We start from the raw sequence: 53281 nt of genomic DNA on the forward strand, positions 1-53281 counted from the left end.
AGTTTTCAAAGATCGATTTTTCAATCGCCCGTAAGTGACTTAATAAATATATCATCTGTAATAATTTAAGTCAACGGTTTTTTAAAACTTTTTATATAAGAAAAGGGAACATACCCTGTATGCTCCCCCTTCGATTCTTATTCTTCATCACCCTCAGGGGCAATTTCTTCAGAAGAGATTGTCTCTTCCTGGCTGTTTTCTTCATTTACAGAAGGGGTTTCTTCCCCCTCACTGCCGCTTTCATTCTCAACAGCTTCCTCTTTCTCTACTTTAGCTACTGTGGCCACAAACTCATTTTCATTTTCTTTTATGCTAATGAGTTTGACACCTTGAGTATTCCGGCCTATTCTTGCAATCCCAGCTACATCAATGCGAATAAGGACGCCGCCAGTTGTAATCAACATAAGATCTTCTTCACCTGTTACGGCTCTCATGGAAACAAGATTTCCATTCTTCTCGGTTACGTGGCAAGTTTTGATACCTTTACCGCCTCTGCCTTGAATCCGGTATTCAGCAGCAGGTGTACGTTTTCCGTAACCATTTTGGGTCACGATTAGAACATCATTGTCCTCTTCTAGAACTTCCATTCCGACCACTTCATCGCCTTGATCCAAAGTAATCCCTTTTACTCCAGTAGCGGTCCGGCCCATTGACCTAACATCCGTTTCTGGGAAACGAATTAACATACCATTCTTTGTACCAATAATCATATCCTTTGATCCATCTGTCATGCGGACAGAGATCAGTTCATCGCCTTCACGGAGACTCAATGCAATGAGACCATTGTTACGGATATGTGCAAACGATGATAATGGTGAACGTTTTGAGATTCCTTCCTTGGTTGTAAAGAACAGGAACCAATCGTCCACGAATTCTTCCACCGGAATAATGGCGTTTACCCATTCTCCTTTTTCAATGCCAAGAAGGTTAATAATCGGAATTCCTTTTGCTGTTCGGCTATATTCTGGGATTTCATATCCCTTTGAACGATATACTTTACCCTTATTGGTAAAGAACAAAATCGTATCATGGGTGGAAGTGGTGATTAAATGTTCCACGAAATCATCTTCATTCGTCCCCATTCCTTGAATGCCGCGTCCGCCGCGTTTTTGTGCACGGTATGTAGACACCGGCAAACGTTTAACATAACCGTTATGGGTTAGGGTAATGACAATATTTTCACGTGGAATTAAATCCTCATCCTCAATATTTTCAATTCCGCCAGATTGGATTTCTGTTCGGCGCTTATCATTGAAGCGTTCTTTAATTTCCAGTAATTCTCCGCGGATGATTTCAAGAATCTTTTCTTCATCAGCTAAGATTGCTTTTAATTCCGCAATAAGCTTCATAAGGCTTTGATATTCATCTTCAATCTTTTCTCTTTCCAAACCTGTTAAACGCTGCAGGCGCATATCAAGGATTGCCTGGGCTTGTTTTTCAGAAAGATTAAATTCTGTCATTAAACCTTCGCGGGCAATATCAGTTGTTTGCGAGTTTCGAATAAGGGTAATCACGGCATCTAAATTGTCCAGTGCAATTCTTAAACCCTCTAAAATATGAGCACGTGCTTCCGCTTTACGCAGTTCAAATTCTGTTCTCCGGCGGATAACTACTCTTTGATGATCTAAGTAATAGACCAAGCATTGTTTTAGACTTAGTACCTTCGGCTGACCGTTCACAAGGGCCAGCGTATTAATACCGAAGCTGGTTTGCAGGGCAGTTTGCTTATATAAGTTATTTAAGAGGACATTAGCATTGGCATCTTTACGGACCTCAATGACAATTCTCATTCCTCTGCGGTCGGATTCATCTCTAAGGTCAGTTATGCCATCAATTTTTTTATCACGTGCTAATTCCGCAATTTTTTCAATTAATTTTGCTTTATTTACTTGATATGGCAATTCATTTACGATAATGACTTCCTTGCCATTCGATTTTTGTTCAATCTCTACTTTAGCTCGGATAGTTATCGATCCTCGGCCTGTTTCGTAGGCCTTACGAATACCACTCCGGCCAAGAATGATTCCTCCAGTCGGGAAATCCGGACCCGGAATTATCTCCATCAACTCTTGAGTACTAATTTCAGGGTCATGACTGACCGCCAATACGCCGTCAATGACCTCACCAAGCTGGTGGGGCGGAATATTGGTAGCCATACCGACCGCAATACCTGTAGTTCCATTAACTAACAGGTTTGGAAATCTTGCCGGCAGAACAACAGGCTCTTTTTCCTCACCATCATAGTTATCTTGGTAATCAATTGTATCCTTGTTGATATCTCTTAATAATTCCATCGAGATTTTGGACATTCTTGATTCGGTATACCGCATCGCTGCTGCGGCATCCCCGTCTACGGAACCAAAGTTCCCGTGTCCATCAACAAGCATATAACGATAGTTGAAGTCCTGCGCCATCCGAACCATCGTTTCATAAACGGCGGAATCACCATGCGGGTGATATTTACCGATAACGTCACCGACGATACGGGCAGATTTTTTATATGGTTTGTCCGCATGGATTCCAAGATCATGCATAGCATATAAAATACGGCGATGTACGGGCTTTAAACCATCCCGAACATCTGGAAGGGCACGTGAAACGATAACACTCATCGCATAGTCAAGAAAGGATGATTTCATTTCCTGACTGATATTAATCTCTTTTATTTGAGAATTTGGTGTTTCAGCCATATTTGGTACCTCCTATAATGATCACCTGGCCACCCAGGTAAAAGAAAAGGAGGATAGTGGTTAAACCTCTACCCTTTTTTATATATCTAAGTTCTTAACATATTGTGCGTTGGCTTCAATGAAGTTCCGGCGTGGTTCTACTTTTTCACCCATAAGCATTTCAAACGTTTCATCTGCTTCAATCGCATCCTCAAGACTAACCTGAAGCATGCTTCGTTTCACAGGATCCATTGTTGTTTCCCATAATTGTTCAGGATTCATTTCTCCCAAACCTTTATACCGCTGGATATTCGGCTTTGGCTGGCTTGGCAGCTCAGCGAAAATCCGCTCAAGTTCTTTATCGTTATACGCATACTCAATCCGTTTTCCTTGCTGCACTTTATAGAGCGGCGGCTGGGCGATATAAATATAGCCTGCTTCTAATATTTTTCTCATGTAGCGGTAGAAGAACGTTAAAATCAGTGTTCGAATGTGAGCACCATCCACATCGGCATCCGTCATAATGACAATTTTATGATAACGCGCCTTCGAAATTTCAAAATCCTCGCCAATTCCTGTTCCAATGGCGGTAATCATAGCTCGAACTTCGTTGTTAGAAAGAATTTTATCTAATCGTGCTTTCTCAACATTAAGGATTTTCCCTTTTAACGGTAGAATCGCTTGGAAATGGCGATCACGGCCTTGTTTTGCAGAGCCGCCCGCAGAATCACCCTCAACGATATACAATTCACTTTCATAGGGATCCTTAGAAGAACAATCCGCTAATTTACCCGGTAAACTGGAAACCTCTAACGCGCTTTTCCGGCGGGTTAATTCTCTGGCTTTCTTTGCTGCAAGCCTTGCTCTCGCAGCCATTAAACCTTTATCGATAATTTTCCTCGCAACTGTCGGATTTTCCAGCATGAATTTTTCAAAATGACTAGCAAAGACTGTATCGGTAATCGCTCTTACTTCTGAGTTTCCGAGCTTTGTTTTTGTTTGTCCTTCAAATTGTGGATCAGGGTGTTTGACCGAAACAATGGCGGTTAAGCCTTCACGAACATCCTCTCCAGAAAGGTTCGTATCATTTTCTTTAATCAAACCATTTTTTCGGGCGTAGTCATTAATAACCCTAGTTAAGGCTGTTTTAAAGCCTGATTCATGCGTTCCGCCTTCATAGGTATGGATATTATTAGCGAAGGAGTAAATGTTATCAGTATAGCCTTCGTTATATTGAAGAGCGACCTCTACACTAATTCCATCGCGCTCGCCCTCAATATAGATTGGTTCTTCATGAATAACTTCCTTTGTACGGTTTAAATGCTCTACATAGGATTTAATACCGCCTTCGTAGTAATATTCATTATGTTTATTTTCAACTCGCTTATCTTCGATCGTGATTTTGATTCCTCGGTTAAGGAAGGCAAGTTCACGAAGACGAGTAGCTAGAATGTCATATTCATATACCAGGGTTTCAGTGAAGATTTCACCATCTGGTTTAAAGTGTGTAATGGTACCTGTTTTATCGGTAGTTCCGATTACCTCAAGTTCTTGGACAACCGCTCCGCGTTCAAATTTAATTAAGTGAATTTTACCTTCGCGGTGGACATAAACCTCAAGTTCAGTAGAGAGGGCATTAACAACTGATGCACCAACCCCATGAAGACCTCCAGAAACCTTGTAGCCTCCACCGCCAAATTTACCTCCGGCATGAAGAACCGTCATAATGACCTCAACCGCAGGTCTGCCCATTTTCTCTTGAATATCAACCGGAATACCACGGCCGTTATCCTTTACTGTGATACTATTGTCTTCCTCAATGAAAACATTGATTTCATTACAGAAGCCCGCTAGTGCCTCGTCAATACTGTTATCAACGATTTCCCAAACGAGATGATGGAGGCCTTTACCGCTTGTTGAACCGATGTACATACCAGGCCTTTTTCTAACTGCTTCAAGTCCTTCTAGAACCTGAATTTGTTCCGCACCGTAGGATTGTTCTTCTAATGCTTTTTGTTCCATAGTCATACCTGTTCACCTGCACCTTCATACAAAAATATAGCTATATTTTCGTTTTAAAAACCAATAAAAATATGATGTATTAAAATTCCTGGATATTCAATTGGCTGGAACGTTTCTTTAACGTTCCAGAAGCAATTGGGGATAAATAAACTTTGTCAAAGGTAATAATAATCGACTTAAAGGGGTTTTTGGATAAATTCATAACTTTTTCTTTATGGTGGTTCAAGAACTCTTCCACGAGTTCCGATTGGTTGGCACTTTCTTTATCCAGGATGGTAATAATATCCTTGGCCCGGATATTGTGATCTTCCCCGATATGAATATACATGCTCCACCTCAGTTGACTTTCTTTATCGAGCCAGAATCCACAACATATGTGGAGGCTTCCTTCAATGTTTGATGGTCAATCCCTTCCACACTCGTGGTCGTCACAAAGGTTTGAACCTTGCCTTGGATAGTATTGAGCAGATGAGATTGTCTATAATCATCTAACTCTGATAACACATCGTCCAGAAGGAGAATCGGATATTCCCCTATTTCGGCATAGATTAGTTCAATTTCTGCAAGCTTTACAGACAATGCTGTTGTCCGCTGCTGGCCTTGTGACCCAAAGGTTTGAACATCCCTTCCATTTACAAAAAACATCAAATCATCGCGATGAGGGCCAAACATGGTTGTTCCGCGTTCAATTTCCCTTGCGCGTACCTTCCCGAACTTTTCTTCAAAGCATGCTACCATTTTCGACAAATCTTGTCCTTCTAATACCTCTACGGAAGGTTTATAGTTTATTTCAAGCGATTCAAGCCCCCGCGATATCCCTTGGTGAATTGGTTTTGCCCAATTTTCAAGCAGCTGTAGAAACTCAAATCTTTTGGTGACAATTTTCACGGCCATTTGAATAAACTGTTCGGTTAAAATTTCAAGCATTGTCTGGTCGGTTTGCTTTTTTATCTGCATCATTTTTAAATAATGATTACGCTGCTGGAGTATTTTTTGATATTGACTCATATCATGTAAATAAATTGGCGAAACCTGCCCAATTTCCATATCAATAAACCGTCTTCGCACCTGCGGACTGCCCTTTACTAAGTTAAGATCCTCTGGTGCAAACATGACTACATTCAAATTCCCCACATACTGACTTAATTTTTGCTGCTCAATATGGTTAAGCCTTGCCTTTTTGCCTTTTTTGGAAATAACCAATTGCAGCGGAAGCGAGCTGTGTTGTTTTTGAACCCTGCCTTCTATTTTAGCATACTCTTGATCCCAGCGAATAAGATCTTTATCGTTTGATGTTCGGTGAGATTTAGCCATTGCTAACACATAAATGGATTCCATTACATTGGTTTTACCTTGAGCATTTTCTCCCAAGATTACATTTACTTTATTTTCAAATTCAATAAATAACTCATCATAGTTGCGATAGTCTTTTAACACTAATTTTTCAATATACATGCGCAGGACATCCTTTAGTTACTCGGTAATGACAAATTCCCCAACACCGGCAATTTGAACCTTGTCACCTGCCCGAAGCTTTCTTCCTCTTCTTTGGTCTTGTTCACCATTGATAAATACCTCGTGTTCACTCAAAAACCATTTTGCCATTCCGCCAGATTGGATCACATCAGCTACTTTTAAAAATTGTCCTAATGTAATAAATTCTGTGCTCAGCTTAATTTCTCCAGGCACACAAGTCACCCTCATTCCTAAAATGGTCTCAATACTTTATTTTACTAAATTTTTGCCTTAGATACAAAGGATTCTCAAAAGTTATCTCACAATAGTAAATATAGCCGCCAATGGTGTGGCGGCTATATACACAAGGTTGTATAAATATTTAGTACGTTCTTACTGGTAAAATCAGCTGCAAAATGGTTTCGTCATGAAGGGGACGAATCAGGAACGGGCGCATGGCTCCAGTAAAGCTCACTCTGATATCGGTTCCTTCTAATGCTTTTAGGGCATCCATCATATATTTTGCACTAAAGGAAATTTTTAAATCTTCTCCTTCAATCGCGCCGCTTTGAATTTCTTCTACAACCTTACCGATCTCTGGTGTATTTGAAGAAATTTCGATAATTCCATCCTCAATTGTTGAAAATTTAACGACATTGTTTCTTCCTTCACGTGCAAGCAGAGAAGCACGATCAATCGCCTGCAAAAATTCCTTCGTATTGACTGTCACATCTGTTTTACTTTCACTTGGAATTAATCTTGATGTATCCGGATAGTTGCCTTCTAACAATCTTGAGAAAAATAATAAGTGCTTGGCTTTAAATAAAATTTGATTTTCGGTAATCACGATATCGATTAATTCATTTGTGTCATCAATAATTTTACTTAATTCATTTAAGCTTTTTCCTGGAATAACAACATTATAGGTTTCGTTATTTGCCGTTTCAATTTTCGCTTTCCTTAATGCAAGTCTGTGGCTATCTGTTGCAATACAGGTTAACTCGCCATTTTCAATCCTCCAGTTTACACCTGTCAAGATTGGGCGTGTTTCTGAGGTGGACACTGCAAAATGGGTTTGGCGAATCATCGCTTTTAACAAATCAGTCGCAATATGAAATTTATTATTTTCCTCTACTTGCGGCAGGTGAGGGTACTCTTCTGCATCAAGGCCGTTAAGGTTGAATTCTGATTTTCCAGAGCGGATAACTGTTTGCAGCGATCCAAGTACTTCAATTTCAACGGAATCAGTCGGTAATTTTTTTACGATTTCGCTAAAAAACTTAGCTTGTAAAACAATCGCTCCTGTTTGTTTGATCTCTACAATTTCATCCCCAGATTCTTCTTTAGGAATAAAGGATTCAATAGAAACATCAGAATCACTTCCTGTTAAAGTAACTCCATCTGTTGTAGCGGCAATTTTAATTCCCGTAAGAATAGGGATGGTGGTTCGTGTTGTAACAGCCTTCATAACATCTTGAACACTTTGAACAAGACGATCACGCTGGATGATAAATTTCATAATTAAATCCTCCCTGTAAGCATATTTTTAATGCGTAAGCATATAATATTATTTTTTAAAAAAATATAGTAGAAGTACTAGTAGGCCCTGTTAGTATGTGGATAACTAGGAATTTCAATAGAAACACAGCCTATCCACATGTGGACAGACTGTGTGCAAGTCTTAGGGAGTTATTCACAATTAAGTTATATTTTCAACAGCTCATTCAATTCCTTCATTTGCTTCTGCAGCGTTGAATCAGATTGGAGGAGCTTGGATATTTTTTCATGAGCATGGATCACAGTCGTATGATCTCGGCCGCCGAACTCTTCTCCTATTTTAGGCAAAGAGTAATCGGTTAATTCACGTGATAAATACATCGCAATTTGCCGTGGGAAAGCAACAGACTTTGTACGCTTTTTGGCTTTAAAGTCTTCAAGTTTGACACTATAGTGCTCTCCGACGACCCTTTGAATATCATGAATCGTGATGACCTTTGGCTTCGAGCTTGGAATGATATCCTTCAACGCTTCCGAAGCTAAATCCGCATTGATATCTTTATTAATTAAAGATGAATAGGCAACGACACGAATTAAGGCACCTTCTAGTTCCCTAATGTTTGTATCAATTTGATTTGCAATATAGAGCATGACTTCGTTTGGTATATCAAGTCCTTCGGCTTTGGCCTTTTTACGAAGGATGGCAATTCTTGTTTCTAAATCAGGCGGGGTAATATCGGTAATTAACCCCCACTCAAAGCGTGAACGCAGGCGATCCTCCAATGTCGGAATTTCCCTTGGCGGCCGGTCACTTGAGATAACGATTTGCTTGCTTTCCTCATGGAGAGCATTAAAGGTATGGAAAAATTCTTCCTGAGTTGATTCTTTTCCAGCCAAAAACTGAATATCATCAATCAGAAGGACATCCACATTTCGATATTTATTGCGGAAGCTTTCCGCTTTATTGTCACGAATCGAGTTAATAAATTCGTTGGTAAATTTTTCAGATGATAAATAAACCACTTTTGCCGAAGGTTTATGATCTAAAACATAATGGCCAATCGCATGCATTAAGTGAGTTTTCCCTAATCCCACACCTCCATAAATAAAGAGAGGATTGTAGGCTTTTGCCGGAGCTTCAGCTACAGCAAGTGAGGCAGCATGGGCAAATCTATTGCCGGAACCAATAACAAACGTATCAAATAAGTACTTTGGATTTAATATGTTTGGAGAAAATTCCGTGTGATCGTCATCCTTTTTCGCCTTTTTTGGAGGCGTTGGCAGATCGAGTTCTTCCTCTTTTTGATTTTGCGGAATAATAAACTTGGCCGATAATTCTTCTCCCGTTATTTCATAAAGAATTCCTGCAATTAACTGAGAATAGCGTTCTTCCAACCAATCGCGGGCAAATTCATTTGGAGCTGTCACGACAAGTAGATTGCCTTGAAGGGAATGAGCCTTTGTCGACTTTAGCCAAGTGTCAAAGCTTGGTTTGCTTATTTTCTTTTCTATATTGGCTAGAGCTGCATTCCAAAGATCCGCAATATTTTCCAACTAGTTTCCCTCCTTTTTTCTGATTTTTTATATTTAAATGCATTTCGCTGCTGTCTAACTCCGAAAAAAATTATTTGTATATGGAGTATTCTTTTCTCAACCAGGTATCCTATTCGACAAAGTTTTAGTGAAAATCGTTTGTCAATTTAGGAGTACAATCTATGAATTTAGCAATATACGAAACATTGGTTGTGGAAAACATATAATAAGGAAATAAAGTGGAGTTTCGACAATATCCACCCCTTGTGGACAAGTTTTTACAGAGACCTAGAATAACATGTCCACATGTTATCCACAATCTGTGGATAAGCATTTTTTGAGATGAAGTTATTCAGAGTGAAAACACAAATATAATATCAAATAATAGCAAGGTGTGCAATGGTTTTTCGAAGTTTATCCACAACTGTAACATTGTGTGTATAATAATTGTCCACAAGAATTGATTTTGTGAAAAAGCTGTCAATATCTTGTGTGGATAATGCGAAATGTGTCGATTTTTTATCCACAGGTACGAAAAAACGGATCTAAGATGAAAATTTTTTTCATGCCGTTCGTCTTAGCGAAGGTATGTAAAAAAATTTGGAAATAGGAAACAATAGATGGAGAGTGGTTGACAATTTGGGATGGACATCCTTATAATAATTAAGACTGTCATTTGTAATTGAGAGTTATTCCTCGGGGAGGTGTCATATATGAAAAGAACGTACCAACCAAATACACGTAAACACAGCAAAGTTCACGGATTCCGCAGTCGTATGAGCTCAGCAAACGGACGTAAGGTTCTTGCTCGTCGCCGTCGTAAAGGAAGAAAAGTATTATCAGCTTAGACCACTGAAACGTCTCAGTGGTCTTTTTTCTAATTAAAAGCGAAAGCGCCTTGGTCAGGGAAAAAGTAGCTTTTTTTTTCCTAGGCGCTGGAGCTGGGTAGCAATCAAAGTTCAAAGAACGTTATCAAATGAAGGAGTTTTTTTATGAAAAAAGAATTCCGAATTAAAAAGAATAAAGAATTTCAAACAGCCTTCCAGAAAGGCCGTTCATTTGCAAATCGCCAATTTGTTGTCTATGCCTTATCAAAAGAAGAACAGGCACATTTCCGAATTGGACTATCTGTCAGCAAAAAGATTGGAAATGCTGTTACAAGGAATCGGATTAAAAGATACCTCAGACAATCTGTTTTTGAGCTTAAAGATCAGCTGGCCGTGGGAAATGATTTCGTGATCATTGCAAGAAAGCCTGCAGCTGAAATGGATTTTTTCGAGGTTAAAAAGAGTCTGACCCATGTACTAAAGGTCGGCAAGGTTTTGAAGAAAAACTTTTAGGGCGATAATTGTAAAGTAATGAAGACAATTCATTTAAATAAATGATAAAATACCTATGATATGTCCTAATGGAAATATATACATAAAAAGTTTACCTACACACTTTTTCACTATATATGTTGCAAGGAGGAAAAATTGGTTGAAAAAAAGAATATTACTTTCATTCGGCCTTCTTTCTGTTTTTCTGTTCCTCACCGGGTGCAGTGAAATAAAGAAGCCGATTACTGCCGAAAGTACGGGCTTTTGGAATGAATACATTGTCTATCCATTGTCCTGGCTGATTAAAGAAGGTGCTCATTTACTAGGCGGCAGCTTTGGTTTATCGCTTATTGTCGTGACGATCTTAATCAGGCTGGCTATCTTGCCGTTAATGATCAAGCAGACAAGAAGCTCAAAAGCGATGCAGGCTTTGCAGCCGGAAATGAAGGCTCTTCGTGAAAAATATAGCTCGAAGGATCAAAAGACACAGCAAAAGCTTCAGCAGGAAACGATGGCGCTTTTTCAAAAGCATGGCGTAAATCCTATGGCTGGATGCTTTCCTTTAATTGTGCAAATGCCAATCCTGATTGGTTTTTACCATGCCATTTCAAGAACAAGGGAAATTGCCCAAGACAGCTTCCTGTGGTTTGACCTTGGTGAAAAGGATCCATACTACATTTTACCAATCGTTGCAGGTATCACAACATTTATTCAGCAAAAATTGATGATGGCCGGACAGGAGCAGAATCCGCAAATGGCGATGATGCTTTGGATGATGCCAATTATGATTGTCGTTTTTGCTTTTAATTTCCCAGCAGCTCTTTCCTTGTACTGGGTTGTCGGAAATATTTTCATGATTGTTCAAACCTATTTTATTAAAGGGCCGGATCTGAAGGCACAAGCTACCGGCAAAGCGGGAGGAGCAAAAAAGTGAAACAGGTAACTGCTACAGGACAAACAGTCGAAGAAGCAGTAGAATCAGCTTTAGCTCAATTAAAGACAACAAAAGACCGCACAGATGTAGACATTATTGACGAAGGAAAAAAAGGGATTTTTGGTATTTTTGGTTCACGTCCAGCTGTTGTAAAGGTAACTGTCATTATCGATCCGCTAGAGGAAGCGAAGAAATTTTTAACTCAAGTTAGTGAACAAATGGGTGCCCCTGCGGAAATTGAAATTAAGCGGGACGGCAAGCAGGTTCAGTTTATTATGACTGGGGAAAAGATTGCGCTTTTGATTGGAAAAAGGGGTCAAACGTTAAATTCACTTCAATATTTGACGCAATTAGTAATTAACCGCTTCTCCAATCAGTATTTAACCGTTATTTTGGACGCTGAAGATTACCGGAACAGACGAAATGAAACCCTTATTCAACTTGCACATCGACTTGCTGAGAAAGCAGTTAAGACTGGGAAAGATGTTGCATTAGAGCCGATGCCTTCCTATGAGCGTAAAGTTATTCATTCCGCTTTATCTGAAAATAAACGCGTGAAAACTTTTTCCGATGGATCGGAGCCTCATCGATTTATAGTCATATCACCAGTAAGAAGATAAAAATTTACAAAGCATCCTACCTGAAAAAAGGTAGGATGTTTTTTTTTTTGCATAAATCTGAAAGATGTTCCCTTATTTTTGTTTTATTGTTATTCACATGTGGATAAGTTAAAATAATAAATGGACAATACTGTACTGTGGATAATTTTTAACGAAGTGGTTTGCTTTTTTAACAGATATCGATGTGGTATTCTAGTGTTTTGGATAAAAAAATAATTTTCATATATAAATATGGTTTTTAAGTGAGGTGAAGTAGATGGAGTTTGATACAATTGCAGCGATCTCGACACCAATGGGTGAGGGAGCCATCGCCATTGTCAGGTTGAGCGGGGATGATGCCATAAAAATAGCTGATAAGCTTTTTAAAGGGATTGGCGGGAAGAAGCTGTCTGAGCAACCGACCCATACAATTCATTATGGCCATCTAATCGATGCAAAGAGCGGCGAAGTAGTTGAAGAGGTAATGGTTTCTGTGATGAAGGGGCCAAAAACCTTTACAAAAGAGGATGTAGTGGAAATTAACTGCCATGGTGGAATCGTGTCAGTCAATCGAGTCCTCCAGCATGTTTTAAAAAACGGAGCAAGATTAGCAGAGCCGGGTGAATTTACAAAACGGGCATTTTTAAATGGACGGATCGATTTATCGCAGGCAGAGGCAGTCATGGATTTAATCAGAGCGAAAACAGACCGGGCCATGAATGTCGCCCTTGGACAGATGGAAGGGCGCCTATCGAAGCTGATTAAACGACTACGGCAGGAAATTCTAGAAATCCTGGCCCATATTGAAGTAAATATTGATTATCCGGAATATGACGATGTTGAAGAGATGACCCATAATATGCTGCTGCCAAAAGCTCACATTGTTAGAGAGGAAATAACCAAGCTTTTGCAAACATCTCAGCAGGGAAAAATTTTAAGAGAAGGCCTCTCCACTGTTATTGTTGGCCGGCCGAATGTTGGGAAATCCTCTTTATTAAACAGTCTGGTACAAGAAAACAAGGCGATTGTCACTGATATACCAGGAACTACCCGCGATGTGATTGAAGAGTATGTCAATGTCCGGGGTGTACCGCTTCGACTATTGGATACGGCGGGAATCAGAGAAACAGAGGATATCGTTGAACGGATTGGTGTCGAGCGTTCGCGACAGGTATTAAAAGAGGCAGATTTAATTTTGCTCGTGTTGAATTACTCGGACAAGCTGACAAAAGAGGATGAAAATCTATTCGAAGCTGTTAAGGGAATGGATGTCATCGTCATCGTCAATAAAACAGATTTGCCGCAGCAAATTGATTTGGAACGGGTGAAGGAATTAGCGAAGGAATATAAGTTAGTCACAACTTCACTTTTAGAAGACCGCGGTGTAGATGAACTGGAAGAGGCAATTTCCTCTTTATTCTTTGCAGGTTCGCTTGAAGCGGGAGATATGACCTATGTTTCGAACAGCCGTCATATTGCTTTATTAAATCAAAGTTTAAACTCAATCGAAGAAGCTATTGAAGGCGTAGAATTGGGCACTCCGATTGATATTGTACAAATAGATTTAACAAGGACATGGGAATTGCTTGGGGAAATCATCGGCGACAGCGTCCATGAAAGCCTCATTGATCAGTTATTCTCACAGTTTTGTTTAGGAAAATAGAAAAGCTGAAGCGCCCTGCTCAGGGGAAAAAAGCAGTTCATTTTTTTCCTAGGGCCGACAAGCATAAGACTAGCCGGCGGGAAGGTTGCTTTTTAACCTTCTCGACGGATTGGCTTATGACCTGCGAGCCCCTAGGCGCTGGAGCTAGACAGTAGGAATGTTTCCGCTTTTACGAGTGGAAAAGGAGGATCAACATGCAATACGAAGCAGGGAGTTACGACGTTATTGTCATCGGTGCCGGTCATGCTGGCTGTGAGGCTGGCCTCGCGGCGGCAAGACTTGGTGCAAAAACATTAATGATTACGATCAATCTCGATATGGTTGCCTTTATGCCATGTAACCCATCGGTAGGTGGTCCTGCCAAGGGCATTGTCGTACGGGAAATCGATGCATTAGGCGGAGAAATGGGCAAAAACATCGATAAAACCCATATTCAAATGAGAATGCTGAACACAGGCAAAGGTCCAGCCGTACGGGCATTAAGAGCACAGGCGGATAAATTTGCCTATCAGCATGAAATGAAAAAAACAATTGAAGATGAGCCGAATATGACGTTAATCCAAGGCATGGTCGAGCGGTTAATTGTCGAAGATGGAAATTGCAAGGGTGTTATTACCAAAACAGGAGCCGTCTATCGTTCAAAAACGGTTGTCATTACGACGGGTACTTTCCTGCGCGGGGAAATCATCCTGGGTGAATTAAAATATTCGAGCGGTCCGAATAATCAGCAGCCCTCCATTAAGCTTTCAGAGCATTTAGAAGAGCTTGGCTTTGATTTAGTCCGTTTTAAAACAGGGACGCCGCCAAGGGTAAATAGCCATACGATTGATTACAGCAAGACGGAAATTCAGCCTGGTGATGAAACGCCAAGGGCTTTTTCCTATGAAACAACGAAATATATTACCGATCAGCTCCCATGCTGGTTAACCTATACCAATGAACATACACATCAGTTAATTGATAATAACCTGCACCGCTCCCCGATGTATTCCGGGATGATTAAAGGAACAGGACCGCGTTACTGCCCATCGATTGAAGATAAAGTCGTACGTTTTAATGATAAGCCGCGTCACCAAATTTTCCTTGAGCCAGAGGGCAGGAATACGCAGGAAGTATATGTTCAAGGTTTATCAACAAGTCTTCCTGAAGACGTCCAGCAGCAAATTCTTAAAACCATTCCAGGGCTTGAAAACGTACAAATGATGCGATCCGGTTATGCGATTGAGTATGATGCGATTGTCCCTACACAATTATGGCCAACCCTTGAAACAAAGGTCGTGCAAAACTTATATACGGCGGGGCAGATTAATGGTACATCTGGATATGAGGAAGCGGCAGGACAGGGCTTAATGGCCGGAATCAATGCAGGGCTTAATGCACTTGGCCGGGAACAGTTAGTGTTAAGTCGTTCCGATGCCTATATTGGAGTATTAATCGATGATTTGATTACAAAAGGAACAAATGAGCCTTACCGATTACTAACGTCAAGAGCGGAATACCGCTTGCTCCTTCGTCATGATAATGCCGATTTGCGTTTAACTGAAACCGGTCATGAAATTGGCCTAATTACCGATGAACGCTATCAGAAATTTTTAACAAAAAAAGACGCAATTGAGACAGAAAAGGAACGTTTACGCTCCATTATTTTAAAGCCTTCTGCTGAGGTACAAGAACTAATAAGAAGCATCGGCGGCAGTGAATTAAAGGATGGTATCCGTGCCTCTGATTTGTTAAAAAGACCAGAAATGACGTATGCATTGCTGGAGACTCTAACTAAATCTGATGCTCCGCTTGAAGACGAAACAAAGGAACAGGTGGAAATTCAAATTAAGTATGAGGGATATATTGAAAAATCTCTGCAGCAAGTCGATCGCTTAAAGAAAATGGAGAATAAGAAAATCCCTGATAACATCGATTATGATGCGATAACAGGACTGGCAACAGAAGCAAGACAAAAACTAAAGCAGATCAAGCCGTTATCTCTTGCCCAGGCCTCTAGAATTTCCGGGGTAAACCCTGCGGATATCTCGATTCTTCTTGTATACTTAGAGCAGGGCAGGGTTGCGAGAATCTCAAATGAATAACCAGACGAGCGGAAGCGCCTTGAGCAGCCCCGACAAGCATAAGACAAGCCGGTGAGAAGGCTGCCATTTAACCTTCTTGCCGGATTGGCTTAGACCAAAGAGGGGCTAGGCGCTGGAGCTGGACAGCGAGGATTTTTAAATGAATATTGAACAATTTAAAGAGAGTCTTCAGGAAAAGGGCATTACCCTTACCGACAGGCAGCTTAATCAATTTGAAAAATATTATGAGACATTAGTGGAATGGAATGAAAAAATGAATTTAACGGCCATCACCGATAAGGAAGATGTCTATTTAAAGCATTTTTATGATTCTATTACGGCATCATTTTATTTTGACTTTACTAAACCCTTTCATCTCTGTGATGTTGGGGCGGGAGCCGGATTCCCAAGCATCCCGCTAAAAATAGTTTTCCCGGAAATAGAAGTAACGATTGTCGATTCATTAAATAAGCGGATTTCCTTTTTAACCCATCTTGCTAATGTTTTGGAATTGGAGAATGTTCATTTTGTCCATGACCGCGCGGAAACTTTTGGGGTGAATCCGGAATACCGCGAAAACTTTGATGTTGTAACAGCAAGGGCCGTTGCAAGGATGTCGGTACTGAGTGAGTTCTGTCTTCCGCTGGTCAAAGTCGGCGGGGACTTTATTGCCATGAAGGCCGCATCAGCCAAAGAGGAATTGGCAGTGGGTCAAAAAGCAATTACCACACTCGGCGGCAAGCTGGATAAAATGTTTACCTTTACATTGCCATTTGAAGAAAGCGAAAGAAGTATTTTAATTATTAAAAAAGAAAAACAGACGCCGAAGAAATATCCGCGAAAACCAGGGACACCAGGTAAAGCACCAATCGAGTAATGGAAGGCTCGCAAATTTTGTGAAAATTACCTCGTTAGGCAGGAAGATATTATTCGCTTATAGAATTAGTAATAGGGAGTTTCGTAAAGGTGGTGTTGGGGATGAAAAATTCATTTACACGCTTTTTTGGCTTTGGTGAAAAAGGAGAACAAGAGGCTGCGGTTGGTCTTGAGGAAGAAATAGAAATAGAAGTGGAAAGAAATGAAGAAATTAAAAAAATTCCAATTGACCAGATTGTGCCTAACCGTTTTCAGCCGCGAACAGTATTTGATGAAGATAAGATTGAAGAACTATCACGAACGATACACATACATGGTATCATTCAACCAATTGTAGTTAGAGAATTTGCAATTGGCAAATATGAGATCATCGCCGGTGAGCGCCGCTGGCGGGCCATGAAAAAGCTAGGCTGGACAGAAGTGCCAGCCATTGTAAAAAATTTATCAGATACCGAAACGGCTTCTGTGGCATTGATTGAAAATTTGCAGCGGGAAGAGCTATCGCCGATTGAAGAAGCGATTGCGTACGGAAAACTGCTCGAACTGCACAACCTGACGCAAGAGGCACTAGCACAGCGGCTTGGTAAAGGCCAATCGACTGTCGCCAATAAATTGCGGCTTTTAAAATTACCGCAGCCGGTACAGGAAGCCTTATTAAATAAAATCATTACTGAGCGACATGCACGTGCCCTGATTCCACTTAAGGATCCAGAAAAACAGGTGGCCCTCATGGCTGAGGTTATTGAAAGGAATTTAAATGTTAAGCAGACTGAGGATCGCGTTGACAGGATGCTTGAACAAAAAAATGAGAAACCAAAGCCGAAACGCAAAGCATTTAGCAAGGATATGAGAATCGCCGTCAATACCATTCGACAATCACTGACAATGGTAACCGACAGCGGGATTAATCTTGACGCTGAGGAAGAAGAATTTGATGAATTTTACCAATTCACAATTCGGATTCCAAAGAAAAAATAATATGCATTTTAGAAGAACTAGACAATCATATTGTTTGGTTCTATTTTTTTGTGTAAAAAGTCGTGCTGATTTTGCCACCTGTTGATTGGAGCGCAAAGCGAAGCACCTGGAGCGCAAATCAACAGCCTGATATAACAATGCCTATTGGAAAAATTAACTCATTGGAATATTTTTAGAAAATAAACAACAACCTATCAATTTCATGTTAAAATATAGGAATGAAATTTTACTTTCTTTCTTTAATAGAGGATAATTTTTAATAGATTCTGAGAATAAAATTTTTCAAGATATAAAGGGTAGGTGACATCGTGGGCAAAGTTCTTGCGATCGCGAATCAAAAAGGTGGAGTCGGCAAAACGACTACCTCTGTCAACCTAGGCGCCTGCTTAGCACACATAGGGAAACGTGTCTTATTGGTAGACATTGACCCGCAGGGAAATGCAACAAGCGGGATTGGAATTGAAAAGGCAGAAGTTGAACAGTGTATCTATGATGTTTTAGTAGACGATGTCGAAGTAAAAGAAGTTATTAAACCATCATCTGTTGAAAATTTATACGCACTTCCAGCAACCATCCAGCTGGCTGGAGCAGAAATTGAACTCGTTCCGACGATTTCCAGAGAGGTCCGTTTAAAACGCGCCCTCGGAGAGGTGAAGGATCAATTTGACTATATTATTATAGATTGTCCGCCATCTTTAGGTTTATTAACCATCAATGCTTTAACAGCTTCCGATGCCGTTTTAATCCCAGTACAATGTGAATATTATGCGCTTGAAGGCTTAAGTCAGCTCTTGAATACCGTAAGATTGGTGCAAAAGCATTTAAATCAAGAATTAAAAATTGAAGGAGTATTACTAACAATGCTTGATGCAAGGACTAATCTTGGCATTCAAGTCATTGAAGAAGTAAAAAAATACTTCCAAGACAAGGTTTATAAAACGATTATTCCTAGAAATGTGCGTCTAAGTGAAGCTCCAAGTCATGGGGAACCGATCATTACCTATGATGCAAAATCCCGCGGAGCAGAAGTCTATTTAGATTTAGCGAAGGAAGTGGTCTCAAATGGCTAAAGGATTAGGAAAAGGCCTTAATGCATTTTTTGCGGATGTCAGCAAAGAAGAAACAGTCCAAGAAATTAAACTTAAGGAGCTGCGGCCGAATCCCTACCAGCCACGTAAAACCTTCCACCAAGATACGATCGATGAATTAAAAGAGTCGATTTTAGAGCATGGAATCCTTCAGCCGCTTGTTGTCAGAAAAACGATTAAAGGCTATGAAATTGTAGTCGGTGAACGCCGTTTCCGGGCTGCTAAAGAAGCGAAGCTTGAAACAGTTCCAGCGGTTGTTCGCGAGCTTTCTGAACAGCAAATGATGGAATTGGCCGTCCTTGAAAATCTCCAACGTGAAGACTTAAATCCGATCGAAGAGGGACTTGCCTACCAAACATTAATGGAAAAGCTGAAGATGACACAGGAGGAAGTAGCGAAACGTTTAGGCAAAAGCCGCCCGCATATCGCCAATCATATCAGGCTGCTTTCCCTTCCTCCCCATATTCAAGAGTTAATTTCAGCGGGGAAAATATCAATGGGTCACGGCCGTGCCTTATTAGGACTAAGACAAAAAGCTAAGCTTCCTGTTTTAATCGAAAAAATTATCAATGAGGGGTTAAACGTCCGCCAGTTGGAAAAATTAATTCAACAATTAAATGAAAATGTTTCACGTGAAACAAAAAAGCCTGAGAAGAAAAAGGATGTTTTCATTCAGGAACGCGAGCATTCGTTGCGTGAGCGTTTTGGCACGACAGTGAATATTAAGCAAAATAACAATAAGGGGAAAATAGAAATTGAATTTTTCTCGCAGGAAGATCTGGAACGGATTCTTGAAATGCTTGGCCAGGAAGAATCATTTTAAAACCATCCAAAAGGATGGTTTATTTTTTTATCTTAATATGATAGTTTAGTAATATTAATTATTTCGAAAGGCTAAATAAGGTGAAACATCATGTTTTTACTAGGAACAATAGTTAACGGACTATTAATAGTGATTGGTACTCTCCTCGGTAAGCTGTTAAACCGAATTCCAGAGGGAATGAAAGTCACGGTCATGTATGCCATTGGCTTGTCCGTTATGGTTTTAGGATTGCAAATGGGCTTAAAAAGCGAAAATTTCCTAATTGTCATTATAAGTCTAGTACTTGGTGCAGTAGTCGGTGAGCTGTTAAGACTCGAAGATAAATTAAATGATTTGGGCGGCTGGCTGGAAAAAAAGGTAGGTTCCAATGGAAAGGGCAATATTTCAGAGGGTTTTGTCACGGCGACCCTAATCTTTGTGATTGGTGCCATGGCAATTATCGGAGCCCTTGACAGCGGTATTCGGGGCGATCATGATGTATTGTATACGAAATCTTTGATTGACGGATTTACTGCGTTAATTTTAACGACGACACTTGGAATTGGCGTCATTTTCTCAGCGATTCCTGTTGTGCTTTATGAAGGTTTGATTGCCTTATTTGCCACACAAATTGACCGTTTTGTCCCCCAAGCCTTAATGGATCAATTTATCGTGGAAATGACAGCAACAGGAGGTATTATGATTTTTGCCATTGGTCTTAATCTTACTGGAATGGTGAAGATAAGAGTCGCAAACCTCCTCCCTGGCATTGTAATCACGGGAATCATTGTCACCGGTATGTATTTTTATCATGGTTTTTTACAGTAAATAGAATTTTAAAAAGAGCACAAGGTGCTCTTTTTAATTTGTTTTTTCTTCATCTAACCATTTTAAATCGTTCCAGAGCTGCTTTGGATATAAGAGGCTGGCTTCGTAAATTCCACTGGCAATCGTTTTCGCCATTTTCATCACCAGATTTAACCGTGTATTTTGTAATACAAAGAATTCCATAAACCCGCTGACATTGACAATACCAGTGATATGGATATCGCCAACAGCAGGAAGCTCTTTGTTTACCCCGGCGCCTGGCTTGACTGGACCATGCCCAAGCTGAATCACGCCGACATTTTTCATCCTTCCCAGACAGGCATCGATTCCGATAATAAACGGATCTACATGCTTAATATGAATTTCCTTTAGCCTTTCTACTAAATTCACTGCATGGATCGGCTCATCTAATGTCCCATATACATAAAAGGATTTCAGTTTTTTTTCTTCAAGCAATGTTCCGACAAGTGGTCCTAATGAATCTCCGGTGGAGCGGTCTGTACCAATACAAACAAATACGATCGGGCGGCTAGTCACTTTTGGAATGGTGGCCAGCAATTCCTCCGCTAAATTTTCGGATGCCTGATCATCATCATGAATGATGCGGGTCTTGCTCCTCCTGTCAAAAAAATTCGTTTTTAGATTCATTAATCCCACTCCCTACTCTAAGTCGGCCCTGTCTAGCTCCAGCGCCTAGGGGCTCTTTGGTCTAAGCCAATCCGTCGAGAAGGTTAAAAAGCAACCTTCCCGCCGGCTCGTCTTATGCTTGTCGCCCCTGATCAAGGCGCTTCCGCTTTTCTAATTAGTATACGGAAAATTCAGTAAATCTATACATGAAGTGGATAGAAAATGAAAAAATCATAATGCTACAATGTAAGGAAGAAAATTGTTAAAATAGATGTGGTTTAGATAAAGGAAGGTGGATGTATGAGTCTAACTGAAAAAGGCATGGAAAAATTGATTAATAAATTTCAAAATGAAGATACGTGGTTAAACCTTGGCGAAGGACTGTTAAAGATTATCGCCATTATTGTCATTGCCAATATATTAATCCGCATTGGAAAATTGGCCATTCATAACATATTTAAAATTAGAAACCTCTCTCCGCTCAGTACTTCCGAACGACGCGAAGAGACCCTCTCAAAACTTTTAGATAATATCCTTTCTTACGTGGTTTATTTTATTGCCTTTATGATGATTCTTTCCGTATTAGGAATCGATGTGAAGGCCCTTCTTGCCGGTGCAGGGATTGTCGGCTTGGCTGTAGGGTTTGGCGCCCAAAGTTTGGTCAAAGATGTGATTACCGGATTCTTTATCATTTTTGAAGATCAATTTTCAGTCGGCGACCATGTCCGTATCGGACAGTTTGAGGGAACGGTTCAGACAATTGGCTTGAGGACGACCAAATTAAAAAGCTGGACTGGGGAAGTCCATATTTTGCCAAATGGCAACATAATGGAAGTAACCAATTTTTCCCTTAATAATAGCATTGCAATAATCGATGTCGGAATTGCTTATGAAGAAGATATTGATAAGGCTGAGACAGTCATTAAAGATTTACTTATAAAAATGCCGGAACAATATGAGGAATTAGTAAAAGCTCCGGAATATTTAGGGATACAAAATTTTGGACCATCAGAAGTAATGATTAGGATTATAGCGGAAACACTGCCAATGAAGCATGCGGCAGTTACGAGGAAAATAAGAAAAGATATCAAACTTGAACTAGATGCCAATGGAATTGAAATTCCATACCCACGCATGGTGATGTTCTCAAAGGATTCAGGTAATGTAAAAGAACCAAGTGTTTAAAGGATGGTGAGTCGGGTGGAGGAAAAAGAATTTGCTTTAAACGATGTGGTTGAAATGAAGAAGCAGCATCCCTGCGGAACGAACCGCTGGAAGATTATTCGCATGGGGATGGATGTCCGTATTAAATGTGAAGGTTGCGGCCATAGTGTTCTTATTCCAAGGAGAGAGTTTTCAAGAAAAATGAAGAAAATTTTGGTTAAGCATGAAGAATAATTTTCATGCTTCTTTTTTTTGGATGATGTATTATTTTCATTAGATAAAAAGATTTGGGGGGAGAGCGTGTGGCAAAGATTATACAGTCGGCTTGTCCGTTAAATTGCTGGGATAGCTGCGGTTTAAATGTAACAGTAGAAAATAATAAAGTAATAAAAGTCGACGGCGATCCATCCCATCCGATTACTAAGGGAAAAATTTGTGGTCGCGGCCGTCAATTGGAAACAAGAACAAACTCGTCAAAACGGTTATTGCACCCCTTAAAAAAGATAAATGGTCAATTCGAACCAATAACTTGGGAGCAGGCCCTTGGTGAAATCGCTGCAAAATTAGTAGAAATCAAAGAACAATACGGTACTACAGCGGTTCTTCACAGCCACGATTATGCCAATAACGGGATATTAAAAAATTTGGATCAGCGCTTCTTTAATGCCTATGGCGGAGTAACAGAACTATATGGCTCTCTATGCTGGGGAGCGGGGATTGAAGCACAGAAATGGGATTTTGGCAGTGCGTACAGCCATGGACCGGATGATATTTTTAACAGCAAAAACATCATTGTTTGGGGAAGAAATATGGCGCGGACGAATATGCATTTCTACGAAAAGCTGTTAGAGACGAAAAAGCGGGGTGCAAACCTTTATGTAATTGACCCTATGTTTAATGCGACAGCCAAAATTGCCGACCAGCATATTACGATTAAACCTGGAATGGACGGATTGCTGGCTGCTGGCATTATGAAAGAAATACTCCGCTTAGGTTTAGAGGATCAATCCTTTATTAAACAGCATACACACGGCTATAACGATTTAGAAGGGCTGCTGGACAGCATTTCCCTTGAAAAAATAAGTGAAATGACAGAGGTGGCGGAAGAAACCATTACGCATCTGGCCAGGATTTATGCGGATAAACCCACTTCCACTTATATGGGCTTAGGCTTGCAGCGATATCGAAACGGTGGGAACACCATCCGTTTAATTGATGCACTTGTTGCCGTCAGCGGGAATATCGGAATTGCCGGAGGTGGCGCCAATTATGCCAATCTTCAAGTGGGGCAAAGCTTTGCCTTCGAGGAATTAACCCTTGCCGGCCGCAAACAAAATCATCGGCAATTTTCAATTATGAAGCAAGCGGAAGAAGTGCTCAAGGCGGCAGACCCGGAAATCCAAATGATTATCGTGACATGCGGGAACCCGTTAACTCAGGTGCCTGACACCCATGTGGTTAAAGAAGCTTTTTCTTCAGTTAAGACGCTGGTTGTCATTGACCAATATATGACCGATTCGGCACGAATGGCTGATTATGTATTGCCAACAGCGACCGCATTTGAAGAGGAGGATTTTTACTATTCCTCGATGTACCATCATTATGTTAATTATGGTCCAGAGCTTATCGATCCGCCGGGCGAAGTAAAATCCGATTTATGGATTTGGACACAATTAGCGGAAAGACTTGGATTTGGTGAGGAATTTGCCTTTTCCAGAGACCAATTCCTTGAGATGACGTTAAAACCATTGGCGCCTTACGGAATTACACTTCAAAAATTAAAAGAAGAACAAACGTTGGAACTTCCAGTTGAGTACATTCCCTGGCAGAAAATGAATTTTCAGACACCGAGCGGCAAATTTGAATTTACCTCTGTGCTTAAAGGTGAGGACGGTCTCTTGAAATTAGCCATACCGGATGAATCGAAATGGGCAAATCCTACTCTGGCAGAAAAATATCCCTATAGTCTGCTGACGATTCACCCAATGCGTTCTAATCATTCGCAAAACTATCATCTTTTCTCCTCAAAGCCGCAATTGAAGGTAGAAATTGCTAATAATATTGCAGCTGATTTGACATTAAACAATGGTGATTATGTGCGGGTATGGAACGACCGCGGTGAAGTAAAAGGTTATATTTCTATTTTAGCCAATGCCCACCCGGACACGATTAATATTGATGAAGGGATTTGGCAGGAATTTGGCGGGTCTGTTAATCAGTTGACATCTAGCAGGGAATCTGATAATGGGCTGGGCAGTACTTTATACGATTGTTTAGTAAATCTTGAAAAAATAAACTAACTGCCGCCTCTAAAGCGGCAGTTGTCTTTTTTCGGACATATGCCTATAATTGTGAAAGGCTTGTCTTTTTAATTTAGGAATTAATTTTTTTAAAATAGATTTATTTTTCTAGAGGAGTGAACGTGAATGGCTTTAACAGCTGGTATTGTAGGTTTGCCGAACGTGGGTAAATCTACATTGTTTAATGCAATTACTCAAGCAGGGGCGGAATCGGCAAACTACCCTTTCTGTACGATCGATCCGAATGTTGGAATTGTAGAAGTTCCAGATTACCGTTTACAAAAATTAACTGAGCTTGTCCAGCCGAAAAAGACCGTACCAACGGCTTTTGAATTTACCGACATTGCCGGGATTGTGAAAGGGGCAAGTAAAGGTGAAGGTTTAGGAAACAAATTCCTTTCCCACATTCGCCAAGTCGATGCCATTTGCCAAGTAGTTCGCTGCTTCGCAGATGAAAACATTACACACGTTTCAGGGAAAGTGGATCCAATCGATGATATTGAAACGATTAATCTAGAATTAATCCTAGCTGATATGGAATCCGTTGAAAAGCGCATCGGCCGTGTAGAGAAATTGGCCAAACAAAAGGATAAAGAAGCAGCGGCTGAATTTGAGGTCCTTGCGATGCTTCGTGATGCGTTTGAGGCAGAAAAACCTGCTCGTACCGTGGACTTTACGGAAGAACAGATGAAATTGGTCAAAGGGTTGCATCTATTAACGATCAAGCCTGTCCTTTATGTAGCCAATGTGAGTGAAGATGATATTGCTGATCCTTCAGAAAATGAGTATGTTCAAAAGGTTCGGGAATTTGCCAAGGCTGATAATGCTGAGGTTATTGTAATTTGTGCCAAAATTGAAGAGGAAATTGCTGAGCTTGAAGGCGAAGAAAAAGCGATGTTCCTTTCTGAGCTTGGCATTGAAGAATCCGGTCTTGACCAGTTAATCCGTGCTGCCTATAGCCTGCTTGGCCTAGCTACTTATTTCACGGCGGGTGTTCAGGAGGTTCGTGCGTGGACGTTTAGAAACGGCATGAAAGCACCACAATGTGCAGGGATTATTCACACTGATTTCGAGCGTGGCTTTATCCGTGCTGAGACAGTTTCCTTTGATGATTTATTAGCTGCTGGCAGCCATAATGCAGCGAAGGAAGCTGGGAAAGTACGTCTAGAAGGTAAAGATTATATTGTGAAAGATGGAGATGTTATCCACTTCCGCTTTAATGTCTAGGCTAAGTAAAAGCACAATGTTAATTTTGCACTTCTGTTGATTGGAGCGGAAGGTGCGAGACTCCTCGAAAATGCTATCGCATTTCCTTCGTGCGTGGGCGAATTCAAGGAAGTAAAATCAATGTCCTGCGGGAGTACGGTACAGGGGAGACCCCGGAGGCGCTTTGCGCCGAGGAGGCTCTCCGAACCGCCCGCGGAAAGCACCTGGAGCGGAAATCAACAGACAAGGTTAACACAGCACAAAAAGTAGCTCTGCAGCTTATGCAGAGCTATTATTTTGGCGAAAATGTGAAGGTCATTGCTTTTCTTTTTTTCTTGTGCTATAATTTCAACTTGTGAGTAATGAATAATTGCTCCTTGCCCATTCGGGCCGTTTAGACCAAAAGGAGGTGACTGTGATGAATAAGTACGAAATCATGTACATCATCCGCCCAAATATTGAAGATGAATCAAAGAAGGCTCTAGTTGAGCGTTTCAACACAATTCTTCTTGATAACGGTGCGGAAACTGCTGAAACAAAGGATTGGGGTAAGCGCCGTCTAGCTTATGAAATCAACGATTTCCGTGACGGATACTACCAAATCGCTAAAACTACATCTTCAGCTGCTGCAGTACAAGAATTTTCTCGTCTTGCAAAGATCAGCGAAGATATCATTCGCCATATCGTAATTAAAGAAGAAGAATAAGATTTATATATATTTCTTGGTCAAAATGTTCCATGTGGAACATTTTTCCAAAAGAAAAGGAGTTGATTCTGATGATGAATCGTGTCGTGCTTGTTGGCCGTTTAACAAAAGATCCTGATTTGCGTTATACGCCAAATGGGGTTCCTGTTGCTACTTTTACTTTAGCCGTTAATCGACCATTTTCTAGTCAGTCTGGTGATCGTGAAGCAGACTTTATTAACTGTGTTGTTTGGCGTAAACCGGCTGAAAATGTGGCGAACTTCTTGAAAAAAGGAAGCCTGGCAGGTGTCGATGGCCGCATTCAAACCCGCAACTATGAAGGACAAGATGGTAAACGTGTATACGTTACTGAGGTTCAAGCAGAAAGTGTTCAATTTCTAGAGCCTAAATCTTCTTCTGGCGGCGGTGCGGGAAGAGGCAACGATTATTACGGTGCTCCTCCAATGGAACCACAAGGTAATCCATATGGCAGCAGCAATCAGAATCAGCGTCCTAACCAGAACCAAAACCAAAACAAAGGTTATACTCGCATGGATGAAGATCCATTTGCAGGAAATGGTCAAATTGACATCTCTGATGACGATCTTCCATTCTAAGATAACCTTGCTGAACGATATTATAATAACTAATGAAGGAGGGAATTTTCATGGCAGGAGGACGTAAAGGCGGTCGCGCAAAGCGTCGTAAAGTGTGTTACTTCACTTCTAACGCAATCACAAAGATTGACTATAAAGATGTGGATTTACTAAAAAAATTCATCTCTGAGCGTGGAAAGATTTTACCACGTCGTGTAACTGGTACAAGCGCTAAATACCAACGTAAACTAACAGTTGCAATCAAACGTGCACGTCAAATGGCATTATTACCATTCGTTGCAGGTGAATAATAAAGCATAAGGCAGCAGGGGTTCTCCCCTTGCTGCCTTTTTTATAAGGTTGAATACCACCAAATATCTAGCTAAAATAGAGAGATGGATTTCCAGAAAATTTTAGGGGTGAAGTAGTGAAAAATGTACGTAAACTAACAGAAGGTGCCATCCTTTTAGCTGCATTTACGGTGCTTTTATTAATAACCATTTATATACCGCTTGTTGGTTCCATTATAAATATTGTACTTCCAGCACCTTTTATCATATTTACAGCTAAAAATAATATTAAAAATATCGCAGCCTTTTTTGTAGCCAGCATCGTTATTTCGTTTATCGCTGCGTCTTTTATGGGATTAGCCATGATGCTGATTTATGGAACAACTGGTGTTATCATTGGATATATGCTGCAAAAAAATAAAAGCAGGTCTGCAATTTTAATTGCTAGTACCCTGACCATAATGGCGGGCATGATTATTTTTTTTGTGGTAACTTCCGCTTTTATGAAAATGGACATCACCCATGAACTCCAGGCAGCTTTAAATCAATCCTTGAAACAGTCAGAGGAAATTGCTAAATCAGTGGGAAAAGAAGGCCAAATTGAACAGCTGAAAAAACAGGTTGATATGGTCATAACACTTTTACCAAGCGTTCTGATTTTGGGGTCCATAGTTGCTTCCTTTATCATTCAGTGGGTTTGTTTTCCTATCGCTAAGAGATTTGGTGTAAATGTTGAGCCATGGGGAAGCTTGAGAAATCTATCTTTACCAAGAAGCATGCTGTGGTATCTTTTAATAGCTTTGGGAGCAAATTTACTCGTAAGACCGGAAGAGGGTACCTATTTATTTTCAGTTCTAACGAATGCGATTTACATATTGGGGACGTTTATGGTTGTCCAGGGACTCGGATTTTTATTTAATATTTTCCATCAAAGGTCCATTCCTAAGGGAATTCGTGTCCTTGTTGTAATTCTTGCTTTCATGATACCAATTATTCATTATATAATAATGATATTAGGAATAACCGATATAGGATTTGATTTACGAAAACGTTTTGCTAAAAAAGAGTAAGACTTGCGTTTAGGAGCTGAAATAATGCCTGCATTTTTAGAAAAGCGATCGATCCGTTACCCATTTTATGGGTTAATAGGCGTTACAGTGGTATTGCTTATAATCCTGTCCTTATATAATTGGATATTAAGCCTGGCAGGTCTTTTATTTATGTTCATCCCGCTCTACTATATGTTTGTCATCGAACGGGCACAAAGAAAGGAAATGTCCGAGTATATCTCGACCCTTTCCTACCGGGTAAAAAAGGTCGGCGAAGAAGCATTAATGGAAATGCCGATTGGGATTATGCTCATTAATGATGAATATTATATTGAATGGACTAATCCATTTCTTACTTCCTGCTTTGATCAAGACACACTAGTGGGAAGATCCCTTTATGATGTGGCTGACACCCTGATTCCACTAATAAAACAGGAAGTAGAGACAGAAATCATTACGCTCCATGAAAGGAAATTTCGGGTCATACATAAACGTGAAGAACGTCTTCTCTACTTTTTTGATGTAACCGAGCAAACGGAAATTGAGAAAAAGTATCAGGATGACCGGACCGTTATTGCCACCATCTTTTTAGATAATTATGATGATTTGACTCAAGGCATGGACGACCAAATGCGCGGGAGCATCAATAACTTGGTTACATCTATATTAAATAAGTGGGCCCAAGACAATGGAATGTTCCTGAAGCGGGTATCCTCTGAACGATTTATCGCCGTTTTTAGTGAAAGAATCCTTCATATTCTGGAAAAAGGGAAATTTTCCATTTTGGATGAAGTTAGGGAAATGACCTCAAAGCAAAATGTTTCCTTTACTTTAAGTATTGGTGTCGGTACCGGTGTTTCCTCACTGCCGGAGCTGGGGACGCTTGCCCAGTCCAGTCTGGATTTAGCCCTTGGCAGGGGCGGGGATCAGGTAGCCATTAAACTTCCGAATGGAAAGGTGAAATTCTTTGGGGGGAAAACTAATCCAATTGAGAAGCGGACAAGAGTAAGGGCCAGGGTCATTTCTCACGCCTTAAAGGATTTAATTACAGCTAGTGACAAAGTCATTATTATGGGTCATAAAAATCCAGATATGGACTCTATTGGGGCCAGCATCGGAATTTATAAAGTAGCGCAGATGAATCAAAAGGATGCCTATATCGTTTTAGATTCAATGGATATGGACAATGGTGTCGGACGTCTTATGAATGAAATCCGCAGCCAGGAGCACTTATTTTCTCATTTTATTGGGTCAGAACAAGCGCTTGAAATTGCCACTGATAAAACTTTGCTAGTTGTGGTTGATACTCATAAACCATCGATGGTTATGGAAGAACGGTTGTTGAACAAAATTGATAATGTTGTTGTCATTGACCATCATCGCCGCGGTGAGGATTTTATTTCGAATCCGCTGCTTGTTTATATGGAGCCATATGCCTCCTCGACTTCTGAGCTGGTGACGGAATTCCTGGAATACCAGCCAAAGCGCGGGAAAATTGAGATGATTGAAGCGACGGCCCTTTTAGCAGGTATTATTGTCGATACAAAGAGCTTTACACTAAGAACAGGTTCACGGACATTTGATGCAGCCTCCTACCTGCGCGCACATGGTGCTGACACCATCCTGGTCCAGAAGTTTTTGAAAGAAAATGTTGATACATATATCAAAAGGTCTAAGCTGATTGAATCGGTTACCTTCTATCATGAAGGAATTGCGATTGCAAAAGGAAATGAACATGACCTATATGATCAAGTCATTATAGCTCAGGCTGCCGATACGTTATTGACGATGGACGGAGTAATTGCGTCGTTTGTCATTTCGAAACGTAACGAAGGTTTGATTGGCATCAGTGCCAGGTCATTAGGAAACATCAATGTCCAAGTCATCATGGAAAGCTTAAAGGGCGGCGGACACCTCACCAATGCTGCTACCCAGCTGTCAGGCATTACCATTGCTGAGACAGAAAGCAAGTTGAAGCTGGCAATTGATGACTACTTTGAAGGAGGAAAAAAAGAATGAAGGTAATTTTTCTAAAGGATGTAAAAGGTAAAGGAAAAAAAGGCGAAGTGAAAAATGTAGCCGATGGTTATGCCCATAACTTTTTAATTAAGCAAGGCCTGGCAGTGGAGGCCAATAATGCAAATATCAGTTCATTAGATGCCCAGAAGAAAAAGCAGGAAAAAGAAGCGGCAGAAGAGCTTGCTGAAGCCAAAAAGCTTAAAGAAACAATTGACCAAATTACAGTTGAATTAACCGCTAAAGCTGGCGAAGGCGGCCGCTTGTTTGGTTCAATTACCACAAAACAAGTTGCTGAAGAGCTGCAAAAGAAGCACGGAATCAAAATTGATAAACGTAAAATGGAATTAAATGATGCCATCCGTACGCTTGGTCACACGAAGGTGCCTGTAAAACTTCATCATGAAGTAACGGCGACGTTAACGGTTTCGGTAAAAGAAGTAAAATAGTAGACTGTAAAAAATTTGCCAGTTCAATTTTAAAATAATCATGATAGAATATAAAAAGTAAGCAATGGGACGTGATCGGTTATAACTGGTCACTTTTTTTCTTGATTGGAACCGAATATGATATGATTGATTTGAAATATTTCCTATTCATTAGGAGGTTTTGAATATATATGAGTAATGAATTATTAGCAGACCGCATGCCCCCGCAAAATATTGAAGCTGAACAAGCTGTATTAGGGGCTATTTTTTTAGAGCCGTCTTCTTTAACTATGGCATCTGAGATCCTGATTCCAGAGGATTTTTACCGTGCCGCCCACCAAAAAATCTTTAATGTGATGCTGAATTTAAATGATCAAGGTAAAGCCGTTGATTTAATTACGGTAACGGAGGAATTAGCTGCTGCAAAACTGATTGAAGATATCGGCGGCGTCAGCTATTTGAGTGACCTCTCCGGAGCTGTTCCTACAGCTGCTAATATTGAGTATTATGCTAGAATCGTAGGTGAAAAATCACTTTTAAGAAGATTAATTCGTACGGCTACCAATATTGCTCAAGATGGCTATACCCGCGAGGACGAGGTGGATGCCCTTTTAAGTGAAGCGGAAAAAAATATTATGGAAGTAGCGAATCGGAAAAATGCTGGTGCCTTTCATAATATTAAAGATGTACTCGTTCGAACCTATGATAATATCGAAGTTATGCATAACCGTGTCGGTGATATTACTGGACTTGAAACAGGGTTCGTTGACCTTGACCGGATGACAGCAGGCTTTCAGCGAAATGACTTGATCATTGTTGGCGCTCGTCCATCCGTGGGTAAAACAGCCTTTGCCTTAAATATTGCCCAAAATGTCGCCAAAAAAACGGGCGAGAATATTGCCATCTTCAGTCTTGAGATGGGCGCTGAGCAGCTGGTCATGCGTCTCCTTTGTGCCGAAGGGAATATCGATGCGCAAAGGCTTCGTACCGGTTCCCTGACAGAGGAAGACTGGGGTAAGCTGACGATGGCAATGGGAAGCTTGTCAAACACGGGGATTTTTATTGATGATACCCCAGGTGTGCGTATCAGTGATATTCGTTCGAAATGCCGCCGCTTAAAGCAGGAGCATGGTATAGGCATGATTTTGATTGACTATTTACAGCTCATTTTAGGAAGCGGCCGTTCCGGTGAAAACCGTCAACAGGAAGTATCAGAAATTTCCCGTTCCCTTAAGCAGTTAGCCCGTGAGCTTCAAATACCTGTTATTGCCTTATCTCAGCTTTCCCGTGGTGTCGAGCAGCGTCAGGATAAGCGTCCTATGATGTCCGATATCCGTGAATCCGGGTCGATCGAGCAGGACGCCGATATTGTTGCCTTCCTATATCGTGATGACTATTATGATAAGGAATCTGAGGCGAAGAATATTATTGAAATTATTATTGCGAAACAGCGTAATGGTCCAGTTGGCACTGTGCAGCTGGCGTTTGTTAAAGAATATAATAAGTTCGTCAACATCGAGACGAGGTATGATGCCCCGCCAGGAGCATAAGGAAGAGTCAGCCATTTTTTAGGCTGGCTCTTTTTTTGCTAGATTGATAGTTTAAATATCTTTAAGATGGCTCATGAAACTAGAATTCTATTTTAATATTTTACGAACATATTTTAATAGGTTGATATAAAATGTTCGTGTTTCGTTTGATTTTTGGTCGCGTAATTGATAAACTATGATGGTGTGATAATAAATTAATGGACGTTAAAATTTTGGAGGTGCCTTACATGTCATCAGTAGTGGTTGTTGGTACGCAATGGGGAGACGAAGGAAAAGGGAAAATTACGGATTTTCTTTCAGAAAATGCTGAGGTCATTGCACGTTATCAAGGCGGTAATAATGCTGGACACACGATTAAGTTCAATGGAGAAACCTACAAATTGCACTTGATTCCATCAGGGATTTTTAATAAAGAAAAAATTAGTGTCATCGGAAATGGCATGGTTGTCGATCCTAAAGCTTTGGTAACCGAGCTTGCCTATTTACATGAAAAAGGAATTTCAACCGAGAATCTGCGCATCAGCAATCGTGCACATGTCATCCTTCCTTACCATTTAAAATTAGATGAAGTGGAAGAAACACGGAAAGGTGCTAATAAAATCGGTACAACGAAAAAGGGTATCGGACCTGCATACATGGATAAGGCAGCCCGCGTTGGTATCCGTATCGCTGATTTACTAGACCGTGAAATTTTTGAAGAAAAATTAGTACAAAATCTTGAAGAAAAGAATCGCTTATTTGAACGCATTTACGAAACGGAAGGCTTTAAGAAGGAAGATATTCTAGATGAGTATTTTGAATATGGCCAGCAAATTGAGAAGTATGTTTGCGATACTTCTGTTGTCTTAAATGATGCTTTGGATGAGGGCAAGCGCGTATTATTTGAAGGTGCTCAGGGCGTTATGCTTGATATCGACCAAGGTACTTATCCTTTCGTAACCTCCTCAAATCCAGTGGCTGGAGGCGTAACGATTGGATCTGGAGTGGGTCCTTCTAAAATTACTCATGTTGTCGGCGTTTGTAAAGCCTACACTTCCCGTGTTGGGGATGGTCCATTCCCGACTGAGTTAAATAATGAAATTGGCAATCGCATCCGTGAAGTTGGCCGTGAATATGGTACGACAACAGGGCGCCCTCGCCGTGTCGGCTGGTTTGACAGCGTCGTCGTCCGCCATGCCCGCCGTGTCAGCGGTTTAACTGATCTATCTTTGAATTCCATTGATGTATTAACTGGAATTGAGACATTAAAAATTTGTACGTCTTATCGTTATAAGGATGAAGTCATTACCGAGTATCCAGCAAACTTAAAGGTTTTATCACAATGTGAACCAATTTACGAAGAGCTTCCAGGATGGACGGAAGATATTACTGGCGTTAAATCATTAGATGAACTGCCTGTAAATGCCCGCCACTATGTGGAGCGTGTAACACAGTTGACTGGTATTCCTTTATCGACCTTCTCAGTCGGTCCGGACCGTACTCAAACAAATGTTGTTCGCAGCCCTTGGAGACAGATCTAACTTTGTGTGGGAAGCCCGCTGTTTGGCGGGCTTTTTGTTTTTATTTTTTGAAAAAGAAATATTTTTTTAAAAAAGTATTGCATAATTTATGATATCTTGATATTATAAAAAGCGTCGTCACGAACGAGACACATTGTACGAGCCATTAGCTCAGTCGGTAGAGCACGATCGAATATGCTTCTATGAAACAGCATCAGGGCACACGCCGAGCTGCTGCTTGGATAAGCATACTGAGGCGGGGGCATCTGACGGCGAAATAAAGATTAGTGAATCATTTAAGTACGAGCCATTAGCTCAGTTGGTAGAGCATCTGACTTTTAATCAGAGGGTCGAAGGTTCGAGTCCTTCATGGCTCACCAAAGTTTTTTGCAAAAGCAAAATAACTTTCAATATGTATGGCCCCTTGGTCAAGCGGTTAAGACACCGCCCTTTCACGGCGGTAACACGGGTTCGAATCCCGTAGGGGTCATCGGCATTTGGCGGTCGGCAAAAGGCTGGCAAGGACGGTCTCCTTGCTGACTGCCATTAATATAATTTTGGTCTGGTAGTTCAGTTGGTTAGAATGCCTGCCTGTCACGCAGGAGGTCGCGGGTTCGAGTCCCGTCCAGACCGCCATTAGTTGGCTCAGTAGCTCAGTCGGTAGAGCAAAGGACTGAAAATCCTTGTGTCGGCGGTTCGATTCCGTCCTGAGCCATCCCAAAAAGAAGTTTGCAAACGCGCAGGCTTCTTTTTTTATCTTAAATATCATTAATGATCGCAAAGAGGTTTAAAAGCAGTAATGCAATCTAAATAGGTATCTTAACTGGTGTCGAATACTATTCCTCTTTTCACAGTGCATGTGACTCCAAAAAAAGAGCGGTGCCGGTCACACTGGCATTCCCCAACAATGCCCGAGAATTGAATTTTTAGAGCAATGAAGGCATTTTTATTCATAAATAGTAGCATCGTAAGAGTTTTGCTGGGCTAAATGACTAAAAAATTAATTGATCAACCCCCTATAAAACGCTTTCATTGTAACAATAATGCAATTTTTACTCCTGTTTTTTACAAATCCTCGTTACTTAGGTCGTCCCGATGTAAAACAAACATCATCCTACTTTGGTACTAATAAAACCCTTGATTCCCTAGGTTTTCCTCCCTGCTTTATTAAAAATCCACAAAATAAATTCGCGAAAATTTGACTAGGATATTTCAAGGTAGTGTCGTAAAATGTCAGCTATTATACATTTTTGTTACATTATTAAGACTATTAATCTATTTACAAAAACTTATGGTAAAGTTAAGAAGGTTTAAAATTTGGAAAATTCATTACTAGATTAATAGGGTTTTACCGTGGTTTAGGAGGAAAAAATGTTTTTGTTGAATACAATTTCCAAAACAAAAAAGTTAATCATAAAGACAACCATTATTACGACTTTAGCAGCCTCTGTCGTAGCTTTAAGCAATGGGCCTATTGCATTAGCGACATCTTCCCAGCTAACAACCGATTACCATGTATATCTCAATGGTACATACATTGGAAACGTTACTGATAAAGCTGTAGTAGACAGAGTAATCAATGAAAAAGTCGACGAATTTAAAAAATCCAATAAGGATCTAAATGTAGGTTCCCAGGTTGAATACATACCGGAACAGGTTTTCAATTCATCTGCCAATAACATTGAGACTATCCAAAACCTCAAAAATACATTCCAGCTTCAAGCAGAAGCAGCAGCGATTGTCATCGACGGAAAGCCAGCGGTTTATGTTGCTGATAAAAATACTGCCGAGGAAGTCATTAAAGACCTTAAACTGAAATATGTTTCTGAAGATCAATTAAAGGAACTTGAGGCTAGAAAAGCACAGGCGGATACAAATCTACCGCCATTAAAAGAGAACGAAACACGTTTATTGGATGTTCACCTGTCTAAGAACGTCACTATTGAAGCTGAAAATAGTGAGCCAGATCAAATATTGTCAGCTAGTGATGCCGTTACTTTGTTACAAAAAGGAACATTGCAGGAAAAGAAATATGCTGTTCAAGATGGCGATGCTCTTGAATCAATTGCACATAATTACGGCTTAAAAGTTCCTGAGCTTTTAGTTTTGAATCCAGGTTTAACAGCGGATTCCCTCTTAAAAGTCGGCCAGGAAATTAACGTTACTGTGTTAAAGCCATATGTAGAAGTAGTTGTAGAAAAGGAAGTCAATCAAAAAGAAGTGATTGCCTATACAGATCAGGTAGTGGAGGACTCCTCTATGCCGAAGGGTGAGACGAAGGAAAAGCAGCAGGGGCAAAATGGCTCCCGGACTGTCACTTATTTCATTTCAGAACAAAGCGGTGTTGCTGTTAAAAAGACGCAAACAAGCGAACAAATACTTCAGCAGCCTGTTAATCATATTGTGATTAAAGGAACCAAAGCGATTCCTTCCCGTGGTGAGGGCAGCTTTGCCTGGCCGACTGTAGGCGGGTATGTTTCCAGCCAAATGGGCTATCGCTGGGGCAAGATGCATAAAGGAATTGACATTGCCAGACCTAGCAATAAAACCATTAAAGCAGCCGACAACGGTGTTGTTGTATCTGCCGGATACGATAATGGGGGATATGGAAATAAAGTAATAATCGACCATAAAAACGGCTTTCGTACGCTATACGGCCACATGTCATCGATTAATGTAAAAGTAGGCCAGACGGTTTCAAAAGGCACTGCCATCGGAATTATGGGGGCTACAGGTGATGCAACAGGTGTCCACCTCCATTTTGAAGTATTTAAAAACGGCAGCTTGGTAAACCCTCTCAGCTATTTAAGAAGATAACATGATGAAGTCTCTAGTACCGCTAGAGACTTTTTTATTTTTTGCAAGGATTTACCTTGCCAGTCTTGACAAATGCTACTAATAGATGAATTTAAGCTGAAACAATGGTAAAGTAAAATAGAATAGGTATGACTTCTTGTGATTTTTTGATTGAATAGATTACTTTTTAAAAAGGAGAAATGGTATGGAAAAGAAAATTCTCGTTGTTGATGACGAAAAGCCAATTGCAGATATTTTGCAGTTTAATCTCAAAAAAGAAGGTTATGTTGTCTATTGCGCTTATGATGGAAATGAAGCACTTCAATTAGTAGAAGAAATTCAGCCAGACTTAATTCTCTTAGATATTATGCTGCCGCTTAGGGATGGCATGGAAGTCTGTCGTGAGGTCCGCAAAAAATATGAAATGCCGATCATTATGCTGACAGCTAAGGATTCAGAAATCGATAAAGTTCTTGGACTTGAGCTGGGTGCGGACGATTATGTAACAAAGCCTTTTAGCACAAGGGAATTAATTGCCCGTGTGAAGGCGAATTTACGCCGTCATCAGCAAATCCTGGCTCAGCCGGATGCTGAATCGGAAACGAATGAAATTGAAATTGGCTCTCTTGTGATTCATCCTGATGCCTATGTGGTGTCAAAGCGCGGCGAAACGATTGAACTAACCCATCGGGAATTTGAGCTTCTTTACTATCTGGCGAAGCATATTGGCCAAGTTATGACGAGAGAACATTTATTGCAAACTGTGTGGGGTTACGATTATTACGGAGATGTCCGGACTGTCGATGTAACCGTAAGACGTCTGCGTGAAAAAATTGAGGATAGCCCAAGCCACCCAACATGGATTGTTACGCGCCGCGGTGTTGGCTACTATTTGCGGAATCCTGAACAGGAGTAAGGCCTTGATGAGAAAGGTTGGATTCTTTCGCTCCATACACGTTAAATTTGTTATCATCTATGTCCTCCTTATATTAGTTGCGATGCAAATTATCGGTGTTTATTTTGTCAGGCAGCTGGAAGAAACATTAAGAACGAACTTCCAAACTTCCTTAAAAGAACGCGTTAATTTGCTTGGCTATAATATTGTTCAGGAAATGGAAAAGGAAAGAACTACTGAAGATCCGAGTCTCGAGGATGATATTAAAAAGACCTTAAAGGATTTTGTGACCGGTGATATTTTGGAGGTTCAGGTGATTGAAAACGGCTCACTTAAAATCCTTGGTGCCTCTCCTTCCAGCAGTCAAGGTGTGGTCGGCCAAAGGACAACAGAGCTCCGGGTAAAACAATCGATGACCTTGGAAGAGGAACAAAGTGCCATCAAGATTGACCAGAAAAACGGTTATCGGATTTGGGTCCTCTCCACCCCCATAAAGTCGGGCAAAAAAGTGATCGGCGCCATTTATCTTGTTGCAAAAATTGAAAATGTATTTGAACAAATGAAAACCATTAATGGCATTTTTGCAACTGGGACAGCCATCGCTTTATCGATTACGGCTGTTTTGGGCATATTACTCGCTCAAACCATCACTAGGCCAATTGCGGATATGAAGAAGCAGGCGTTAGCGATGGCGAAGGGGAATTTTTCGAGGAAGGTTAAAGTGTATGGCTATGATGAAATTGGCACACTCGCCATCACCTTTAATAATTTAACGAAAAAGCTCCAAGAGGCCCAGGCCATGACAGAAGGAGAACGAAGAAAATTATCCTCCGTCTTGTCCTATATGACAGATGGGGTTATTGCTACAGACCGTAAAGGCCGGGTTATTTTAATCAATGAACCTGCTGCAGAAATGCTGAATGTTTCACGTGAAACAGTTTTGTCCCAACCGATTGTGGAGTTGTTAGATTTAGATGATACGAATACCTTTGAGGACTTATTAGAAGAAAAAGATTCCTTAATTCTGGATTACAGCACGAAGAAAAAACGCTATATTCTCCGCGCTAATTTTTCAGTGATTCAAAAAGAAACGGGTTTTGTAAACGGACTTATTGCCGTTCTGCATGATATCACGGAGCAGGAAAAAATTGATGCTGAACGACGAGAATTTGTTGCCAATGTTTCACATGAACTAAGAACTCCTTTGACAACGATGAGGAGTTATTTAGAGGCACTGGCAGATGGTGCATGGCAGGATGAAGAAATTGCTCCTAATTTTCTAGAGGTAACGCGGACAGAGACAGAAAGAATGATCCGCCTGGTTAATGACCTCCTTCAGCTATCAAAAATGGACAGTACCGATTACAAGCTGACAATGGAATGGGTTAATTTTGTCGATTTCTATGACCGCATTATTGATCGGTTTGAAATGTCCAAGGAACAAAACGTCACCTTTAAACGAAAGCTGCCAAACGAGGCTATTTTTGTTGAGGTCGATGAAGATAAGATGACGCAAGTGTTGTACAATATCATTTCCAATGCCTTGAAGTATTCCCCTGAAGGCGGTTTGGTGACCTTCTCGATTGAAGAAGAGGAAGACCGAATCATTGTTAGTGTATCGGACCAAGGAGTGGGAATTCCAAAAGAGAATATTGGAAAGATATTTGACCGTTTCTACCGTGTTGATAAAGCGAGAACCCGGAAATTGGGCGGTACGGGTCTTGGGCTGGCCATTGCAAAAGAAATGGTGAATGCCCATGGCGGAGCGATTTGGGCAACCAGTCTAGAAGGGAAAGGTACTATTATTTCTTTTTCCCTGCCGTATGAGCGTTCAGAAGAGGATGAATGGTCATGAGATACGAAAATATTAAATCAGTGATTTTAACGATTTTGGTTTTGGTTAGTATTTTGTTAACGTGGAATCTTTGGACCTATCAGCCTAATTACGACAAAATGGAAAAAAGTAATTATGTTGCCGAAGTCACCGTTAGTGAAAAACAAGAGGTTCAAAAAATTGTCAGGCCTGACCAGATTCTTTTCCATATTAAAGGGCAGCATTATGGAATCAATAACACAGGTGAAATTGACAAAGTGGTTAAGGAATTAGGTCAGTGGACCTTTTTTGATGTGAAAAATGTAACGGAAAAAATCGATAATATTGAGGAACTAAGCCATAATAGCGGCAATACTGAAATTCAGTTTCCAGGGGAAGTTCCCATCGAGTTATATCGCAGTGTCTTGAACATCGAGGGAAAAAGAATACCTGCTTTCAATTTTAATCGCATTATTATTAATGTTGAGGGTTCTGATAAGGATAATGGTATTGTTTATTTTGTCTCAACTGAAAATCAGCAGGTTTATATCAGTCATATTTCCTCAAACAATTTAAACGAGTTTAATCAAAGCTTTTATAAAAATGCAGCGAGTCTGCCACGTTACTTTGGATATAAGGCATCTGAAAAACGGACGCTGTTCCTGCCCGAAGGGGATCAGGAAATGATGAGGTATAAATATTTGCCAAAAGACCTTAATTCCGATGAGTTTAAAGAAGCGCTTTTCAGCAATCCAAGCTTCGTCCAAAAAAGCCCGCTGCCTGCAGGGGAAGAATATACCGATGATTCTAGCAAAATGACAGTGAATTTTGATAGCAATATACTCCTCTATGTCAATCCAACCGCAGAGGAACGATATATTGCCAGTTCGTATGATCTAGTGAAACGGAGTATTGATTTTGTTAATGAACACGGCGGCTGGACAGACCCTTACCGCTTCGTTTCCAAAAGTGAATATAACCGCTCGGTCACCTTCAGAATGTACAGCAGGGATGGCTATCCTGTTTTTAATGAAAGAGGGCTGTCGGAAATAACAGAAGTTTGGGGCCGGGATGAAATCAACAAATATATTCGTCCAAACATTGCTTTAGAACTCCCGTTAACAACTGAAATTCAAAAGGTTACCCGCCCCTCAGGCCATGATGCCTTGAAGTTTTTACAAAACAAAAAGAACTTTAAGCCAGAGCTTCTGCAAGAAATGGTATTAGGCTATCGGATGGAAAGGGATACTGAAGAAAATATGCTGATCCTTTTAGAACCAGCCTGGTTTTATCGCTATGATAATACGTGGGAAGAAATCACGATGGATGACCTGGGAGGACTGAAGCATGGATTGGAGTAAAATAAAAACGATATTTATTTTAACATTCCTGATACTGGATGTGTATCTCCTATTTCAATTCATGAAGATCCGGGATGCCAATAAATATGAGGTTTTAACGGAGGCATCAGTTGAAGAGAAATTGAAAGTGGATGAAATCAAATATGTAGAACTGCCGAAGACTCCAATTAAGGCTCAATATCTTAGCGCTAAGCCGAAAACTTTTACCAAAGGGGATATTGAAAAACTAAAGGGTCAGTCTGCTTCTCTTAAGGGGCCGGGAACGACACTGCAGTCGACGCTGGAGAAGCCTTTGCAGCTTAATTCTAAATTTGAACCAGCAGAGCTTTCGTCTTTTTTAAACGAAAGTGTCCTGTACGGTGACCATTATCAATTTTGGGAGAAAAATGATAAAAAAAACACAATCACCTATTTTCAACAAAGTAACAATATGCCTTTATATAACAATATTAACGGGATGATCACCTTCAATTATAATTCAAGTAATCAAATTGTTTCCTATCAGCAAACCTATCTTGAAGGAATTGAAAAGCTGGCGGAAAAAGAAGAGATCCTCCGTCCGTTAAAGGCGATTGAAACGCTTCATCAAAAGGGAGTCTTGAAACCGAAGAGTAAAATTACGAAGATCGAGCTTGGCTATTCGACACTTGTTCCGCTGTCGGCCTCTCAATTATTAGCGCCAACCTGGCGCTTTGTGGTCGATAATAAGGAGAGTTTGTTCGTAAATGCCTTTGAAGGTGAGATCATTGATTTTAACAGCGAAGAAAAAATAAGTGTGGAGTGAAATTGTATGTCTTTACGATATAGCATTCTAGCAAGCGGGAGTACGGGGAACGCCCTTTATGTAGAGTCAGACGAACATTCCTTTCTAGTGGATGCCGGCTTTAGCGGCAAACAGATGGAGACGCTTTTTCAGCAAATTGACCGCGATATTAGCAAGCTTTCCGGTATCTTTGTCACTCATGAGCACAGCGATCATATTAAGGGGATTGGCATTCTCGCCCGAAAATATAAATTGCCTGTATACGCAAACGAAAAAACGTGGCAGGCGATGGAAACAAATGTAGGGGTGATTCCTACAGAGCAAAAGTTTGTTTTTAACATGGAAACGGTAAAGACCTTCGGTGGCGTAGATATTGAATCGTTCGGCGTGTCCCATGATGCCGCGGAACCGATGTTTTACGTGTTTCATAATGGAGGAAAAAAGCTTGTTCTCATTACGGATACAGGGTATGTCAGCGACCGCATGAAGGGGACAATCTCCAATGCTGACGTGTACATTTTTGAGTCCAATCATGATGTGCAAATGCTTCGTATGGGACGGTATCCGTGGAACATTAAACGAAGAATTCTCAGCGATGTCGGCCATGTCTCCAATGAAGATGCGGCCTTGGCAATGAGTGATGTGATTGGCGATCGGACCAAGAGAGTCTACCTCGCCCATTTAAGCCTTGATAATAATATGAAAGACCTGGCGAAAATGTCTGTAACGCAGACATTAGAGAGTCGAGGCCTGATTGTCGGAGAACAATTCGGTCTTTACGATACAGACCCGAAAATACCGACCATTTTAACAGCAGTATAGTGTTTTTTCTAAGAGCGAAGGAGATTCCTTCGCTCTTTTTGCTTTTGTAATTTAGAAAAATTTATTGAGTGCGCATATTGAAGTCAAAACGAGGTAAAGGAATGTGGGAAGTTCCGCCAATCGGCCATATTGAGGACAAAAGAGGTGAAAAAGAAGAAAATGTCCCTAAACAGGCTTATTGAGGACAAAACAAGATGAAAAAAAGAAGGAAATGTCCTCAATCGGAAAAAAGTATTCTTGATAAATGACCAAAACTCAGCGATCTTTTATTTGTGAAAATTCTATGAACAAAGTCGTAAATTTTATGGAATAATTGTCAAATTTTTTTAAATTTAGGGCTGGGGGAGTATAATTGTTATTATAAGCCAAAATAAAAGATAGCAATCATTTCGAGAGAGAGGAATGGTGTCCAGTGGGTTATTATGATGATCATTCACAGGGGCGTTATCGGGAACAGAAGGGAAATCGGGGCGGATTTTTTATTGCCAGCTTAGTTGGCGCTATCCTTGGAGCGATAATAGTGATCGTTGCTCTTCCGGCCTTGTCCAATCGTGGTGTGCTCCCTTATAAAATTGAAACCAATCAAAATACGGCTACCAATACAACAGATAATACGAATCAGCAGAACGTCATTCACCAGCAGGTATCCTATGACGTGAAAACAGATACCACTGATGCCGTTGATAAAACAGCTGCAGCTGTTGTTGGCATCAATAATATCCAGTCAACGGGATTTTGGTCTGACAATGGGAATGGCAATGGTAATGGCGATAACTCTGAAGAGGCAGCGGGAACAGGCTCCGGTGTTATTTATAAAAAAGACAACAACCGGGCATTTGTTGTCACCAATCATCATGTTGTTGAGGGTGCGACCAAACTAGAAGTAAGTCTGACAGATGGAACGAAGATTCCTGCAAAGCTGCTAGGAAGTGATATTTGGACAGATTTAGCAGTCCTTGAGATAGATGCAAGCAAAGTAAAGAAAGTAGCGGTATTTGGAGATTCCGATAGTTTAAAAATGGGTGAACCAGTCATTGCGATTGGAAATCCACTTGGTGCGACTTTTTCAGGATCCGTTACACAAGGAATCATTTCAGGTCTTAAACGGACCATCCCTGTTGATATCGACCAGAATGGGGTTGTCGACTGGCAGTCGGAGGTTTTGCAGACAGATGCTGCGATTAATCCAGGCAACAGCGGCGGTGCGCTAATTAATATGGCCGGGCAGGTGATTGGGATTAACTCCATGAAAATTTCCCAGGAGGCGGTTGAAGGAATAGGATTATCAATTCCAATCAATTCAGCTAAGCCCATCATTGATGATCTCGAGCATTTTGGCTCTGTCAAACGTCCATATATGGGTGTGGATTTAAAATCAGTATCTGAAATACCTGCCTACTACCAAGCGGAAGCATTGAAATTGCCGAGTGATGTTACTTACGGTGTGGCTTTAAGACAGGTAGTTCCCAATTCTCCAGCAGCACAAGCAGGATTACAAGAGCTGGATGTCATTGTTGAGATGGATGGCCAGAAAATAAATGACGTCATCGACTTGCGTAAGCACTTATATCAGAAAAAGAAAATTGGCGAGAAGTTGAAGGTCAAATATTATCGCGATGGAAAGCTTAAAGAAACGACACTGACACTGTCGGGAGAAAGATTACAATAAGGGTGAAGGAAACAGGATGGCGGAAGCTGTCCTGTTTTTATTATGATATGATAGTTGTCGTATGAGGGATATCTGGAACGTAAACACTAGGATTAAAAGAGGTAAGAAAGGTGAAGATTAAAGATGATTTATAGTTGTGAGGAGCATGTGGATATTGCCTTAGATACGGTTGTGGATGAAACTGAAACTTTTCCGGTTTTATCAAAAATTGGTGTGGATAATTTATCAACAACCTGTGAATATTGTCAAAACCCGGCTGTATATATTGTGGCGAACAAGTGATTCCATACTAAATGTGGATAAAGGTGTGGACAATGTGGATAACTTCTGTGGATATGTTGTTTGTAACCTGTTTGTAATCTAAAAATAAAGGGCTGTGGATTGTGAATATCTCGATTGTGACGGTTGGTAAATTAAAAGAGAAATATTTGAAGCAGGGAATTGAGGAATATTTGAAGAGATTATCGGCCTATGCAAGGGTCGAAGTCATCGAAGTTGCCGATGAAAAGGCGCCGGAAGAATTAAGCGATACAGAAATGCAGCAGGTAAAGCAAAAAGAGGGCGAAAGGATTTTAGCAAAGATTAGCCAGGATACATATGTGATCGCCTTAGCGATTCAAGGGAAATTACAATCATCGGAGGAACTTGCAGATTCAATAGATAAGCTAGCTACATACGGAAAAAGTAAAATTGCCTTTATAATTGGGGGATCCTTGGGGCTTAGCGATGAGGTTATGAAGAGGTCGAATGAAAAATTATCCTTCTCAAAGATGACCTTCCCCCATCAGTTGATGAGGTTGATATTGGTTGAGCAGATTTATCGGGCGTTTCGGATTAACCGCGGTGAACCATATCATAAGTAAATGAGGTTTTTGGTTAGAATTCAAGCTTGGACAATGTCTTTTAAGTCCAAGCTTTTATCCATTTATAATCATTCCACCGTTTATATGAAGAATTTGTCCTGTTACATTTGAGGAGTCGTCCGACGCCAAATAAACATATGCAGGTGCCAGTTCGAAAGGTTGTGCAGCACGTTTCATTGGGGTTTCACTCCCAAATGTTGCATAAGTTTCTGGTGGACCGCTTGAAGGTATTAAAGGGGTCCATACCGGGCCTGGAGCGACGCCATTGACTCGGATTCCTTGATGAATGGCCGATAATGCTAACGAGCGGGTGAATGAAACTATTGCTCCCTTGGAAGCGGCATAATCGATCGCGTATTCATGCCCGCTGTATGCAGCGATGGAAGCCGTGTTGATAATGGAGCTTCCTTTTTGAAGATAGGGAATGGCTGCTTGTGTAAGATAAAAAAGTGAAAAAATATTTGTTTGAAAAGTGCGTATAAGCTGCATGGCTGATATGTCGCTGATACTTGATTGTGGATGTACTTCCCCTGCATTATTGACGAGGATCTCCAGATGGCCAAATTCCTCAATTGTCTTCTTAACAACATAATGACAAAACATCTCATCCCCAATATCTCCTGCAATCGTAAGACATTTCCTTCCCAATTGCTCCACTCTGCCTTTTGTTTCAAATGCATCGCCGTATTCATTTAAATAAACAATAACAATATCCGCGCCTTCTTTTGCAAAAGCAAAAGCGACCGCCCGGCCAATACCACTGTCTCCCCCAGTAATAATGGCTGTTTTGTTCAATAGTTTATTACTTCCAATATAATTTGGATTTTCAGAAATAGGTCTTGGAATCATAAAAGATTCAATACCTGGATGCTGGGGTTGATATTGTGGGGGAAAGAGAATCGGAACGATCTCACACTTTTTTATATATCCAAAATGGCGATCCATAATAAGCCTCCTTCGTTTATGTGCCATTTAGCATATTCGTTAAAAATAGGATAGGTGAATGCCTTATATGCGTTACTATTATTAAAGTTTTGATTTCTTTACTTCCTCTAAAAAGAAACAGTGTTTCGAATTAGTATTTTTTTTGCGAATAAGAGGAAATTAAAGATGGCTTTCAACAATCATTTCTGTAAAGGAGGTATAGAGTGAAAACAAGAAAGTGGATGCAATGTTTTGGTGTATTTCTAGCCGTCATTTTCGTTATAAGTGAGCCAGTGTATGCTTTTATTCCTTCTAAAGATCAAATTGTACAACCTGAAAAGGTGGCATCGCAGAAAGACGAAGACCAACCTGCCTTTGACCTCTGGGGAAGAACCTTCTCACGTAAAGAAGCACATGATTTATTGAAAACAGCAAAAGGCCGGGAGCTTTTATCTCCAAAGAATGGCGCTGTAAAAATTGATCAAGCTCTATTACATTTAGGAAAAAAGTCATTTTACGAAGAAACATTTGGAAATGAAGTCTTTTTAACTGATATTCTTGGTGCTTTTAACGGGCCGCTTACGATTGAAAATTTTCAGAAAGCGGTAAAAGGGTTAAACGGAAAGGGCACAACGAATTTACAGGTGGAATTAGCAGAAACCGTAACGATTGGTAGGAAAACATATAAAAAAGGAACAAAAGTGGATACCGGGTTTGATGTGGCGAAAGGTTCGAATGAAGTTCTTGGTTTGCCGATGGTAAGATCAGAGGGAAGATTGAAAGTTGGACTTAGCTGTGCAGCATGCCATGCTACTGTTGACCCCATTAATAAAAAAGTCATAGAGGGGGTTGTTAATACCGATGCTAATTTTGGGCTTCTCCTTGCTTTAGGTACGAACACAACTGCTTATTTTGCACGTACTGAAATTGCCTCTTTAAAGGATTATATTAGGAATTTAGATAAAACGGTTGTAACGAGTGAAGGGAAAAAAGAACCCTTACCGGATCCAAAGGCGTTAGAAGAGGCCGTTGATGATAGTGTAATCAAATGGCCAAAAGGAAACTTTGATATTACCAGTGATTTTATCAGCAATCCGACACAAATCCCGGATTCTTTCACTTTAGGAGACCATCCATACAGTTGGAGCGGGTTTGCCATGGCTGGACCGTTTAAAGGATTAAGCGCCTTAAATAATGCTGTTCACGCCCAAGGCTCTGATTTAACTACGATCGCTGACGCCAGTCGAGCTCTTCTTGGCATCGACAAAGAGGTCTATCTAGGAACCCAGCTGCAAAATTCAGCAAATCGGAAATATCGTTTTGTTCCAAACAAAGGGTTGAAACCCTCCGAATTTTTTGCCCAAGTGGATCCAACCCCAGAGGCTCCAGGTGTATCCAAAGCGATCACATTGCCAACTTATCCAAGATCATCACTTGTTTCTCCCAATGGGCTAATCGTCAGTTCCCCAGGCACAAATGTTGGAGAACAAAACAATGCAATGTCAGCTTTTCAAAATACCTTTGTTCCTCCGAAAGCACCAATTAAGATAACAGATGGGGAAAGGAGATTGGGCCAACAGGTATTCTCACGCGGATCCTGCATAACGTGTCATGCCGGAAGTTTTTATACCAATAATAAAATCATACCTGTAGAAAAAATAGGTACGGAACCGTCTCGCGCGATTGGCTTAAGAAAAGCAGGCGAGTTTTTAACAGAACCACTTATTTACTCACCTGATACACCTGTGCCTGTACCAAAATACGCATTAGTGTTAAAAGTTCCAACGGGGGGATTTGACCCTAATCAAATCAAACTTGCGTTTGGAATTGGAAAGACAAAGGGGGGCTATAAAGTACCTAGTCTTATTGGCCTTTATTGGTCTTCCCCATATCTCCATGACGGAGGTGTAGCGGTTGGAGCAAATGCTAAAAATCAATTAGGAATAGCAGGAACGTTAAATAAAGGTGTTTTACCTGATCCGTATAATAGTTTACGCGCTTTAGTTGACAAAAATTTGAGATCTCAGGTTGTAAAAGTGAATGAATCCACAGAAAGCCTAAGGAAATCAAATGTAACTGGACAAGGGCACGAATATTGGGTAGATGGTTCAACAGGTTTTTCTCAACAAGAACAAGATGCTTTGATAAAGTATTTACTAACATTGAAACAATAAACCTCCTAAAGACAGGCGTCATAATGAATGCCTGTCTTTAAGAGGTTTGAATAAAAAAACCAACACCAAAGAAAATTCATTATGTTTATGACCAGAAGTAATTGCCTATAAAAAATGATGTCAGGTAACGATACAGGACAATGTCCATCCTCCCTACCTGTCACCATTGTGTCTTTCTAAGTTAGCAAGTTCCTCGCTTTTTAACTTCTTATCTGACCAAAGAGCAAGCTGAAGTGTTAACGCATCTTTAAATCTTTTTGGATCATAACCCGTTTCTTTTTCTATTTTGCTTAGCTGATAAATGAGTGTGTTTCGATGAATGTATAGGTCATCAGCAGTTTGCTGGATATTTAAGTTATTTTTAAAAAAGGCCTCTAAAGTATCTGCATATTTTACTAAGGTTTTATTCATGATTCTATTGGTAAACCTTTCACCCCATGCACGATCTATTTTATAAATTAACGCTTTTGGTTCCACTTCGGCAAATGAAATGAAATCCTCTGATTCATCACTAATCTGAAGGGCAAGGTCACAATCAGTATAGGAATGGTTAAACTTGTTCATTGAGATAAAAGAAGTGCTGTATGCAAGTCGGAATTTCAACTTCAGCTTTTTTAAATCAGCGTATAAGTTTTGTCGCTTTTTGTCTGCTGCTTCTTGAGCGAAGCCGGAAAAGGCGATAAACATTCGATTAATATTGATAAAGCCTACAAGGCATTGTTCTTCACCAATTATTCCTTCAATTTTATTAATTAATGCTTGATTCGTGAGCGTGCGATCTGTCATTTGAATCACATGGGTGATAAACGGTGCCTGAAGCTTAAGGTCTATTAGGTTAAGCCACCGATCGATATTGCTGTAGGATGGAGAACTTTTCAAAAGTTCTTCGATAATCATTTCTTTTGTTCGTAGTTTCCACTCCAATTGAGAAGCGATAAATTTCTCTTTAATCATAAGCTCCGTAATCATTTTTACGATGCCGCCTAACTCTTTTATGTCTTCGGGATTTCCAGTAATGCCAATGACACCAAGAATTTTGTCCTGGAATACAATCGGGAGGTTAATGCCGGGCTGGGCTCCTCGCCAAACCCCTTCTTCATTGAAAGGAATAATAAGTGTTTCGCCGCTTTTTAGAACTTCAAGTGCCCCCTCGTGAATATCATCTATCCTAGAAGGATCACATGATGCAATAATAATCCCTTTTTCATTCATAATGTTTATATTTCTATTAAGGCGCAGAGAGGTTTCCAGTACAATGGTTTGGGCAATTTCTCTCGTTAACATCTGTTCCCTCCGAAAAGTTGGTTAAATCGTACAAAAATTTAGATAAATGAATCTCTTTTTTTATATGGTACACACGATGTTTTCTTTTATCAAGCTTAGTATAATAAAAATTAGAAATGAAAACGTTTTCTAAAGAGGGATAAATATGAAAATTGTAATAGCCCCTGACTCTTATAAGGGGAGTTTAAGTGCTGTTGAGGTTGCCAGATCAATAGAAAAAGGCATTCAAAATGCCTTTCCAGATGCCCATACTTTATGCCTTCCTGTTGCAGATGGCGGGGAAGGAACGTTAGATACTTTAGTTGCTGCCACTGACGGACAAAAGATTTCAGTCCTTGTTACCGGACCTTTAGGTCAAAAGGTTGAAGCTGAATATGGCATATTGGGTGATAGAAAGACATGTGTCATTGAAATGGCCAAGGCTTCGGGGATACCGCTAATTTCCCGAGAAGAGCTTAATCCCTTACAAGCGACTACCTTCGGAACTGGAGAGCTAATTAAACAAGCTTTAGATGACGGTTTTACGTCCTTTATTTTAGCACTGGGAGGTTCAGCCACCAATGATGGCGGGGCGGGAATGCTTCAGGCCCTAGGATTATCACTTTTAGATGAACAGGGAAACCAAATTTCCACTGGTGGTGCCGAGCTTGCTAAGATTCGTTCCATTGATTTAAGCGAATTTGACAAAAGAATATCAAATTGCCAGTTTCTAATTGCATCGGATGTTGAAAATCCATTAATTGGCCCGCTGGGAGCATCACATGTGTTTGGTCCACAAAAGGGAGCAACTCCTGAGATGGTACGTATATTAGATGTTTGTCTAACTCAATGGGCAGATGAAGTTGAAAAAGTGACAGGTGTCCATCTACATGACTTACCTGGGGCAGGAGCAGCTGGAGGGATTGGCGGAGCATTTCAAGCCTTTTTCCCTTGTAGAATGAAAAGGGGAATCGATGTGGTTATAGAATACACAGGTCTTCAGGATGCTCTTATTGGAGCAGACCTTGTCATAACAGGAGAGGGCCAAGTGGATTTCCAGACAGCTTCAGGTAAGACTCCGATGGGGGTTGCACAAGCCGCATTATTGAATAATATTCCAACAGTTATTTTAGCCGGTTCAGTAGGAAAGGGAATAGATGTACTTTATCAGTATGGGATTGTAAGCGTTCACAGTATTATAAACAAGCCAATGGAATTAAAAGAAGCCATGGAAACTGCTGGGGAATTGCTGGAAAATGCAGCAGAGCAAGTGATTCGTTCGTTTTTTTATCAACGGAGTAAAATAAAATTTCATACTATTTAAAGAAAATCGCTAGTTTTTAAGATATTAACATTTTTCTAACCCCCAAAATTACCGATATCCTAGAGAGGAGCTACACTGTTATGAAAATTAAAGCAACGCTTGATAGAATTCCCGGCTCAATGATGCTATTTCCACTTCTCATCGGTGCAACACTAAATACGTTATTTCCAGGAACACCTACTTTCTTTGGTTCCTTTACTGGTGCCCTATGGACGGGTGCTCTCCCAATTTTGGCAGTATTCTTTTTCTGTATGGGTACAACTTTAAGCTTTAAAGCCACACCTTATATCATGAAAAAGGGCGGTGTGTTATTACTAACAAAGATTGGCGTGGCTGCAATCGTTGGTATTATTGCTGCAAAGTTTATAGGTAATGGAATGGTTCTTGGCGGGTTGTCTGTACTGGCCATTGTAGCTGCTATGAATGACACAAATGGCGGTATGTACATGGCTCTGATGGGGCAATTTGGTAAACCTGAGGATGCAGGCGCTTATTCGATAATGTCACTTGAATCTGGTCCCTTCCTGACAATGCTTACTTTAGGTGCTGCAGGTCTTGCTGGTTTCCCTTGGCAAGCGATGGTTGGTGCAGTACTTCCACTAGTTCTGGGAATGATTGCCGGTAATTTGGATAAAGATCTTCGTGAGTTTTTTGGAAAAGCTGGTCCAGTTCTCATTCCTTTCTTTGCATTTGGTCTTGGATGTGGTCTTGATTTCAAAAAAGTGGCCGCTTCCGGTTTAACTGGCATCTTGTTAGGCGTCGCTGTAGTAGTTGTTACAGGTACTGCATTATTCTTTGCAGATCGTTTAACAGGAGGAAATGGAATTGCAGGATTATCTGCTGCAACCACTGCTGGAAATGCAGCTGGAGTTCCTGCTGCTGTGGCAGCGGCAAACCCTGCTTATGCTGATGTGGCGGCTTCTGCAACTATAATGGTTGCTGCAAGTGTTATTGTAAGTGCAATTCTATGTCCAATAGTGGTTGCGTGGTATGCAAACAGGCTTCAGAAAAAAGGAAAATTAAACCTGCTAGAGCGACAGGCAAGTTAATTTGTCCTTGTAAATTAATGAAAAATTATGCCCCTGAGAGCTTTCTCAGGGGTTAATATTTAATTGACTGTAGTTATTATCATAATTGTTTGGGGAAATAAAAATTGCATTGTTTTTTCTAAAATGACCTATTAAAAATTTAAAAAATTGAAAGTGAGCGATTTAGATGAAAACAAACCTCTTATATGGCCAAAATGGTCTTGAAGTTGAAGTGTCTGATTCTGCATTTATTGTTGAGCCTAATCATTTACCGGGGTTAGAAAATGATATTGAAGCCCTAAAAGAGGCATTAAAAAATCCAATTGGAGCAGCACCTTTAAAAGAAATGGTGAAAGCCACGGATAAAGTGGCCATTGTTATCAGTGATATTACCAGACCAACACCAAATCATAAAATGGTTCCAGTACTGATTGAAGAACTTAATCATGTTCCAATCGAAAATTTTGTTATTATAAATGGAACAGGTACCCATCGTGACCAAACAAGGGAAGAATTTATTCAAATGCTTGGAGACTGGGTTGTCGATAATGTAAGAATTATCAACAATCAATGTCATGATAAAGAAACGTTACGGAATGTTGGAAAAAGTAAGTTTGGTTGTGATGTATATTTAAATAAAGAATATGTTGAAGCTGATTTTCGCATTGTAACAGGCTTTATCGAACCACACTTTTTTGCCGGATTTTCTGGAGGACCAAAGGGGATTATGCCAGGCATTGCTGGTATTGAAACGATTATGACCTTCCACAATGCAAGAATGATTGGGGATGCTCGTTCAACCTGGGGAAATATGCAGGATAACCCTGTTCAAGAGATGACGCGTGAAATCAATCGTATGTGTAAACCGGATTTCATGTTAAATGTTACATTAAATAGAGAAAAGGAAATCACATCTGTTTTTGCTGGTGAATTATATGAAGCCCATGACAAAGGATGTGAATTTGTAAAAAAACATGCCATGATCAAGTGTGAGGATCGATTTGATGTCGTTATTACATCCAATTCCGGTTACCCTCTTGACCAAAACCTTTATCAAGCCGTTAAGGGGATGAGCGCGGCACATAAGATTGTTAAACAAGGCGGAACGATTATTGTCGCTTCTGAATGCTCGGATGGACTTCCAAGCCATGGGAATTATTCAAAGATTTTTGAACTTGCGGATAGCCCTCAAGCTTTATTGGATCTAATCAATGATTCGAATTTTAAGATGTTCGATCAATGGCAGGTTCAGAAACAAGCGGTAACGCAAGTATGGGCAGATGTCTATGTATACTCCATGCTCACAGATGAACAAGTTCAAGGTGCCATGTTAAAACCTACTCATAATATTGAACAAACTTTAGAGGAATTGAAACAGACTTACGGGGAAAAAATGTCGATTGCCGTTTTACCATTAGGTCCATTAACGATTCCTTATGTGGAAGAATAATTCATCTATAAAAAAATAGACCCGAAATTGCCGCCAGAATTAGGTGAATTTATCCGGGAGATTGTTAATTCGCTTGATCTGAAAAATAAAAATGAAAGTGTCTCTAAACAAAGCCTTCTGCCGGAAGAAATGGTTGAATCTGTCCTACAGTTATTCAAAAAAATGACCGATGCGGATGCGGATTGTTACGTTGCTATTTCCAATATAAGAGATTATAATTTACCTAGATTAATAAGCTAAAAAGACACGAGACTGGTAAATCAGGTAGGATCTAGAGCTGCAAATTTTTATATTTGTAGTCTTGGATCCTTTTTTACTATATAGGTTAGGAGAAGTTTATTTTGTCAAGTTTAAACGGTCAATTCATCTTATCCATTATCATTATTTCACTAGGTTATAT

At 40.4% G+C, this 53281-nt stretch carries 46 protein-coding genes and 4 tRNA genes; 40 read left to right on the forward strand and 10 right to left on the reverse strand.

Annotated features, from left to right (window positions below):
* Nucleotides 1–137: 137 nt before the first annotated feature.
* The 7 genes from gyrA to dnaA all read right to left on the reverse strand — a co-directional run bounded on the left by gyrA (nt 138) and on the right by dnaA (nt 9197).
* Nucleotides 138–2690, reverse strand: a complete 2553-nt coding sequence (gyrA, locus tag V7161_RS18080; RefSeq protein ID WP_335714353.1) for a DNA gyrase subunit A — start codon at nt 2688–2690, stop codon at nt 138–140.
* A 78-nt stretch (nt 2691–2768) separates the two neighbouring features.
* Entirely contained in the window at nt 2769–4691 is a 1923-nt protein-coding gene (gene gyrB / locus V7161_RS18085; RefSeq protein ID WP_335714388.1) for a DNA topoisomerase (ATP-hydrolyzing) subunit B, read from the reverse strand.
* Between the two features lie 79 nt (nt 4692–4770).
* Nucleotides 4771–5019, reverse strand: coding sequence for an extracellular matrix regulator RemB (gene remB, locus V7161_RS18090; RefSeq protein WP_335714354.1), 249 nt, complete (start codon nt 5017–5019; stop codon nt 4771–4773).
* A gap of 8 nt (nt 5020–5027) precedes the next feature.
* The gene (gene recF / locus V7161_RS18095; RefSeq protein ID WP_335714355.1) at nt 5028–6146 is read right to left on the reverse strand and encodes a DNA replication/repair protein RecF; all 1119 of its coding nucleotides are present in this window, start codon (nt 6144–6146) and stop codon (nt 5028–5030) included.
* 18 nt (nt 6147–6164) lie between these two features.
* Entirely contained in the window at nt 6165–6380 is a 216-nt protein-coding gene (yaaA, locus tag V7161_RS18100) for a S4 domain-containing protein YaaA (protein WP_335714356.1), read from the reverse strand.
* A gap of 148 nt (nt 6381–6528) precedes the next feature.
* The gene (dnaN, locus tag V7161_RS18105; RefSeq protein WP_223595402.1) at nt 6529–7665 is read right to left on the reverse strand and encodes a DNA polymerase III subunit beta; all 1137 of its coding nucleotides are present in this window, start codon (nt 7663–7665) and stop codon (nt 6529–6531) included.
* 185 nt (nt 7666–7850) lie between these two features.
* A complete protein-coding gene (dnaA, locus tag V7161_RS18110; RefSeq protein ID WP_335714357.1) occupies nt 7851–9197 on the reverse strand; it encodes a chromosomal replication initiator protein DnaA in 1347 nt (448 codons plus the stop codon).
* A 692-nt stretch (nt 9198–9889) separates the two neighbouring features.
* Between dnaA and rpmH the strand changes: the two genes are divergently transcribed.
* The 11 genes from rpmH to V7161_RS18165 all read left to right on the forward strand — a co-directional run bounded on the left by rpmH (nt 9890) and on the right by V7161_RS18165 (nt 20326).
* Nucleotides 9890–10024, forward strand: a complete 135-nt coding sequence (gene rpmH, locus V7161_RS18115) for a 50S ribosomal protein L34 (RefSeq protein ID WP_223595391.1) — start codon at nt 9890–9892, stop codon at nt 10022–10024.
* A gap of 144 nt (nt 10025–10168) precedes the next feature.
* Nucleotides 10169–10516 carry a ribonuclease P protein component gene (rnpA, locus tag V7161_RS18120; protein ID WP_223595390.1) on the forward strand — a complete coding sequence of 116 codons (348 nt, stop codon included), beginning with the start codon at nt 10169–10171 and terminating at the stop codon, nt 10514–10516.
* 139 nt (nt 10517–10655) lie between these two features.
* Entirely contained in the window at nt 10656–11429 is a 774-nt protein-coding gene (spoIIIJ, locus tag V7161_RS18125) for a YidC family membrane integrase SpoIIIJ (RefSeq protein ID WP_335714358.1), read from the forward strand.
* A complete protein-coding gene (jag, locus tag V7161_RS18130; RefSeq protein WP_223595387.1) occupies nt 11426–12049 on the forward strand; it encodes an RNA-binding cell elongation regulator Jag/EloR in 624 nt (207 codons plus the stop codon). The genes spoIIIJ and jag overlap by 4 nt, the downstream gene beginning before the upstream one ends.
* 256 nt (nt 12050–12305) lie before the next feature.
* The gene (gene mnmE / locus V7161_RS18135) at nt 12306–13691 is read left to right on the forward strand and encodes a tRNA uridine-5-carboxymethylaminomethyl(34) synthesis GTPase MnmE (protein ID WP_335714359.1); all 1386 of its coding nucleotides are present in this window, start codon (nt 12306–12308) and stop codon (nt 13689–13691) included.
* 194 nt (nt 13692–13885) lie between these two features.
* Nucleotides 13886–15775 (forward strand): tRNA uridine-5-carboxymethylaminomethyl(34) synthesis enzyme MnmG, encoded by a 1890-nt coding sequence (gene mnmG / locus V7161_RS18140; RefSeq protein ID WP_335714360.1) that lies wholly within the window; start codon nt 13886–13888, stop codon nt 15773–15775.
* Nucleotides 15776–15914: 139 nt separating this feature from the next.
* Nucleotides 15915–16631: a 16S rRNA (guanine(527)-N(7))-methyltransferase RsmG gene (gene rsmG, locus V7161_RS18145; protein ID WP_335714361.1), complete on the forward strand. Its 717-nt coding sequence runs from the start codon at nt 15915–15917 to the stop codon at nt 16629–16631.
* Between the two features lie 101 nt (nt 16632–16732).
* Nucleotides 16733–17608 (forward strand): nucleoid occlusion protein, encoded by an 876-nt coding sequence (gene noc / locus V7161_RS18150; protein ID WP_335714362.1) that lies wholly within the window; start codon nt 16733–16735, stop codon nt 17606–17608.
* A gap of 308 nt (nt 17609–17916) precedes the next feature.
* Nucleotides 17917–18678, forward strand: a complete 762-nt coding sequence (locus tag V7161_RS18155; protein ID WP_223595378.1) for a ParA family protein — start codon at nt 17917–17919, stop codon at nt 18676–18678.
* Nucleotides 18671–19519 (forward strand): ParB/RepB/Spo0J family partition protein, encoded by an 849-nt coding sequence (locus V7161_RS18160; RefSeq protein WP_335714363.1) that lies wholly within the window; start codon nt 18671–18673, stop codon nt 19517–19519. Before V7161_RS18155 ends, V7161_RS18160 begins: the two co-directional genes overlap by 8 nt.
* Nucleotides 19520–19609: 90 nt before the next feature.
* Nucleotides 19610–20326, forward strand: a complete 717-nt coding sequence (locus tag V7161_RS18165) for a DUF554 domain-containing protein (protein WP_335714364.1) — start codon at nt 19610–19612, stop codon at nt 20324–20326.
* Between the two features lie 33 nt (nt 20327–20359).
* Here the strand turns inward: V7161_RS18165 and yyaC are convergent, their stop codons facing one another.
* Complete coding sequence (gene yyaC, locus V7161_RS18170) at nt 20360–20974, reverse strand: spore protease YyaC (protein ID WP_335714365.1); 615 nt, start codon at nt 20972–20974, stop codon at nt 20360–20362.
* Between the two features lie 279 nt (nt 20975–21253).
* Here yyaC and V7161_RS18175 point away from each other — a divergent pair, with 279 nt between their 5' ends.
* The 25 genes from V7161_RS18175 to rlmH all read left to right on the forward strand — a co-directional run bounded on the left by V7161_RS18175 (nt 21254) and on the right by rlmH (nt 44718).
* Nucleotides 21254–22138: a mechanosensitive ion channel family protein gene (locus tag V7161_RS18175; protein WP_335714366.1), complete on the forward strand. Its 885-nt coding sequence runs from the start codon at nt 21254–21256 to the stop codon at nt 22136–22138.
* Nucleotides 22139–22153: 15 nt separating this feature from the next.
* Nucleotides 22154–22351, forward strand: coding sequence for a DUF951 domain-containing protein (locus V7161_RS18180; RefSeq protein ID WP_223595370.1), 198 nt, complete (start codon nt 22154–22156; stop codon nt 22349–22351).
* 68 nt (nt 22352–22419) lie between these two features.
* A complete protein-coding gene (locus V7161_RS18185; protein ID WP_335714367.1) occupies nt 22420–24417 on the forward strand; it encodes a molybdopterin-dependent oxidoreductase in 1998 nt (665 codons plus the stop codon).
* Nucleotides 24418–24543: 126 nt separating this feature from the next.
* Nucleotides 24544–25644 carry a redox-regulated ATPase YchF gene (gene ychF / locus V7161_RS18190; protein WP_335714368.1) on the forward strand — a complete coding sequence of 367 codons (1101 nt, stop codon included), beginning with the start codon at nt 24544–24546 and terminating at the stop codon, nt 25642–25644.
* Between the two features lie 397 nt (nt 25645–26041).
* On the forward strand, nt 26042–26329 hold the full coding sequence (rpsF, locus tag V7161_RS18195) for a 30S ribosomal protein S6 (protein ID WP_289987072.1): 288 nt from the start codon (nt 26042–26044) through the stop codon (nt 26327–26329).
* A 71-nt stretch (nt 26330–26400) separates the two neighbouring features.
* Nucleotides 26401–26925, forward strand: coding sequence for a single-stranded DNA-binding protein (gene ssb / locus V7161_RS18200; RefSeq protein WP_335714369.1), 525 nt, complete (start codon nt 26401–26403; stop codon nt 26923–26925).
* A gap of 50 nt (nt 26926–26975) precedes the next feature.
* A complete protein-coding gene (gene rpsR / locus V7161_RS18205; RefSeq protein ID WP_223595362.1) occupies nt 26976–27215 on the forward strand; it encodes a 30S ribosomal protein S18 in 240 nt (79 codons plus the stop codon).
* A 116-nt stretch (nt 27216–27331) separates the two neighbouring features.
* On the forward strand, nt 27332–28264 hold the full coding sequence (locus V7161_RS18210; RefSeq protein WP_335714370.1) for a YybS family protein: 933 nt from the start codon (nt 27332–27334) through the stop codon (nt 28262–28264).
* Between the two features lie 24 nt (nt 28265–28288).
* Nucleotides 28289–30262 carry a DHH family phosphoesterase gene (locus V7161_RS18215; RefSeq protein ID WP_335714371.1) on the forward strand — a complete coding sequence of 658 codons (1974 nt, stop codon included), beginning with the start codon at nt 28289–28291 and terminating at the stop codon, nt 30260–30262.
* Nucleotides 30259–30708 (forward strand): 50S ribosomal protein L9, encoded by a 450-nt coding sequence (gene rplI, locus V7161_RS18220; RefSeq protein WP_223595357.1) that lies wholly within the window; start codon nt 30259–30261, stop codon nt 30706–30708. Before V7161_RS18215 ends, rplI begins: the two co-directional genes overlap by 4 nt.
* A 170-nt stretch (nt 30709–30878) precedes the next feature.
* On the forward strand, nt 30879–32237 hold the full coding sequence (dnaB, locus tag V7161_RS18225) for a replicative DNA helicase (RefSeq protein WP_335714372.1): 1359 nt from the start codon (nt 30879–30881) through the stop codon (nt 32235–32237).
* Nucleotides 32238–32464: 227 nt separating this feature from the next.
* Complete coding sequence (locus tag V7161_RS18230) at nt 32465–33757, forward strand: adenylosuccinate synthase (protein ID WP_335714373.1); 1293 nt, start codon at nt 32465–32467, stop codon at nt 33755–33757.
* A 283-nt stretch (nt 33758–34040) separates the two neighbouring features.
* Nucleotides 34041–34116 (forward strand) — tRNA-Lys (locus V7161_RS18235).
* Nucleotides 34117–34154: 38 nt separating this feature from the next.
* Nucleotides 34155–34226, forward strand: a tRNA-Glu gene (locus tag V7161_RS18240).
* 69 nt (nt 34227–34295) lie between these two features.
* A tRNA-Asp gene (locus V7161_RS18245) sits at nt 34296–34372 on the forward strand.
* Nucleotides 34373–34378: 6 nt separating this feature from the next.
* Nucleotides 34379–34451, forward strand: a tRNA-Phe gene (locus V7161_RS18250).
* A 662-nt stretch (nt 34452–35113) separates the two neighbouring features.
* Nucleotides 35114–36553, forward strand: coding sequence for a M23 family metallopeptidase (locus V7161_RS18255; RefSeq protein WP_335714374.1), 1440 nt, complete (start codon nt 35114–35116; stop codon nt 36551–36553).
* A 184-nt stretch (nt 36554–36737) separates the two neighbouring features.
* On the forward strand, nt 36738–37448 hold the full coding sequence (gene yycF, locus V7161_RS18260; RefSeq protein ID WP_335714375.1) for a response regulator YycF: 711 nt from the start codon (nt 36738–36740) through the stop codon (nt 37446–37448).
* Nucleotides 37449–37455: 7 nt separating this feature from the next.
* The gene (gene walK, locus V7161_RS18265) at nt 37456–39282 is read left to right on the forward strand and encodes a cell wall metabolism sensor histidine kinase WalK (RefSeq protein ID WP_335714376.1); all 1827 of its coding nucleotides are present in this window, start codon (nt 37456–37458) and stop codon (nt 39280–39282) included.
* A complete protein-coding gene (locus V7161_RS18270) occupies nt 39279–40601 on the forward strand; it encodes a YycH family regulatory protein (RefSeq protein WP_335714377.1) in 1323 nt (440 codons plus the stop codon). The genes walK and V7161_RS18270 overlap by 4 nt, the downstream gene beginning before the upstream one ends.
* Nucleotides 40588–41385: a two-component system regulatory protein YycI gene (locus V7161_RS18275; protein ID WP_335714378.1), complete on the forward strand. Its 798-nt coding sequence runs from the start codon at nt 40588–40590 to the stop codon at nt 41383–41385. Before V7161_RS18270 ends, V7161_RS18275 begins: the two co-directional genes overlap by 14 nt.
* A 6-nt stretch (nt 41386–41391) precedes the next feature.
* Complete coding sequence (locus V7161_RS18280) at nt 41392–42186, forward strand: MBL fold metallo-hydrolase (RefSeq protein ID WP_335714379.1); 795 nt, start codon at nt 41392–41394, stop codon at nt 42184–42186.
* Between the two features lie 412 nt (nt 42187–42598).
* Nucleotides 42599–43855, forward strand: coding sequence for a S1C family serine protease (locus tag V7161_RS18285; RefSeq protein ID WP_335714380.1), 1257 nt, complete (start codon nt 42599–42601; stop codon nt 43853–43855).
* A gap of 123 nt (nt 43856–43978) precedes the next feature.
* Complete coding sequence (locus V7161_RS18290) at nt 43979–44137, forward strand: CxxH/CxxC protein (RefSeq protein ID WP_289987047.1); 159 nt, start codon at nt 43979–43981, stop codon at nt 44135–44137.
* Nucleotides 44138–44238: 101 nt separating this feature from the next.
* Nucleotides 44239–44718 carry a 23S rRNA (pseudouridine(1915)-N(3))-methyltransferase RlmH gene (gene rlmH, locus V7161_RS18295; protein ID WP_335714381.1) on the forward strand — a complete coding sequence of 160 codons (480 nt, stop codon included), beginning with the start codon at nt 44239–44241 and terminating at the stop codon, nt 44716–44718.
* A 54-nt stretch (nt 44719–44772) separates the two neighbouring features.
* On the opposite strand, the gene V7161_RS18300 is transcribed toward rlmH, so the two are convergent.
* Nucleotides 44773–45663 (reverse strand): SDR family oxidoreductase, encoded by an 891-nt coding sequence (locus V7161_RS18300; RefSeq protein ID WP_335714382.1) that lies wholly within the window; start codon nt 45661–45663, stop codon nt 44773–44775.
* A 221-nt stretch (nt 45664–45884) separates the two neighbouring features.
* On the opposite strand from V7161_RS18300, the gene V7161_RS18305 reads away from it, so the two are divergent.
* Nucleotides 45885–47816 (forward strand): electron transport protein, encoded by a 1932-nt coding sequence (locus tag V7161_RS18305; RefSeq protein ID WP_420491641.1) that lies wholly within the window; start codon nt 45885–45887, stop codon nt 47814–47816.
* A 153-nt stretch (nt 47817–47969) separates the two neighbouring features.
* On the opposite strand, the gene V7161_RS18310 is transcribed toward V7161_RS18305, so the two are convergent.
* On the reverse strand, nt 47970–49100 hold the full coding sequence (locus V7161_RS18310) for a CdaR family transcriptional regulator (protein WP_335714384.1): 1131 nt from the start codon (nt 49098–49100) through the stop codon (nt 47970–47972).
* Between the two features lie 145 nt (nt 49101–49245).
* Here V7161_RS18310 and V7161_RS18315 point away from each other — a divergent pair, with 145 nt between their 5' ends.
* The 3 genes from V7161_RS18315 to larA all read left to right on the forward strand — a co-directional run bounded on the left by V7161_RS18315 (nt 49246) and on the right by larA (nt 52881).
* Nucleotides 49246–50403: a glycerate kinase gene (locus V7161_RS18315; protein ID WP_335714385.1), complete on the forward strand. Its 1158-nt coding sequence runs from the start codon at nt 49246–49248 to the stop codon at nt 50401–50403.
* Between the two features lie 80 nt (nt 50404–50483).
* Nucleotides 50484–51452 carry a 2-keto-3-deoxygluconate permease gene (locus tag V7161_RS18320; protein ID WP_335714386.1) on the forward strand — a complete coding sequence of 323 codons (969 nt, stop codon included), beginning with the start codon at nt 50484–50486 and terminating at the stop codon, nt 51450–51452.
* 166 nt (nt 51453–51618) lie between these two features.
* Nucleotides 51619–52881: a nickel-dependent lactate racemase gene (larA, locus tag V7161_RS18325; RefSeq protein ID WP_335714387.1), complete on the forward strand. Its 1263-nt coding sequence runs from the start codon at nt 51619–51621 to the stop codon at nt 52879–52881.
* Nucleotides 52882–53281 lie beyond the last annotated feature (400 nt).

The organism is Neobacillus drentensis (assembly GCF_036965425.1).
Lineage (GTDB): Bacteria > Bacillota > Bacilli > Bacillales > Cytobacillaceae > Neobacillus > Neobacillus drentensis_F.

Coding starts and splice junctions, on each gene's coding strand:
- larA (WP_335714387.1), top strand. CDS start 51,619: ATGAAAACAAACCTCTTATATGGCCAAAATGGTCTTGAAGTTGAAGTG.
- V7161_RS18275 (WP_335714378.1), top strand. CDS start 40,588: ATGGATTGGAGTAAAATAAAAACGATATTTATTTTAACATTCCTGATA.
- rsmG (WP_335714361.1), top strand. CDS start 15,915: ATGAATATTGAACAATTTAAAGAGAGTCTTCAGGAAAAGGGCATTACC.
- V7161_RS18290 (WP_289987047.1), top strand. CDS start 43,979: ATGATTTATAGTTGTGAGGAGCATGTGGATATTGCCTTAGATACGGTT.
- gyrB (WP_335714388.1), bottom strand. CDS start 4,691: ATGGAACAAAAAGCATTAGAAGAACAATCCTACGGTGCGGAACAAATT.
- dnaB (WP_335714372.1), top strand. CDS start 30,879: ATGAGTAATGAATTATTAGCAGACCGCATGCCCCCGCAAAATATTGAA.
- V7161_RS18270 (WP_335714377.1), top strand. CDS start 39,279: ATGAGATACGAAAATATTAAATCAGTGATTTTAACGATTTTGGTTTTG.
- rnpA (WP_223595390.1), top strand. CDS start 10,169: ATGAAAAAAGAATTCCGAATTAAAAAGAATAAAGAATTTCAAACAGCC.
- V7161_RS18280 (WP_335714379.1), top strand. CDS start 41,392: ATGTCTTTACGATATAGCATTCTAGCAAGCGGGAGTACGGGGAACGCC.
- mnmE (WP_335714359.1), top strand. CDS start 12,306: ATGGAGTTTGATACAATTGCAGCGATCTCGACACCAATGGGTGAGGGA.
- rpmH (WP_223595391.1), top strand. CDS start 9,890: ATGAAAAGAACGTACCAACCAAATACACGTAAACACAGCAAAGTTCAC.
- V7161_RS18230 (WP_335714373.1), top strand. CDS start 32,465: ATGTCATCAGTAGTGGTTGTTGGTACGCAATGGGGAGACGAAGGAAAA.
- ychF (WP_335714368.1), top strand. CDS start 24,544: ATGGCTTTAACAGCTGGTATTGTAGGTTTGCCGAACGTGGGTAAATCT.
- mnmG (WP_335714360.1), top strand. CDS start 13,886: ATGCAATACGAAGCAGGGAGTTACGACGTTATTGTCATCGGTGCCGGT.
- yycF (WP_335714375.1), top strand. CDS start 36,738: ATGGAAAAGAAAATTCTCGTTGTTGATGACGAAAAGCCAATTGCAGAT.
- rpsF (WP_289987072.1), top strand. CDS start 26,042: ATGAATAAGTACGAAATCATGTACATCATCCGCCCAAATATTGAAGAT.
- V7161_RS18160 (WP_335714363.1), top strand. CDS start 18,671: ATGGCTAAAGGATTAGGAAAAGGCCTTAATGCATTTTTTGCGGATGTC.
- V7161_RS18305 (WP_420491641.1), top strand. CDS start 45,885: ATGCAATGTTTTGGTGTATTTCTAGCCGTCATTTTCGTTATAAGTGAG.
- V7161_RS18165 (WP_335714364.1), top strand. CDS start 19,610: ATGTTTTTACTAGGAACAATAGTTAACGGACTATTAATAGTGATTGGT.
- V7161_RS18215 (WP_335714371.1), top strand. CDS start 28,289: ATGCCTGCATTTTTAGAAAAGCGATCGATCCGTTACCCATTTTATGGG.
- V7161_RS18175 (WP_335714366.1), top strand. CDS start 21,254: ATGAGTCTAACTGAAAAAGGCATGGAAAAATTGATTAATAAATTTCAA.
- rplI (WP_223595357.1), top strand. CDS start 30,259: ATGAAGGTAATTTTTCTAAAGGATGTAAAAGGTAAAGGAAAAAAAGGC.
- walK (WP_335714376.1), top strand. CDS start 37,456: ATGAGAAAGGTTGGATTCTTTCGCTCCATACACGTTAAATTTGTTATC.
- rpsR (WP_223595362.1), top strand. CDS start 26,976: ATGGCAGGAGGACGTAAAGGCGGTCGCGCAAAGCGTCGTAAAGTGTGT.
- V7161_RS18315 (WP_335714385.1), top strand. CDS start 49,246: ATGAAAATTGTAATAGCCCCTGACTCTTATAAGGGGAGTTTAAGTGCT.
- ssb (WP_335714369.1), top strand. CDS start 26,401: ATGATGAATCGTGTCGTGCTTGTTGGCCGTTTAACAAAAGATCCTGAT.
- noc (WP_335714362.1), top strand. CDS start 16,733: ATGAAAAATTCATTTACACGCTTTTTTGGCTTTGGTGAAAAAGGAGAA.
- gyrA (WP_335714353.1), bottom strand. CDS start 2,690: ATGGCTGAAACACCAAATTCTCAAATAAAAGAGATTAATATCAGTCAG.
- remB (WP_335714354.1), bottom strand. CDS start 5,019: ATGTATATTCATATCGGGGAAGATCACAATATCCGGGCCAAGGATATT.
- V7161_RS18300 (WP_335714382.1), bottom strand. CDS start 45,663: ATGGATCGCCATTTTGGATATATAAAAAAGTGTGAGATCGTTCCGATT.
- yyaC (WP_335714365.1), bottom strand. CDS start 20,974: ATGAATCTAAAAACGAATTTTTTTGACAGGAGGAGCAAGACCCGCATC.
- V7161_RS18320 (WP_335714386.1), top strand. CDS start 50,484: ATGAAAATTAAAGCAACGCTTGATAGAATTCCCGGCTCAATGATGCTA.
- dnaN (WP_223595402.1), bottom strand. CDS start 7,665: ATGAAATTTATCATCCAGCGTGATCGTCTTGTTCAAAGTGTTCAAGAT.
- V7161_RS18310 (WP_335714384.1), bottom strand. CDS start 49,100: ATGTTAACGAGAGAAATTGCCCAAACCATTGTACTGGAAACCTCTCTG.
- recF (WP_335714355.1), bottom strand. CDS start 6,146: ATGTATATTGAAAAATTAGTGTTAAAAGACTATCGCAACTATGATGAG.